At 69.7% G+C, this 44,222-nt stretch carries 36 protein-coding genes, 2 tRNA genes and 1 pseudogene (1 of these 39 cut by a window edge); 13 read left to right on the top strand and 26 right to left on the bottom strand.

From position 1 onward, the window contains the following. A partial coding sequence (locus ACGF3J_RS02250) for a S1 family peptidase (protein WP_393853407.1) occupies positions 1–1,110 on the bottom strand: 1,110 nt, incomplete at its 3' end. Between the two features lie 555 nt (positions 1,111–1,665). On the opposite strand from ACGF3J_RS02250, the gene ACGF3J_RS02245 reads away from it, so the two are divergent. Then, a complete protein-coding gene (locus ACGF3J_RS02245; protein ID WP_393853406.1) occupies positions 1,666–2,160 on the top strand; it encodes a hypothetical protein in 495 nt (164 codons plus the stop codon). 841 nt (positions 2,161–3,001) lie between these two features. Then, complete coding sequence (locus tag ACGF3J_RS02240) at positions 3,002–3,796, top strand: hypothetical protein (protein WP_359876933.1); 795 nt, start codon at positions 3,002–3,004, stop codon at positions 3,794–3,796. Between the two features lie 647 nt (positions 3,797–4,443). On the opposite strand, the pseudogene ACGF3J_RS02235 reads toward ACGF3J_RS02240, so the two are convergent. The 12 genes and pseudogenes from ACGF3J_RS02235 to ACGF3J_RS02180 all read right to left on the bottom strand — a co-directional run. Then, positions 4,444–4,524, bottom strand: a pseudogene (locus tag ACGF3J_RS02235) (IS5/IS1182 family transposase); the annotation flags it as partial. Positions 4,525–4,585: 61 nt separating this feature from the next. Then, positions 4,586–5,374: a class I SAM-dependent methyltransferase gene (locus tag ACGF3J_RS02230; protein ID WP_393853405.1), complete on the bottom strand. Its 789-nt coding sequence runs from the start codon at positions 5,372–5,374 to the stop codon at positions 4,586–4,588. A 401-nt stretch (positions 5,375–5,775) separates the two neighbouring features. Next, complete coding sequence (locus ACGF3J_RS02225; RefSeq protein WP_161330938.1) at positions 5,776–7,725, bottom strand: TIGR03960 family B12-binding radical SAM protein; 1,950 nt, start codon at positions 7,723–7,725, stop codon at positions 5,776–5,778. A gap of 97 nt (positions 7,726–7,822) precedes the next feature. Continuing rightward, a complete protein-coding gene (rodA, locus tag ACGF3J_RS02220) occupies positions 7,823–9,022 on the bottom strand; it encodes a rod shape-determining protein RodA (RefSeq protein WP_361354720.1) in 1,200 nt (399 codons plus the stop codon). Then, positions 9,019–11,310 carry a penicillin-binding protein 2 gene (mrdA, locus tag ACGF3J_RS02215; RefSeq protein ID WP_393853404.1) on the bottom strand — a complete coding sequence of 764 codons (2,292 nt, stop codon included), beginning with the start codon at positions 11,308–11,310 and terminating at the stop codon, positions 9,019–9,021. The genes rodA and mrdA overlap by 4 nt, the downstream gene beginning before the upstream one ends. 116 nt (positions 11,311–11,426) lie before the next feature. Further along, a complete protein-coding gene (gene mreD, locus ACGF3J_RS02210) occupies positions 11,427–12,098 on the bottom strand; it encodes a rod shape-determining protein MreD (protein ID WP_122620124.1) in 672 nt (223 codons plus the stop codon). A gap of 13 nt (positions 12,099–12,111) precedes the next feature. Further along, complete coding sequence (gene mreC, locus ACGF3J_RS02205; protein WP_393853403.1) at positions 12,112–13,149, bottom strand: rod shape-determining protein MreC; 1,038 nt, start codon at positions 13,147–13,149, stop codon at positions 12,112–12,114. 220 nt (positions 13,150–13,369) lie between these two features. After that, positions 13,370–14,389 (bottom strand): rod shape-determining protein, encoded by a 1,020-nt coding sequence (locus ACGF3J_RS02200; protein WP_007449816.1) that lies wholly within the window; start codon positions 14,387–14,389, stop codon positions 13,370–13,372. A gap of 320 nt (positions 14,390–14,709) precedes the next feature. Continuing rightward, positions 14,710–15,123, bottom strand: coding sequence for a nucleoside-diphosphate kinase (ndk, locus tag ACGF3J_RS02195; RefSeq protein ID WP_064727869.1), 414 nt, complete (start codon positions 15,121–15,123; stop codon positions 14,710–14,712). 128 nt (positions 15,124–15,251) lie between these two features. After that, on the bottom strand, positions 15,252–15,608 hold the full coding sequence (locus ACGF3J_RS02190; RefSeq protein WP_161330943.1) for a DUF4233 domain-containing protein: 357 nt from the start codon (positions 15,606–15,608) through the stop codon (positions 15,252–15,254). A gap of 6 nt (positions 15,609–15,614) precedes the next feature. Next, positions 15,615–17,141, bottom strand: a complete 1,527-nt coding sequence (locus ACGF3J_RS02185; protein WP_393853402.1) for a bifunctional folylpolyglutamate synthase/dihydrofolate synthase — start codon at positions 17,139–17,141, stop codon at positions 15,615–15,617. A 181-nt stretch (positions 17,142–17,322) separates the two neighbouring features. Then, positions 17,323–19,947, bottom strand: coding sequence for a valine--tRNA ligase (locus ACGF3J_RS02180; protein WP_393853401.1), 2,625 nt, complete (start codon positions 19,945–19,947; stop codon positions 17,323–17,325). A 137-nt stretch (positions 19,948–20,084) separates the two neighbouring features. On the opposite strand from ACGF3J_RS02180, the gene ACGF3J_RS02175 reads away from it, so the two are divergent. Then, a complete protein-coding gene (locus tag ACGF3J_RS02175; protein ID WP_161330946.1) occupies positions 20,085–21,062 on the top strand; it encodes a hypothetical protein in 978 nt (325 codons plus the stop codon). A 74-nt stretch (positions 21,063–21,136) separates the two neighbouring features. Here ACGF3J_RS02175 and clpX read toward each other — a convergent pair whose 3' ends face one another. The 5 genes from clpX to ACGF3J_RS02150 all read right to left on the bottom strand — a co-directional run bounded on the left by clpX (position 21,137) and on the right by ACGF3J_RS02150 (position 25,946). Then, on the bottom strand, positions 21,137–22,423 hold the full coding sequence (clpX, locus tag ACGF3J_RS02170) for an ATP-dependent Clp protease ATP-binding subunit ClpX (protein WP_122620118.1): 1,287 nt from the start codon (positions 22,421–22,423) through the stop codon (positions 21,137–21,139). Between the two features lie 191 nt (positions 22,424–22,614). Beyond that, positions 22,615–23,295, bottom strand: a complete 681-nt coding sequence (locus ACGF3J_RS02165) for an ATP-dependent Clp protease proteolytic subunit (protein WP_122620117.1) — start codon at positions 23,293–23,295, stop codon at positions 22,615–22,617. 50 nt (positions 23,296–23,345) lie between these two features. Then, complete coding sequence (locus ACGF3J_RS02160; protein WP_064731751.1) at positions 23,346–23,951, bottom strand: ATP-dependent Clp protease proteolytic subunit; 606 nt, start codon at positions 23,949–23,951, stop codon at positions 23,346–23,348. Positions 23,952–24,279: 328 nt separating this feature from the next. After that, entirely contained in the window at positions 24,280–25,674 is a 1,395-nt protein-coding gene (tig, locus tag ACGF3J_RS02155; protein WP_161330006.1) for a trigger factor, read from the bottom strand. Positions 25,675–25,869: 195 nt separating this feature from the next. Continuing rightward, positions 25,870–25,946, bottom strand: a tRNA-Pro gene (locus tag ACGF3J_RS02150). Positions 25,947–26,109: 163 nt separating this feature from the next. Here ACGF3J_RS02150 and ACGF3J_RS02145 point away from each other — a divergent pair. Beyond that, positions 26,110–26,183 (top strand) — tRNA-Gly (locus tag ACGF3J_RS02145). 89 nt (positions 26,184–26,272) lie between these two features. After that, positions 26,273–26,770 (top strand): hypothetical protein, encoded by a 498-nt coding sequence (locus ACGF3J_RS02140; RefSeq protein ID WP_346346170.1) that lies wholly within the window; start codon positions 26,273–26,275, stop codon positions 26,768–26,770. Between the two features lie 45 nt (positions 26,771–26,815). Here ACGF3J_RS02140 and ACGF3J_RS02135 read toward each other — a convergent pair whose 3' ends face one another. Further along, the gene (locus ACGF3J_RS02135; RefSeq protein ID WP_053130833.1) at positions 26,816–27,010 is read right to left on the bottom strand and encodes a hypothetical protein; all 195 of its coding nucleotides are present in this window, start codon (positions 27,008–27,010) and stop codon (positions 26,816–26,818) included. 665 nt (positions 27,011–27,675) lie between these two features. Between ACGF3J_RS02135 and ACGF3J_RS02130 the strand changes: the two genes are divergently transcribed. Beyond that, on the top strand, positions 27,676–28,854 hold the full coding sequence (locus tag ACGF3J_RS02130; protein ID WP_393853400.1) for an acyltransferase family protein: 1,179 nt from the start codon (positions 27,676–27,678) through the stop codon (positions 28,852–28,854). On the opposite strand, the gene ACGF3J_RS02125 is transcribed toward ACGF3J_RS02130, so the two are convergent. Together ACGF3J_RS02125 and ACGF3J_RS02120 are read right to left on the bottom strand one after the other, a co-directional pair. Further along, positions 28,851–29,378 carry an HD domain-containing protein gene (locus tag ACGF3J_RS02125; protein ID WP_393853399.1) on the bottom strand — a complete coding sequence of 176 codons (528 nt, stop codon included), beginning with the start codon at positions 29,376–29,378 and terminating at the stop codon, positions 28,851–28,853. The genes ACGF3J_RS02130 and ACGF3J_RS02125 overlap by 4 nt on opposite strands. Before the next feature lie 13 nt (positions 29,379–29,391). Further along, positions 29,392–30,588, bottom strand: a complete 1,197-nt coding sequence (locus ACGF3J_RS02120) for a PP2C family protein-serine/threonine phosphatase (protein WP_161330002.1) — start codon at positions 30,586–30,588, stop codon at positions 29,392–29,394. Between the two features lie 196 nt (positions 30,589–30,784). Between ACGF3J_RS02120 and ACGF3J_RS02115 the strand changes: the two genes are divergently transcribed. Further along, complete coding sequence (locus ACGF3J_RS02115) at positions 30,785–32,014, top strand: GNAT family N-acetyltransferase (RefSeq protein ID WP_393853457.1); 1,230 nt, start codon at positions 30,785–30,787, stop codon at positions 32,012–32,014. 10 nt (positions 32,015–32,024) lie between these two features. On the opposite strand, the gene ACGF3J_RS02110 is transcribed toward ACGF3J_RS02115, so the two are convergent. Both ACGF3J_RS02110 and ACGF3J_RS02105 read right to left on the bottom strand, forming a co-directional pair. Then, entirely contained in the window at positions 32,025–32,852 is an 828-nt protein-coding gene (locus ACGF3J_RS02110; RefSeq protein WP_393853398.1) for an Fpg/Nei family DNA glycosylase, read from the bottom strand. 527 nt (positions 32,853–33,379) lie between these two features. Next, the gene (locus tag ACGF3J_RS02105) at positions 33,380–33,865 is read right to left on the bottom strand and encodes a ribose-5-phosphate isomerase (protein WP_386931489.1); all 486 of its coding nucleotides are present in this window, start codon (positions 33,863–33,865) and stop codon (positions 33,380–33,382) included. A 208-nt stretch (positions 33,866–34,073) separates the two neighbouring features. On the opposite strand from ACGF3J_RS02105, the gene ACGF3J_RS02100 reads away from it, so the two are divergent. After that, positions 34,074–35,531 carry an amino acid permease gene (locus tag ACGF3J_RS02100; RefSeq protein WP_161328439.1) on the top strand — a complete coding sequence of 486 codons (1,458 nt, stop codon included), beginning with the start codon at positions 34,074–34,076 and terminating at the stop codon, positions 35,529–35,531. Between the two features lie 84 nt (positions 35,532–35,615). On the opposite strand, the gene ACGF3J_RS02095 is transcribed toward ACGF3J_RS02100, so the two are convergent. Continuing rightward, positions 35,616–36,200, bottom strand: a complete 585-nt coding sequence (locus ACGF3J_RS02095; RefSeq protein ID WP_161328440.1) for a biotin transporter BioY — start codon at positions 36,198–36,200, stop codon at positions 35,616–35,618. Between the two features lie 327 nt (positions 36,201–36,527). On the opposite strand from ACGF3J_RS02095, the gene ACGF3J_RS02090 reads away from it, so the two are divergent. Continuing rightward, the gene (locus ACGF3J_RS02090) at positions 36,528–37,910 is read left to right on the top strand and encodes an amino acid permease (RefSeq protein WP_161328441.1); all 1,383 of its coding nucleotides are present in this window, start codon (positions 36,528–36,530) and stop codon (positions 37,908–37,910) included. Between the two features lie 146 nt (positions 37,911–38,056). Next, positions 38,057–38,698, top strand: coding sequence for a superoxide dismutase (locus ACGF3J_RS02085; protein WP_161328442.1), 642 nt, complete (start codon positions 38,057–38,059; stop codon positions 38,696–38,698). Between the two features lie 127 nt (positions 38,699–38,825). Here the strand turns inward: ACGF3J_RS02085 and ACGF3J_RS02080 are convergent, their stop codons facing one another. Further along, entirely contained in the window at positions 38,826–39,611 is a 786-nt protein-coding gene (locus ACGF3J_RS02080; protein WP_393853397.1) for an SAM-dependent methyltransferase, read from the bottom strand. A 127-nt stretch (positions 39,612–39,738) separates the two neighbouring features. Between ACGF3J_RS02080 and ACGF3J_RS02075 the strand changes: the two genes are divergently transcribed. After that, a complete protein-coding gene (locus ACGF3J_RS02075) occupies positions 39,739–39,966 on the top strand; it encodes a hypothetical protein (protein ID WP_161328444.1) in 228 nt (75 codons plus the stop codon). Here the strand turns inward: ACGF3J_RS02075 and ACGF3J_RS02070 are convergent. Then, on the bottom strand, positions 39,953–40,591 hold the full coding sequence (locus ACGF3J_RS02070; protein ID WP_161328445.1) for a DsbA family protein: 639 nt from the start codon (positions 40,589–40,591) through the stop codon (positions 39,953–39,955). The two genes, ACGF3J_RS02075 and ACGF3J_RS02070, sit on opposite strands and share 14 nt — an antisense overlap. Positions 40,592–40,737: 146 nt before the next feature. On the opposite strand from ACGF3J_RS02070, the gene pepN reads away from it, so the two are divergent. Beyond that, a complete protein-coding gene (gene pepN, locus ACGF3J_RS02065; protein ID WP_393853396.1) occupies positions 40,738–43,317 on the top strand; it encodes an aminopeptidase N in 2,580 nt (859 codons plus the stop codon). Positions 43,318–43,539: 222 nt separating this feature from the next. Beyond that, positions 43,540–44,222, top strand: the 5' portion of a protein-coding gene (locus ACGF3J_RS02060) for a hypothetical protein (RefSeq protein WP_161328447.1). 385 nt of this gene lie beyond the right edge of the window; only the first 683 of its 1,068 coding nucleotides appear in the window; its start codon is at positions 43,540–43,542; its stop codon lies off the right edge, out of view.

Genomic DNA, 44,222 nt, shown 5'->3' with positions numbered 1-44,222 from the left:
CCCGCCCGTAGTGCTGTCCCAGACCTTCACCGGCTTGCCGAACCCGGAGCCATTACTGGTCAACGTCCACAGCGCGGTCCGATTGGCCCCGTCACTGCCCTGCCCGTAGTCGTACAGCACACCCACATCACCACGACCGTCACCGTCGAAGTCACCGGCAACCACCTTCGACCGGCTCCAGTTCCAACTGCCGCCCGTGGCGCTGTCCCAGGCCCGCACCGGCCCGCCGAACCCGGAACCGTTGCTGGTCATCGTCCACAGGGCGGTCCGGTTGGCCCCGTCACTTCCCTGGCCGTTGTCGTACAGCACGCCCACATCGCTGCGGCCGTCCCCGTCGAGGTCGGCGGCCGGGGTCCGCACGGCGTTCGCGGTGACCCAGTCGCGGATGTCGTCGACGCGGGCGGCGACCGCGCTGCTCGTGGCTCCCGCCGCGGAGTCGACACCGAAGCAGCCCACCTGGTTCGAACGGCTGCTGACCGCGACCAGCGCCGGACGCCCGTCGACGGTACGCAGGACCGGGCCGCCCGCGTCGCCCTGGCAGACCGAGGCTCCGTCCTTGCCGCTCAGGACCAGGTCAGCGCCGTCGACAGCGGTGACGGCGAAGCTACCGGTGTGCTCGTCGAGCGGCGCCCACTCGGTCGCCGTACGGCCGTGTCCGGCCACGGTGAGATCCTGTCCGGCGGCGGGCCCGGTGGCGGCGAGGGCGACGGGGGCCACTCCCCGCACGGGCTGCGCGAGCCGGGCCAGCACGAGATCGCGCTCACCGTGCGGGCGCAGTTCCATGACGTTCCGCTGCTGTCCGCCGACGGTCGCGACGGTCTTCAGCCGGGGTGGACCAGCCGGCACGGAGAGGTCGGCGGCGGGGTCCTCGGCGAAGCAACTGGCGGTCGTGAGCAGCCACTCGGGCGAGACCAGCGAGCCCGAGCAGCCCCGCTGGTGGTCACCGACCAACAGCCGGGCGGTGAAGCCGAGACCGGCGTCCGTCGAGGGCTCGCCCACCACCGAGTGCGCCGGCGTGACGCCGACGAGCAGCAGCGGCGCCGCACCGAGCAGCGCGGCGGCGTGTCTGAGCCGGTTCGGACGGAAGTCGGTCTTGCTGCGTGCGTTCATTGCAGTCCTAGGAGTCGGTCTTGGAAAACTGGCTCGAAGGTCGCGGTACGCCGACTGCTCTTCATTTGTCGGAGGGTGCCTTCGCTAGGCGTTCACGAAATGCACCCGATACCCGCCCCCCTCGGCCATCCAAGACCGTGCTCCATGATCTCGTCCACGGGTCAAATCACCCAAACTGACAGTACGTCACACCCGGAGCATGACTTACGTCACCCGAAGGACGACCGGCCCTACTTGACCGTCAGCGGCAGCAGTTTCTTACCGGTCGGACCGACCTGGATCTCGGTGTCCATCGCGGGGCACACACGCTCACACAAGTCGAGCATGCAGTGACCGCGGAACTGTCAGCGGCGTGCGCTCGATGTGCCGCACTACCGCTCACGACGTGATCCGCTCCCCGCCTAGACGAGTAGATCCGATGTGACAGTGGTCGCCGCCCCTATGGCCCGAGCTTCATGAGGGACCCCATGGGAGAGCTGGCCAGACTGCTCCCTGTCTGGGCGCCCCCGTCGTTATGGTGTGGTGGTTTGCCCAGGCCATGAACGGAAGGGGATCATGACCGTCGAGCATCGGTGGCTGTTGGACGAGACTCCCTGGCCCGAGCAGGCCGCGCTGGTCTATGGCGAGATGGTGGAACTGACGACGCCACACCCACCAATTCCGAAATTGGGCCGGCTTGGGCCGGAGATCATAGGCAGCCGCGGTGTGGTCGTCGCGTGTGTCATCGAGCAGGATGAGCGTGACGGTCACGTCGGACCGCTCTACGCGGTGGAGACGGAGGACGGCAGTCCCTGGAGGCTGCGGTCAGAGTTCCTGATCTCCCTGGGAGGACTTCACCCCGACATGCAGCCCCGCTATCGCAGCGACCTACCCGAAGGAACTCACGTCCGAATCCGCTTGGAGTCGGACAGACCAGGCGCGACGACGGAAGCTGTCGGGGAGTGCACCGGGATCTGGCGGACGACGTCCTTGGAGCCGCCGAAGGGCTACATCGTGCAGGTTGGCGAGCACTCCCACTGCGTGACCCTGCAGCAGACCGAGGTTCTCTGACTCAGCGGGAGCCTGCCTGCAGTCGCCGCCGAACGTTGTCGGTGCTCAAACGCGATCAGCGAGTGGTGGCGGGTTCGTCGATCTGGTTGTTGTGACAGATCCCAGCAGCCATCGCCAGGACCCGCTAGATCACCCGATCAAGACGCCCTCGAAGGTCCGCCCGTCTGTTGCTCCAAACCAAGCTGCCCTTTGAGGTGTTTGTTCCTCACACCCACTCCACGTCCGACGAGACGCCCGAGAGGGCGCCAGACGGCGGCAGCGGCGTTCTCAGGCTCTTCTTCGCCGACTGCCGCCAACCTGGTGCAAGTCGACCGTGGCGGCTCGGCCCTGCGCGGAGACCAGCCGAAACAGCGTGCTCTCTGCGAGCCGGAGCTGCGCCCCGTTTGCCGCCGAGCTCAGCAACCCGGCACGCGGCGGCCATTACCCGCGTAGCCGTCGCCGACGTGAACCCTTAATCCGATCGAGCAGCGTCAACCGCCATACCCGTACCAATCCCCCTAGCTGCGCGCGATCAACCAGCGCGCGCCCGTGGGTGACCAACCCGAGCAAAGGCCGGACACGACCTTGAAGGTGCCCAGTGAGCCGTACGCCTGACGAGGAGAGGTGCCGCCCATTCCGACAAGGGCGACAGAGTGTGTGCATCTGGACTCGATGCTCACCGAAAGTGATCACAGCAGCCACTTGAGCTACATCTGAGCAGGAAGTATGGCTTCCATCACAGACTGCCGATGAGCGGTTCTGATCACATGAGAAGCGACCAACCGGACACAACGCTCTCCGCCAATACGGGGGTTGAGGGTGTTTCACATGTGCCCGGACGCAAGAGCCGATCGGAGAATCCGTGCAGACCAGCACCAGCCGTCGCCGTGTCGCAAGATCCATAGCCGTCCTGGGGGCCGTCGCGATCGTGGCGGGAACGGGTGTCACGAGCGTCGCCGCCGATGACCATGCCGCTACCCGGAGCGGCCAGACCGCGACCCCGGCGGCGTACATCAGCTACCTGGCATCCTCTTCGGAAGAGGGTGCGGCTCAGACCTTGAGCGACTTCAAGGGCCTGCCGGCCGCCGAGCAGGAGAAGTACCTCGACTACCTCAACAACCCTGAGGTGTTCAGGGCGCTCATGGAGGATGCGCCCGAGCCGACGCAGGACACGACGGCAGGCCCCCAGTCTGCGCCAGCCGAGGACACCACCACTTCCCTGTTCGGCGGGGACGTGGTCGTGGAATCCGAGCACGAGTCGACGTTCACGCCCGACACCAAGCCCGAGCCCGGCTCCAGCGCCGAGGCCGCCAGGAAACGCAAGCTGTCCCGGGGAACCTGGGAGTCGACGTACAGCCACACTCAGAAGATCTTCGGTGTAACGGTGACCAAGCTGTCGGTGTGGGTGAACTACTACACGAACGGCAGCAAGATCACCAAGGTCAACTTCGCTGACGGCGGCAGGCGGAACTACAACGCCTCCGTATCCATCTCCAAGGGTGTACCGAAACACTGGAAGGACGGCCGCTACGCCAACGGATCCGTCGTATGGGAAGGCAACATCGTCTTCAAGGGCTTCGGCGTCAGCATCGACAAGCGCGAGAAGGTGTGGGCCAACGAATACGGATACCGCGGCGGGTACCTGAAGAACATCTGACCTGTAAGGGGATCACATGACCTGGAACGGTAGGACGACTGTCATCACCTTGACCGTCGTCCTCGCTACCCTCCTGGCCCTGGCGATTGCCGGATTCGCGTTCTTCGCTACCAGCGGAGGCGAATCGAGCGGCAGTGACCGGAAGATCGACGGGGCGACCGTGGTCGCCCCCGCCTGGAGGTAGCGGGATGAGGCTGTCCGAAGTGCCAACCCGCCAGAAACTGACGATCGGCGTTCTTGCCGTGCTGATCGTTCTCGTGCTCAACGCCATGGTGAACAACATCACCTGGTGAGTTCTGCGTCACGGGGCCCGCAGAGTCCGAGGCCCCGTGACGTCACCTCTTCAGACCCACTCCACCTCAGAACCGATGCCGTGCGTCTCTCTAGGCGGCGGCAGCGGTGTTCTCGTCACCGCTTGAGCGGGCAACCGCCGCAGCTTCAAGGCCCCGAGTGCGCCGAGTGTTGCGGCCATCTCCTGCTCTGTGACATCCGCCACGAAATCGGCGATGCGCCGCAACGGCTCACCGGCGTCAGCCCTCGTCTTGCCCGTCGGGCCCGTTTGTGGCCATGTGTCGAACTGGGGGCAGACGCCACCCCCAATCCGTTGGACTGCCCTCATCACTGGGCTCTTTCCAACCTCAGGGCAGTTACAGGGTGAGGACGGCCTGAACGAGGCTGGTGATGCGCGTCGTGGAACAACGCAGCTTGCGCCGGAGCCGCCAGGCGCGACGAACCCGCTACAGGCGGTCGCGAGCCGACAGGTCCGCAACAACATTGACGAAGAGCGGATCAGCGCGCCGACTCAGGCGTGCCTCGCGCCTGGTCGCGGCTGGCGACCACCACGTATCCATCGCTCTCGGGGTCGAAGGTGGTGGACTGCACCGTGAGCCCGACGCTCCGCAACTGCGCCACGAGGTCCTCGTACCGGTAGGGCCAGATGGACAACCGCTCCGAACAGGCTCGCACTGCTCCGTCCGGCTCGATCTGGGCAACCACGATCTCGAGGAAGTGTTCCTGGTCCCAGCGCTGCTCGATCTGCCAGTAGTAGCTGACGACCGCATCGCGGTCGTTGCGGCGGATGAGTCGATCGCGGACGTCGACCCGTGAGCCCGCGGAGCGCACGAGCTCCCAGTTGCGTGAGTGGAGCACAAGGCGTCCGCCCGGATTCAGCAGCCGCGACATCGCTCGCAGTGCGGTCAGGCGCCCTGCTGCGCCCTCGGCGTGCCCGAGCGAGTTGCCGACGCAGAACACCAGATCGAACGTGGAGTCCTCCAGGTGGTCGGGCAGTTCGTCCCAGCGCGCGCGGAGGGCTCGAAGCGAGACACCCTGCTCGTCGGCGGCCTTCTCGGTCCGGCGAACCATCCCATCGCTGGCGTCTGCGGCGACCACGTCAAGGCCAAGACTGGCGAGACCGACGGCGAGCTGGCCGGTTCCACACGCGCAGTCGAGGACGCGAGCGTTGGGCGGCAGAGACCCCACGACATCGCTGTAGTAAACCGCGGCTGCCTCGGCGGGGGTCAGCCTGTCGTCCCCGATCAGCCACTCGTACACGTCGGAAAGCGCCCCATAACCAGCCACCGCGATACCCCCATCACTCGACGGAACGCGGGCGAGACCGCACCTGCGACCCGGACACTACGCCTCGCACTGTGCCGCGCCGTGTCAACGAAGCATTGAGCAGGACCCAACCACTTCCGGCCGCTGAGACTCCACCGGATTTCGTGGAAGCGCGACGCGCCGCACCGACGCAGGTCCCCACTCCACCGGCGCCCCATCGACCACGATGGGGCCGCAGCCGGCAAGCGTGTGTTCAGGTGGCGTCTCCCCCCATACTGCGGACAGGCCCACCGGACCGACTGATCGTGCCGTGAGATCACCGCAGGCCGCTCTCCGGCCCTCACACCCACTCCACGTCCCGATGAGAGCGTCAGCGATGCGGTGAAGCGGCTCGCTCATCCAACAGCCCCCGTTTCCACAGGTCAGCCGGAGTTCTTGACCGTCAGCGGCAGCAGTTTCTTGCCGGTCGGGCCGACCTGGATCTCGGTGTCCATCGCGGGGCAGACGCCGCAGTCGAAGCACGGGGTCCAGCGGCAGTCGTCGACCTCCGTCTCGTCGAGGGCGTCCTGCCAGTCCTCCCAGAGCCACTCCTTGTCGAGGCCGGAGTCGAGGTGGTCCCAGGGCAGGACCTCCTCGTAGCCGCGCTCGCGGGTGGTGTACCAGTCGACGTCGACGTCGGTGGGGGCCAGGGCCTTGTCGGCGCAGGCCATCCAGCGGTCGTACGAGAAGTGCTCGCGCCAGCCGTCGAAGCGGCCGCCGTCGTCGTAGACCGCGCGGATGACGGCGCCGAGGCGGCGGTCGCCGCGGGAGAGGAGGCCCTCGACGATGCCGGGCTTGCCGTCGTGGTAGCGGAAGCCGATGGAGCGGCCGTACTTCTTGTCGCCGCGGATCTTGTCGCGCAGCTTCTGCAGGCGGGCGTCGGTCTCCTCGGAGGAGAGCTGCGGGGCCCACTGGAAGGGGGTGTGGGGCTTGGGGACGAAGCCGCCGATGGAGACGGTGCAGCGGATGTCGTTGGCGCCGGAGACCTCGCGGCCCTTGGCGATGACGCGGGTGGCCATGTCGGCGATCTGGAGGACGTCCTCGTCGGTCTCGGTGGGCAGGCCGCACATGAAGTACAGCTTCACCTGCCGCCAGCCGTTGCCGTAGGCCGTCGCGACGGTACGGATCAGGTCCTCTTCCGAGACCATCTTGTTGATGACCTTGCGGATGCGCTCGGAGCCGCCCTCGGGGGCGAAGGTCAGGCCGGAGCGGCGGCCGTTGCGGGTCAGCTCGTTGGCCAGGTCGATGTTGAAGGCGTCGACCCGGGTCGAGGGGAGGGACAGGCCGATCTTGTCGTCCGTGTACCGGTCCGCGAGGCCCTTGGCGACGTCGGCGATCTCGGTGTGGTCCGCGGAGGAGAGGGAGAGGAGACCGACCTCCTCGAAGCCCGTTGCCTTCAGGCCCTTGTCGACCATCTCGCCGATGCCCGTGATGGAGCGCTCGCGCACCGGGCGGGTGATCATGCCGGCCTGGCAGAAGCGGCAGCCGCGGGTGCAGCCGCGGAAGATCTCCACGGACATCCGCTCGTGGACCGTCTCGGCGAGCGGGACGAGGGGCTGCTTGGGGTAGGGCCACTCGTCGAGGTCCATGACGGTGTGCTTGCTGACCCGCCACGGGACGCCGCTGCGGTTGGGTACGACGCGGGAGATGCGGCCGTCGGGCAGGTACTCGACGTCGTAGAAGCCGGGGACGTACACGCCGCCCGTCTTCGCCAGGCGCAGGAGGAGCTCCTCGCGGCCGCCGGGGCGGCCCTCGGCCTTCCAGGCGCGGATGATCGCGGTGATCTCCAGGACGGCCTGCTCGCCGTCGCCGATGACGGCGCAGTCGATGAAGTCGGCGATCGGCTCGGGGTTGAACGCCGCGTGCCCGCCGGCCAGGACGACCGGGTCGTCGATGCCGCGGTCCTTGGCCTCCAGCGGGATGCCCGCCAGGTCCAGGGCCGTGAGCATGTTGGTGTAGCCCAGCTCCGTGGAGAAGGAGAGGCCGAAGACGTCGAAGGCGCCGACCGGGCGGTGGCTGTCGACGGTGAACTGCGGGACGGAGTGCTCCCGCATCAGGTCCTCGAGGTCCGGCCAGACGCTGTAGGTGCGCTCGGCGAGGACGCCCTGCTGTTCGTTGAGCACCTCGTAGAGGATCATGACGCCCTGGTTGGGCAGTCCGACCTCGTAGGCGTCGGGGTACATCAGGGCCCAGCGGACGTCGCAGGATTCCCAGTCCTTGACCGTGGAGTTGAGCTCTCCGCCGACATACTGGATCGGCTTCTGCACATGCGGGAGCAGAGCTTCGAGCTGCGGAAACACAGACTTCACAGACTCGGCGGCTTCGGCAGGCATCTCACGGAACCTTCGTGTGCTGACAAGGGGGACCATCCAGCCTAACCCGGCGGGGACGGTCCCCCGTACCGCCCCGTGTGCCGTCCAGGGCCCGCGCTCAGGCCGACATCGGTCTCTGGACCGTGATCGACTGGAGCAGCCCGACCGCCATCCACACGGCGAACATGGAGGAGCCGCCGTAGGAGACGAAGGGCAGGGGCAGACCGGTGACCGGCATGATGCCGAGCGTCATGCCGATGTTCTCGAAGGTCTGGAAGGCGAACCAGGCGACGATCCCGGCGGCGACGACCGTGCCGTACAGGTCGGGTGTGGAGCGGGCGATCTTGCAGGCGCGCCAGAGGATCACGCCGAGCAGGGCGATGATCAGGCCCGCGCCGAGGAAGCCCAGTTCCTCGCCGGCGACCGTGAAGACGAAGTCGGTCTGCTGTTCCGGTACGAATCTGCCGGTGGTCTGGGAGCCCTCGAAGAGGCCGGAGCCGGTGAGTCCTCCGGAGCCGATCGCGATGCGCGCCTGGTTGGTGTTGTAGCCGACGCCGGCCGGGTCCAGCGCCGGGTTGGCGAAGGCGGCGAAGCGGGCGATCTGGTAGTCGTCCAGGATGCCGAGCTGCCACACGGCGAGCGCTCCGGCCGTGCCGGCGCCGAGGAGTCCGAAGACCCAGCGGTTGCTGGCCCCGGAGGCGAGCAGGATGCCCAGCACGATGATGACCATGACCATGACCGACCCGAGGTCGGGCATGAGCATCACGATCAGCATGGGCACGGTGGCCAGGCCCAGGGCCTGGAGCACGGTCCGGTGGTCCGGGTGCTGCCGGTCCCCCGCGTCGACGCGGGTGGCCAGGAGCATCGCCATGCCGAGGATGATCGTGAGCTTCACGAACTCCGAGGGCTGGAGGGAGAAGCCGCCGGGGAGCTTGATCCAGGAGTGGGCGCCGTTGATGGTCGAGCCGAGCGGGGTGAGCACCAGCAGGATCAGGAAGACGGAGGCGCCGTACAGGACCGGCACGGCGGTGCGCAGGGCGCGGTGGCCGAGCCAGACGATGCCGACCATGAGGGCGAGCCCGATGCCGGTGTTCAGGAGGTGGCGGGTCAGGAAGTAGTACGGGTCGCCCTGGTTGAGTTCGGTGCGGTTGCGGGTCGCGGAGTAGACCAGCAGCGAGCCCAGCAGCGACAGCCCGACGGATGCCAGCAGTATCGGCCAGTCGAGCCGCCGGGCCATGGAGTCCCGGGCGAAGAGCCGGGCCCAGCCGCCCCTGTCGGGGCCGTACCCGGAGACGTGGAAGCCGTTGGCGCCAGTCATGCGCGTGCCCTCCGGCTTCCGTGTCCGCAGCCGGTGCCGCGCCTGCCCGGGCCGCCGCGCCGTCGGCGGCGCCTGGTGTCGCGGTTCTCCGTGTTCTGGGTGGGCGGCGTGGCGCCCTGCTGCTGTTCTTCGACGGGCGCGTACTCCTCCTCGGGGGAGGCCTTCTCGTCCGGCTGGAGGTCCTTGACGACGTCCTTGGAGATCTTCGGCGCGGGGATGGTCCCGTCGGCCTTGATCGTCGGGAGCTTCGCCTGCGGCTGGGGCAGCAGCGCCTTCTTCTTGTCGATCGCGCCGTCGTCCGAGACGCCGTACAGGGCGTCGTAGATGTTGCGGACGGCGGGTCCTGAGGCGCCGGAGCCCGTACCGCCCTGGGAGATCGTCATGACGATCGAGTAGTCCTTGGTGTACGTCGCGAACCAGGACGTGGTCTGCTTGCCGTGGACCTCGGCGGTACCGGTCTTGGCGTGCATCGGGATCTCGTCCTGCGGCCAGCCGCCGAACCGCCAGGCGGCGGTACCGCGGGTGGCGACGCCGGCGAGGGCGTCGTCCATCTTGGCCAGCGTGGTCCTGCTTATCGGCAGCTTGCCGTGCGACTTGGGTTCGATCGCGCTGACCTGCTTGCCGTCGGGGCTGACGACCGCCTTGCCGATGCTCGGGTCGTAGAGGGTGCCGCCGTTGGCGATGGCCGCGTAGATGGTGGCCATCTGGATGGGGGTGACGAGGGTGTCGCCCTGGCCGATGGAGTAGTTGATGGAGTCACCGGCGCGCAGCCTGTTGCCCTCGAGGCAGCCCTCGTAGGCGAGCTTCTCGACGTACGAGCCGTCCTTCTTGCCGGTCTTGCACCAGGCGTCCTTGTTGGCCTCCCAGTAGTCCTTCTTCCACTGCCGGTCGGGGACGCGGCCGGTGACCTCGTTGGGGAGGTCGATGCCGGTCTTCTTGCCGAGGCCGAACTGGTGGGCGGCCTTGTAGAAGAAGTCGTTGGGGTCCTTGGGCTTCGCGCCGCCGTCCTTCTTCCACTCCTCGTGGGCCAGGCGGTAGAAGACGGTGTCGCAGGACAGCTCCAGGGCGCGGCCGAGGCTGATCGGGCCGTAGCTGGCCGACTCGAAGTTCTTGAAGACCTGGCCGCCGAGGTTGTAGGCGCTGGAGCAGTCGTACCTGCCGTCGAAGTCGTAGCCGGCCTCCACGGCGGCGGCCGAGGAGACCACCTTGAAGATGGAGCCCGGGGCCGCCTGGCCCTGGGTGGCGCGGTTGAGGAGCGGGTAGTTGGAGTCCTTGCCGGTGAGCCTCTTGTAGTCCTTGGCGGAGATGCCGCCGACCCAGGCGTTCGGGTCGTAGTCGGGGTTGGAGGCCATGGCGACCACGCGGCCGGTCTTGGCCTCCATCACCACGACCGCGCCGGCGTCGGCCTCGTAGAGCCGGTTGGTGTTGCGGTCCATCTCCTTGCGGGCGGCCTTCATGGCCTCGTTCAGCTCGTACTCGGCGACGCGCTGGACCCGCGAGTCGATGCTGGTGACGAGGTTGGAGCCGGGGGTGCCCGAGTCGGACTCGGCCTCGCCGATGACGCGGCCGAGGTTGTCGACCTCGTAGCGGGTGACGCCGGCCTTGCCGCGCAGCGCCTTGTCGTACTGGCGTTCCAGGCCGGAGCGGCCGACCTGGTCGGAGCGGAGGAAGGGCGAGTCGGTGTCCTGGGCCTTCTGCAGCTCCTCGTCGGTGACCGGCGAGAGGTAGCCGAGGACCTGGGCGGTGTTGGACTTGCCGGGGGCGGCGTAGCGGCGTACGGCCATGGGCTCGGCGGTGATGCCGGGGAAGTCCTCGGCGCGCTCGCGGATCTGCAGGGCCTGCTTGACGGTGGCCTCGTCGGTGACGGGGATCGGCTGGTAGGGCGAGCCGTTCCAGCAGGGCTGCGGGGTCTCGGCGTCGCAGAGCCGGACCTTGTCGATGACGTCCTGGGGCTTCATGCCGAGGACGCCGGCGAGCTTGGTGAGGACTCCCTTGCCGTCGTCCTTCATCTTCAGCAGTTCGGTGCGGGAGGCGGAGACCACGAGCCGGGTCTCGTTGTCGGCGAGTGCCACGCCGCGGGCGTCCAGGATCGAGCCGCGGGTGGCGGGCTGGACGACCTGCTGGACGTGGTTGCCGGACGCCTCTTCGGCGTACTCGTCGCCCTGCCGGATCTGGAGGTACCAGAGCCGGCCGCCGAGGGTGGCGAGGAGGGAGAGGACGAGGATCTGGATGACGACGAGCCGGGTCTGGACGCGGGTGCTGCGGCCGGTCTCGGGGATGTTAGTCATGGGCGCAGCCCATTCGGTCGAGGGTGGTGGTGGGCGACGGGTGGGCGTTGGTCACTGGATTACTGCCTCCCCCTCGCGATGTGCTGGTTTCCCTGTCTGCTGCCGCGTCGTCGCACTCACAGCCGCTTGACCCCCTTGATGCGTCCGGCCCGGGCCACGCGTGCCCGCGCGGTCTTCATCCGCAGCCCGCCGCGCTGTCTGCCGATGCGCAGGCCGGTGCCGCCGGAGAGCCAGCCGGAGGAGATGTCGGGGCTCTGGGCGGCGGCGTTGGTGTCGGCCAGCGGATCGTTGTCGGCGCGCCGGGCGAGCGCCATGACGCCGGGGACGACAAACGGCGTGAGCAGCAGGTCGTACAGGGCGGCCGTGAACAGCAGGCTGGGCAGGCCGACGTGGCGTGCGGCGGTGTCGCCGACCAGGGCGCCGACGCCGGCGTAGAGCAGGGTGGTGCCGACGGCGGCGGCGACGACCACGACCATGGGGCCGGTGGCCGACCTGAGCCGGCCGTTGTCCGGTTTGGCGAGTCCGGCGAGGTAGCCGACGACGCAGAGCACCAGGGCGTAGCGTCCGGCCGCGTGGTCGGCGGGCGGGGCGAGGTCGGCGAGGAGTCCGGCGCCGAAGCCGACGAGGGCGCCGCCGACGTGGCCGTAGACCAGGGCGAGGCCGAGGACGGTGAGCAGCAGCAGGTCGGGGACGGCGCCGGGCAGGTGGAGGCGGGCGAGAACGCTGACCTGGATCACCAGGGCGACGACGACCAGGGCGACGGACAGCAGGATCCGGTTGACACGCATGGGGTGAGAACTCCTACTGCTCGGTCTGCTCGTTCTGCTCTGTCTGGTCGTTCTGCTGTGACTGCTGGTCCTGTTGCGACTGCTCGTCCTGTTGCGACTGCTCGTCCTGGCCGTTCTGCGTCTGGCCCTCGGGGTCGGCACCGGCGGACGGGGTCGCGGTGACCGTCACCGTCGGGGTGGGCTTCGGCTTCGACTTCTCCGGGAGCACCGTGTCGCGCGGGTCCTTCTGCGGCGCCTGGACAACGACGCCGATGATGTCGAGCTTGGTGAAGCTGACGAACGGCGTGACTTCGAGGATGCGGGTCAGGTCGCCGCCGTTGGGGTCGACGCGGGAGACGGTGCCGACGGGCACGCCGGGTACGAAGGGCTTGTCGGCCTGGGAGCCGAAGGTGACCAGCCGGTCGCCCTTCTTGACGTCGGCCTTGCCGTTGAGGAGTTCGACCCGCAGCGGGCGGCTGCCCTGTCCGGCGGCGAAGCCGAGTTCGTCGCCGGACTCCATCCGGGTGCCGACGCTGAAGTCCGGGTCGTTGGCGAGCAGCACGGTGGCGGTGTTCGGGCCGACGGTGGTGACGCGTCCGACGAGGCCGTCGCCGTTGAGGACGGTCATGTCGCGCTTGATGCCGTCGTTGGCACCGACGTCGATGGTGATGGTCCACGAGAAGCCCTGGGCGGCTCCTATGGCGATGACCTGGGCGCCCTTGATCCCGTACTGTCCGGCACCGGCCAGTCCGAGCATCTTGTCGAACTGCTGGAGCCGGCTGCGGCCGCGTTCGTCGCTGCCGAGTTTCGCCTTCAGGGCCGCGTTCTGCGTCTCCAGCTCGGCGAGGCGGTCGTGCCGGTCGCCGGAGTCGCGGATCGCGGAGACCGCGTTGCCCACCGGGTCGACCGCGGAGGAGACCCCGTTCTCGATCGGACCGAAGACGTTGGCCGCGGCCTGCCGGGCACCGTCGACCGGCGAGTCCTCCCCACCGCGGATGTCCACCGTGATCAGCGCGAACGCGACGGCGATCAGCAGTACCAGGAGCAGCCGGCTCTCTTTCGTGTCCCTCACGTGCGGCGGCCGTGCCTTCCTCGTCGAAATTCGGGAATCTCGGAATTTACGTGGCGGTGTTCAGGAATTCAGGTGATGCGGTACTTCGCGGTACGTGCGGTACTTCGCGGTACGTGCGGTGCATCGGGTGCTTCACGTACGTCCGGTACCGGAACCCTCTATATCAACGATCCGCCGCACGAGAGGAGATCGTCTCGTACGGCGGAACCGAAGTGTTACGTCATCTGCGGGGCGAGGCGTCCAGCACCTGCTGGAGCGCCTCGAACTCCTCGACGCACTTGCCGCTGCCGAGCGCCACGCTGTCGAGCGGGTCCTCGGCGATGTGGATCGGCATTCCGGTCTCCCGGCGCAGCCGCTCGTCGAGCCCGCGCAGCAGCGCGCCGCCACCGGTCAGGACGATGCCCCGGTCCATGATGTCGCCGGACAGCTCCGGCGGACACTTGTCGAGGGTCGTCTTGACGGCGTCGACGATCGCGTTGACCGGTTCCTCGATCGCCTTGCGCACTTCGGCGGCGGAGATGACGACGGTCTTGGGCAGGCCGGAGACCAGGTCCCGGCCGCGGATTTCGGTGTGCTCGTCGGAGTCGAGGTCGTACGCGGAGCCGATCGTGATCTTGATCTGCTCGGCCGTGCGCTCACCCAGCAGAAGGCTGTACTCCTTCTTCACGTGCTGGATGATCGCGTTGTCCAGCTCGTCCCCCGCGACGCGGATGGACTGGGCCGTGACGATGCCGCCGAGCGAGATGACCGCGACCTCCGTGGTGCCGCCGCCGATGTCCACCACCATGTTGCCCGTGGCCTCGTGGACCGGCAGGCCGGAGCCGATGGCCGCGGCCATGGGCTCCTCGATGATGTGCACCTGCCGGGCGCCGGCCTGGGACGACGCCTCGATGACGGCGCGGCGCTCGACGCCCGTGATACCCGAGGGCACACAGACGACGACCCGCGGACGAGCCAGATACCGCCGCTTGTGGATCTTCAGGATGAAGTAGCGGAGCATCCGCTCGGTGATCTCGAAGTCGGCGATGACGCCGTCCTTCAGCGGACGCACGGCAACGATGTTGCCGGGCGTGCGCCCGATCATCTTCTTCGCTTCGGCGCCGACCGCGAGGATGCCACCGGTGTTGGTGTTGATCGCGACGACGGACGGCTCGTTGAGTACGATCCCGCGACCCCTGACGTACACCAGCGTGTTGGCGGTCCCGAGGTCGACAGCCATGTCACGGCCGATGAACGACATTGAGTTCCCCATCAGGATTCGACTGGCCTTCCCAGGAGCTTTTGAGGGCTTTTCAGGTAGGCGAAGTGGGTGCAGTGACGCGTGGAGGCTTCTATCGTAGACGCGCTTTCGCGAACACTGCGCGAGGGTCTTCGCCATTGTCAGCAGATGGCGCACCGCCTCGCTTGTGGAGACGGGCCAACGGTGGCATCCGTTCCCCCGATCAGGCGCGCATATGCCATGGGGCGGCCGCTTTCGACGCGACCGCCCCCTGCTCCGCCTGGGCCGTTCGACTGACGTGCTGTCAGAAAAAAGAGTGTCCGGCGGGTCCCGGAGTGGACTCAGACCCGGCCCGGGAAGAAGATCTTCAGCTCGCGCTCGGCCGACTCCTCGGAGTCGGAGGCGTGGATCAGGTTCTCCCGGACGATCACGCCGTAGTCACCGCGGATGGAGCCGGGGGCGGCGGCGATCGGGTCGGTCGGGCCGGCCAGTGCGCGCACGCCCTCGATGACCCGCTCGCCCTCGACCACCAGGGCGACGACCGGGCCGGACGCCATGAACTCGACCAGCGGCTCGTAGAAGGGCTTGCCCTTGTGCTCGCCGTAGTGCTGCTCCAGGGTCTCGGCGTCCAGGGTGCGCAGTTCCAGCGCGGTGATCTGCCAGCCGGCCTTGCGCTCGATACGGCTGATGATCTCGCCGGTCAGGCCACGACGGACGGCGTCGGGCTTGAGGAGGACGAGGCTGCGCTGCGTCACGAGGGGCTCCCTTGGAGGTGTGCGGTAGTGCGGGTGATGACTGAGGTTACCGGGCGTGTCGCGACGCCGGTCACGCAGCGTCAGGCGGTGGCGAGGAGGTCCGTTCAGGCGGTGGCGGGAAGGCCCGCTCAGGCGGCGTCCGGCGCGGGCGCCTCGGCCTGGGCGGCGAATCTCGCCTTGGCCTCGTCGATCTTCCGCCCGTAGTGCACGGAGGCCCACCACAGGGCGGCGAAGGCGACACCCAGGAAGAACATCGCCGGGACGACGAAGCCGGAGGCGATCAGGGCGATCTGCAGCGCCCAGCCGAGGGCGACGCCGCCCGGCCGGGTCACGGCGCCGCACAGCGCCACGCACAGGAACATGGCGATGCCGCAGACCGTCCACACCGTCCCAGTGGACAGATCCGGGTCCTTCATCGCGACCAGTCCGGCGAAGCCGATCACGAAGACCTCGCCGATCAGAGTGGAAGCACAGAGCGTACGCACGGTTTCTCAGCCCCTCCCCAGGAGCAGTCGGGCCTCGCCGACGGTGATGACGGAGCCGGTGACGAGGACACCGCCGCCCGAGAACTCGCCCTCCTCCTCGGCCAGGGTGATCGCGGCCTCCAGGGCGTCCGGCAGCCGGGGCTCGACCTGGACGCGGTCCTCGCCGAACACCTCGACGGCGATGCCGGCCAGTTCGTCGGCGTCCATCGCGCGGTGGCTGGAGTTCTGGGTGACGACGACCTCGGCGAAGACCGGTTCGAAGGCCTCCAGGAAGCCCCGTACGTTCTTGTCGCCGCTCGCGCCGACCACGCCGATGAGCCGGCTGAACTCGAACGCCTCTCCGACGGCCTCCGCGGTGACCCGGGCGCCGGCCGGATTGTGCGCGGCGTCGAGCACCACGGTGGGCGAGCGCCGCACCACCTCCATCCGTCCGGGCGAGGCGACGGCGGCGAACGCCTTGCGGACGGTGTCGACGTCCAGCGGCTCGGGACGCTGCGCGCCGACGCCGAAGAACGCCTCGACGGCGGCCAGCGCGACGGCGGCGTTGTGCGCCTGGTGGGCGCCGTGCAGCGGCAGGTAGAGCTCGGGGTACTCGCCGCCGAGGCCGCGCAGGGTCATCAACTGCCCGCCCACGGCGACCTGCCGGGAGGCCACGCCGAACTCGAGCCCCTCGCGCGCGACGGTGGCGTTGACGTCCACGGCCTTCTTCAGCAGCACCTGGGCCGCGTCCACCGGCTGCTGGGCCAGGATCACGGTGGCGTCCTGCTTGACGATGCCGGCCTTCTCGGTCGCGATCTCGCCGGGCGTCTCGCCCAGGCGGTCGGTGTGGTCCAGATCGATGGGGGTGACGACGGCGACGTCCCCGTCGATGACGTTGGTCGCGTCCCAGGAGCCGCCCATCCCGACCTCGACGACGGCGACGTCCACGGGCGCGTCGGCGAACGCGGCGTACGCCATGCCGGTCAGCACCTCGAAAAAGGACAGCCGGTACTCCTGCTGGGCGTCCACCATCTCGACGTACGGCTTGATGTCCTCGTACGTCTCCACGAACCGCTCGGCGGAGATCGCGGCGCCGTCCAGGCTGATCCGCTCGGTGATGGACTGCACGTGCGGCGAGGTGTAGCGCCCGGTGCGCAGCTCGAAGGCGCCGAGCAGGGCCTCGATCATGCGGGCGGTGGAGGTCTTGCCGTTCGTCCCCGTGATGTGGATGGAGGGGTACGAGCGCTGCGGGTCGCCCAGCACGTCCATCAGCGCGGCGATCCGGGCGACGGACGGCTCCAGCTTGGTCTCGCCCCAGCGGGTCGCCAGGTCCGCCTCGACGTCGCGCAGGGCCTTGTCCACCTCGGGGTCCTCGGGACGCCCGGGCACGTCGGCCTGCGGGGGGCCGCCCTGGGTGCGCAGGGTGCGGCTGCCGGCCTCGATGACGGCGAGGTCGGGGTCGCGGGTGGTCTCCGCCGCGATGATCTCTTCGAAGGAGTCGGTGGGGTCGTCAGCGGGGTCGGGCTGGTCGTTCTCGCCGGGGTTGTCACTCACGGGGACCAGTCTACGGAGGTCGCCCGCGGCGGGGTGGCTGAGGTCCCGTGGCGTGGGACGGCCCGTCGTGGCTTGTCGCGCCCACGCGGCGGAGCCGCACATCGATACAGCCCCGCGCCCCTGAGGGGCGCGAAGGCTCCCGGCGCTTGTATGCGCCGGGAGCCCTCATCGACCTACGGCGTTACGCCTGCGGGAGCTTCTCCAGCTGGGACTGGATGCGGGTGATGTCCTCGTCCGCCTTGGTGAGGCGGCCGCGGATCTTGTCGACCACGTTGTCCGGGGCCTTGGCGAGGAACGCCTCGTTGCCGAGCTTGGCGGTGGCCTGGGCCTTCTCCTTCTCGGCGGCGGCGAGGTCCTTCGCGAGCCGCTTGCGCTCGGCTGCGAAGTCGATCACGCCGGAGAGGTCGAGGGAGACCTCGACGCCCGCGACCGGGAGCGTGGCCGTCGCGGTGAAGGCGTCGCCCTCCGGCTGGAGGCGCAGCAGCTGGCGGACGGCCGCCTCGTGGGCCGCGAGGGGGCTGCCCGCGAGCGTCAGCCGGGCCGGGACCCGCTGGCCGGGCTGGAGGCCCTGGTCGGCGCGGAAGCGGCGGACCTCGGTGATCACCGACTGGACGGTCTCGATCTCCCGCTCGGCGCCGGCGTCCCGGAATCCGGAGTCGGTCGGCCACTCGGCGATCACGACGGACTCACCGCCCGTGAGGGTGGTCCACAGGGTCTCCGTGACGAAGGGGACGACCGGGTGGAGGAGGCGCAGCGTGACGTCCAGGACCTCGCCCAGGACGCGCTTGGAGACCTCGGCCCCCTCGCCGCCGGCCTGGAAGGTGGTCTTGGACAGCTCGACGTACCAGTCGAAGACCTCGTCCCAGGCGAAGTGGAACAGGGCGTCGGAGAGCTTCGCGAACTGGTAGTCCTCGTAGAACGCGTCGACCTCGGCGACGATCGTGTTGAGGCGGGAGAGGATCCACCGGTCGGTCGAGGACATGGCGCTCGCGTCCGGCAGCGGGCCCTCGACCGTCGCGCCGTTCATCAGCGCGAAGCGGGTGGCGTTCCAGATCTTGTTGGCGAAGTTCCGGGAGCCCTGGACCCAGTCCTCGCCGATCGGGACGTCGGTGCCCGGGTTGGCGCCGCGCGCGAGGGTGAAGCGGAGCGCGTCGGAGCCGTACTTGTCCATCCAGTCCAGCGGGTTGACGACGTTCCCGAAGGACTTCGACATCTTCTTGCCGTTCTGGTCACGGACCATGCCGTGCAGGGCGATGGTGTGGAACGGCGGGGTGCCGTCCATCGCGTAGAGGCCGAACATCATCATCCGGGCGACCCAGAAGAAGAGGATGTCGTAGCCGGTGACCAGGACGGAGTTCGGGTAGAACTTCGCGAGCGACTCGGTCTGCTCCGGCCAGCCGAGCGTGGAGAACGGCCACAGGCCGGAGGAGAACCACGTGTCGAGCACGTCGCTGTCCTGCGTCCAGCCCTCGCCGGTCGGCGCCTCGTCGTCGGGACCGACGCAGACGACCTCGCCGTTCGGCCCGTACCAGACGGGGATGCGGTGGCCCCACCACAGCTGGCGCGAGATGCACCAGTCGTGGAGGTTGTCGACCCAGTCGAAGTACCGCTTCTCCATCTCCTGCGGGTGGATCTTGACCTTGCCGTCGCGGACGGCGTCGCCGGCCGCCTTGGCCAGCGGGCCGACCTTGACCCACCACTGCATGGACAGGCGCGGCTCGATGGTGGTCTTGCAGCGCGAGCAGTGGCCGACGCTGTGGACGTAGGGCCGCTTCTCGGCGACGATCCGGCCGTCGGCGCGCAGCGCGGCGACGATGGCGGAGCGGGCCTCGAGACGGTCCAGGCCCTGGAAGGGGCCGTGGGCGGTGATGACGGCGTGCTCGTCCATGACCGCGATGGCGGGCAGGTCGTGGCGCCGGCCGATCTCGAAGTCGTTCGGGTCGTGGGCGGGCGTCACCTTGACGGCGCCGGTGCCGAACTCGGGGTCGACGTGCTCGTCGGCGACGACGGGGATCGAGCGGTCGGTGAGCGGCAGCTTGATGAGCTTGCCGATCAGGTGCTTGTACCGCTCGTCCTCGGGGTGGACGGCGACGGCCGTGTCACCGAGCATCGTCTCCGCGCGGGTGGTGGCGACGACGATGGTGTCGTCCCCCTCCCCGTACTTCATGGAGACCAGCTCGCCGTCGTCGTCCTGGTACTCGACCTCGATGTCGGAGATCGCGGTCAGGCAGCGGGGGCACCAGTTGATGATGCGCTCGGCGCGGTAGATCAGCTCGTCGTCGTAGAGCCGCTTGAAGATGGTCTGGACGGCCTGCGAGAGGCCCTCGTCCATCGTGAAGCGCTCACGGGACCAGTCGACGGCGTCGCCGAGGCGGCGCATCTGCCCGCTGATCTGGCCGCCGGACTCGCCCTTCCACTGCCAGACGCGCTCGACGAACGCCTCACGGCCCAGGTCGTGCCGGGACTTGCCCTCCTTGGCCAGCTCCCGCTCGACGACGTTCTGCGTGGCGATGCCGGCGTGGTCCATGCCGGGCTGCCACAGCGTCTCGTACCCCTGCATGCGCTTGCGGCGGGTCAGGGCGTCGATGAGCGTGTGCTCGAAGGCGTGCCCGAGGTGCAGGCTGCCGGTGACGTTCGGCGGGGGGATGACGACGGTGTACGGAGGCTTCTCGCTCTTGGCGTCGGCCTCGAAGTAGCCCCGTTCCACCCAGCGCTCGTACAGCTGCTCCTCTACCTCGGCCGGCGCGTACTGGGTCGGCAGTTCGGTGCTGGGGGCTGGCTGCGGCTGCTGAGAGTTCTCGGTCACGGGGGTCAGTTTAAGGGCGTCACGGCCGTGTCCCGAAACGCGTTTCCTTTGTAACGGTGCGCCCCCCGGTGACCTGCGCACGCCAGGTCTGAGTCAGGATGTCAGCATCACGTAAGCATCTGGAGGGGAACCCAGGAATGTCTCACAACCAGCCGGGCCCGTACGGCGGGCAGCCCCAGCAGCCCGGTCCGTACGGCCAGCCGGGCCCGTACGGCCAGCAGCCGCCGCAGGCCCCCCAGCCCGGCTACGGCTACCCCCAGCAGACCCCTCCCCCGCAGCCGGGCTACGGCTACCCCCAGCAGCAGCCGCAGGGCGGCGTCCCGCCGCAGGCCCCTCCCTACGGCCAGCAGCCCCCGTACGGCCAGCAGCCGCCCTACGGCCAGCAGCCCTACGGCATGCCCCAGCCCCCGGCGCCGGGCGGCGGCAAGAAGAAGACCGGCCTGATCATCGGCGCGGTGGCGGTCGTGGCGGCCATCGGCGTGGGCGCGTACTTCGTGCTGGGCGGGGGCGGCGGCGCGGGCGGTCTGGAGGACGACGGCGCGCACAAGCTGACGACGCCGGCCAAGGTCCTGGGCGACTACACCCGTGCCGGTGACGAATCGGCGTCCTCCTCGGAGAGCGACGCGAAGGACCTCGCCGAGACGGGGATCGAGGACGGCAAGGGTGTGACCGGGTTCTACTCCACCGCGGACCTGAGCGACTACGACCCCTCGGACCCGTCGACCGCGCCCGACCCGAGTGAGATGGCGACGGCCAAGGGCATCACCTTCATCGGCGGCTACGGGAAGATCTCCGACCCCGACGCGACGCTCGACAAGTTCTTCGCGGAGTTCAAGAAGCAGTCGGAGAAGAGCTCTTCGTCGGGCAGCGGCACCGGCGGCAAGGTGGTCGGTGAGCCCGAGTCGGTCGACATCGACGGGGCGGTCATGAAGTGCCAGGGGGTCGAGGGCACCAATCAGCTGACCAAGAAGGAGAAGACCGACTGGATCTGCGCGTGGGCCGACTACAGCACCGCTGCGGTCGTCTCCCCGGGTGACGCCACCAAGGGCATCACGAAGGACGTCGCGGTGGACATCACCACCAAGCTCCGCAAGGAGATCCGCGTCAAGGCCTGAGCGGGCCGACAGCCGAAGGGGCCCCGGTCGGGAATCGACCGGGGCCCCTTCGGTGTGCGTCGTACGTGCGGCGGTTACGCCGTCTTCTGCTCGCCCGAGCCGCGTCCGCGCGAATCCCGGGGGATCAGCGTCGGGTTGACGTTGGAGAGGACCACGTCGGCGGTGATGACGACGCGGGCGACGTCCTTGCGGGACGGGACCTCGTACATCACGCCCTGGAGGACCTCCTCCATGATGGCGCGCAGGCCGCGGGCGCCGGTCTGGCGGAGGATGGCCTGGTCGGCGATGGCCTCCAGGGCCTCGCGCTCGAAGTCCAGCTCCACACCGTCGAGTTCGAAGAGGCGCTCGTACTGCTTGACGAGCGCGTTGCGCGGCTCGACCAGGATCTGGAGCAGGGCCTCGCGGTCGAGGTTGTGGACCGAGGTGATGACCGGGAGCCGGCCGATGAACTCGGGGATCATGCCGAACTTGACCAGGTCCTCAGGCATGACCTGCTCGAACTGGTCCTTGGACTCGATCTCCCGCTTGGAGCGGATCTGCGCGCCGAAGCCGATGCCCTTGGCACCCGCCCGGCCCTCGATGATCTTCTCCAGGCCGGCGAAGGCACCGCCCACGATGAACAGGACGTTCGTCGTGTCGATCTGGATGAACTCCTGGTGCGGGTGCTTGCGGCCGCCCTGCGGCGGGACGGAGGCCGTGGTGCCCTCCAGGATCTTCAACAGGGCCTGCTGGACGCCCTCGCCCGACACGTCGCGCGTGATGGAGGGGTTCTCACTCTTCCGCGCGACCTTGTCGATCTCGTCGATGTAGATGATCCCGGTCTCGGCCTTCTTGACGTCGTAGTCGGCGGCCTGGATCAGCTTCAGCAGGATGTTCTCGACGTCCTCGCCGACGTACCCCGCCTCGGTGAGCGCCGTGGCGTCGGCGATCGCGAAGGGGACGTTCAGCATGCGCGCCAGGGTCTGCGCGAGGAGGGTCTTGCCGGAGCCCGTGGGGCCCAGCAGGAGGATGTTGGACTTGGCCAACTCGATGGCGTCCTCGCGGCCTTGGGCGCCGCCGTTCTCGCCGGCCTGGACCCGCTTGTAGTGGTTGTACACCGCGACGGAGAGGGCCTTCTTGGCCGCCTCCTGGCCGACCACGTAGCCCTCGAGGAACTCGTAGATCTCGCGGGGCTTCGGGAGCTCCTCCCAGCGCACCTCGCTGGTCTCCGCGAGCTCTTCCTCGATGATCTCGTTGCAGAGATCGATGCACTCGTCGCAGATGTAGACACCGGGCCCTGCGATGAGCTTCTTGACCTGCTTCTGGCTCTTGCCGCAGAACGAGCACTTGAGCAGATCGCCGCCGTCACCGATGCGTGCCACGGTGTGCTTCCCCTTCGCCTGGGAGACTCCTGGACGTCGACCTGACGTCGACGTGCAGCGGACTCCTGGTGCTGCCTTATGTCCGACGGTACCTTGCCCGGCCCCCCGTCCGGGCCCCCCTTGGCACGGTTCGCTTTGACGTGAATCGCGTCAAACCGTGCCAAGGAGCGGCAGACGATACAGCCTCCCGCCTAGCGGAGAGAGGAGTTGTCCATCTTCCGGGTGGTGATGATCTGGTCGATCAGGCCGTAGCTCAGCGCGTCCTCGGCCGTGAGGATCTTGTCGCGCTCGATGTCCTCGCGGATCTTCTCGACCGGCGTGGTGGAGTGCTTGGCCAGCATCTCCTCCAGCTGCGAGCGCATCCGGAGGATCTCGTTGGCGGCGATCTCCAGGTCGGAGACCTGACCGCGGCCGGTCTCGCTGTAGGGCTGGTGGATCAGCACGCGGGCGTTCGGAAGCGCCATGCGCTTGCCCGGGGTGCCGGCGGCCAGCAGGACGGCGGCGGCGGAGGCGGCCTGGCCCATGCAGACCGTCTGGATGTCCGGCTTCACGTACTGCATCGTGTCGTAGATGGCCGTGAGCGCCGTGAAGGAGCCGCCGGGGCTGTTGATGTAGACCGAGATGTCCCGGTCGGGGTCCATCGACTCCAGGCACAGCAGCTGCGCCATGACGTCGTTGGCGGAGGCGTCGTCGATCTGGACGCCGAGGAAGATCACGCGCTCCTCGAAGAGCTTCGCGTACGGGTCGTACTCACGCACGCCCTGCGAGGTGCGCTCGACGAAGCGCGGGATCACGTAGCGGGACTCGGCGGACGGGCCGGTGTACTCGGCACGCGAGCGGTCGTACAGGCCGCTGCCGGGGAAGTCGTTCACAGTGTCTCCTGTAAAGGGGCTGAGGCGGTCGGCTCGGGGCGGGGGATGGCTCAGGCGCCCGTGCCGCCGCCGCCCGGCATGCCGGCGGCGGTGGGGATCACGTCGTCGATGAGGCCGTACTCCTTGGCCTCGAAGGCGTCGAACCAGCGGTCGCGGTCCGAGTCGCGGGTGATCTGCTCGACCGACTGGCCGGTGTGCTGCGAGGTCAGCTCCGCCATGCGCTTCTTGGTGTGCAGCAGCCGCTCGGCGTGGATCTTGATGTCCGAGGCCGAACCGGCGAGGCCGGCGGACGGCTGGTGGATCAGGATCTCGGCGTTCGGGAGCGCGAAGCGCTTGCCCGGGGTGCCCGCGCTGAGCAGGAACTGCCCCATGGAGGCGGCGAGGCCCATCGCGATCGTCACCACGTCGTTCTTGATGAACTGCATGGTGTCGTAGATCGCCATGCCGGCCGTGATCGAACCGCCCGGGCTGTTGATGTACAGGAAGATGTCCTTGTCCGGGTCGGCGGCAAGGAGCAGCAGCTGTGCGGTGATCTTGTTGGCAATGTCGTCGTCGACCGGCTGGCCGAGGAAGATGATCCGCTCGCCGAGCAGCCGGTTGTAGACCTGGTCGCCGAGGCCACCACCGATCGAGGGCTCGCCGGCGGCTGAGGGCATCAGATTCGTCACGTATCCACCTGCTCGTCTTACGACGGCGCCGGGCCGTCTCACGTTTCCCTGCGGGGCTGGAGCCGCTTTCGGGGACTCCCCTGCCCTCGTATTCATGGACCCTAACGCGGTGGGCCTGCGGCGCCATCCCGGTTCCGCGGGTGTTCGCCGGGGGCGTAGCGCCGTGGCGGGTCCTGTCGGTCGCCGGGTGCGGGTGCGTCGTGGTTGTTCGCGCAGTTCCCCGCGCCCCTGAGGGGGCTGTCCGGCCGTACGGCGAAAGGGCCCCGGAACTGATCGTCCGGGGCCCTTTTCACGTCCGTCGGCAAAGACGCGAGGGTCAGCCCTCGGTCTTCTCCTCGGCCTTCTCGTCACCCGACTCGGTGGGCTCGGCGGCGGCCTCGGCGGCCTCCGTCTCGTCCTCCTCGTCGTCCAGGTCGACGATCTCGCCGTTGGTGTCCTTGACCGTGGCCTTCTCGACCACGGCGGCCAGGGCCTTGCCGCGGGCGACCTCGCCGACGAGGAGCGGGACCTGGCCCTGCTCGACGACGGCCTGGGCGAACTGGTCGGGGGACATGCCGGAGGAGGCGGCACGGCGCATGAGGTGCTCGGTCAGCTCTTCCTGGCTGACGTTGAGCTTCTCCTGCTTGACCAGCTCGTCGAGGACGAACTGGGTCTTGATGCCCTTGACCGCGGCCTCACGGGTCTCGGTCTCGAACTCCTCGGCGGTCTTGCCCTGGAGCTCCAGGTACTTCTCCAGGTCGAGACCCATCTGGCCGAGCTGGTGGTGCTCGAGGTTGTGCTTACGGGTGTTGACCTCGTCCTCGAGGAGCTTCTCGGGGACGGGGACCTCGACCAGTTCGAGCAGCTTGTCCAGCACGCGCTCCTGGGCCTGCGTGGCCTGGTCGTACTGCTTCATGTTGGCGAGGCGCTTGCGGCTGTCGGCGCGCAGCTCCTCCAGCGTGTCGAACTCCGACGCGAGCTGCGCGAAGTCGTCGTCCAGCTCGGGCAGCTCACGCGCGGCGACCTGGCTGACCTTGACGGTCACCTGGGCCTCCTTGCCGGCCCCCGAGCCGCCCTTGAGCTCGGAGGTGAAGGTGGTCTCGCCACCGGCCTCCAGGCCCGTCACGGCGTCGTCGATGCCTTCCAGCAGCTCGCCGGAGCCGATCGTGTAGGAGACGCCGTCGGCGACGCCGTCCTCCAGGACCTCGCCGTCGACCTCGGCCCGCAGGTCGAGGGTGACCACGTCGCCCTCGGCGGCGGCACGCTCGACCGGGGAGGTGGAGGCGAAGCGCTCACGCAGCTGCTCCACCGACTTCTCGACGTCGTCGTCGGAGACGTCGACGGCGTCGACCTCCACCTCGATGCCGGAGTAGTCCGGGATCTCGACGGTCGGACGGATGTCGACCTCGGCGGTGAAGTTCAGCGTCTCGCCGTCCTTCAGCTCCGTGATGTCGACCTCGGGCTGGCCGAGCGGGTTCAGCTCGGCCTCGTTGACCGCGTCGGTGTAGAACTTGGGAAGCGCGTCGTTGACCGCCTCCTCCAGCACCGCACCGCGGCCGAACCGCTGGTCGATGACCCGGGCCGGGATCTTGCCCTTGCGGAAGCCCTTCACCGTGACCTGCTGGTTGATCTTCTTGTACGCCGCGTCGAGGCTGTCCTTGAGCTCCTCGAAGGGCACCTCGACAGTGAGCCGAACCCGGGTCGGGTTCAGGGTCTCCACGGCGCTCTTCACGGTTCGGTCTCCTTGGTGGCTGACTTCTTGGGTTTTGCCGGAGCCAGAGCGGCATCCGGCAAATTTCGCCGCCCGGAGACTTCAGACGCTGAGACACACGGGCGTGCAGCTTGCATAGTAACGGCAGCGACTACACGGCCCAAAAGGCGATCACCGGCGCTCGTACGCGGGGGATCCTCAGGTGATCGGCCGAGGTGGTCGGGGTGGCGGGATTTGAACCCACGGCCTTCCGCTCCCAAAGCGGACGCGCTACCAAGCTGCGCCACACCCCGTCTGGTGCGACACGTAGGGTACATGCCGCCGGGCGCCGGGCACCGCAGAGTTTCCGGTGCGTCCGATGCGGACCGGCGCGGACCGGAAGGGGTGTGCGGTGAGGGGGAACGACCCGCTACGATGCCTTCAGTGCCGCGGTCACCGACCTGCGGCGCGCGCTGTGCGGGCGTAGCTCAATGGTAGAGCCCTAGTCTTCCAAACTAGCTACGCGGGTTCGATTCCCGTCGCCCGCTCCACACGGCTCAGGGCCGGGTCGGAGGATCACTCCTCCGACCCGGCCCTGAGCCGTTCCCGGGGTCGCGCTCGGACCTGTCGGACGAAACGGATGGTGAGAGCCCTGGACGCCATGTCGAACGCGGGCGACACCGGCGCGCGCCGGTGGGACGGCAGCCCGCGGCCGCTCACGTCCTCCCTGGTGTCGCTGGTGCTCGCGCTGCTGCTGGGCGCACTGTCGGCGCTGGTGATGCTTCCGGCGGCCCAGCACCTGCGCTCGCTCCAGGACGGGGTGCGGGCGCGCGCGACGCTGCATACCGACGGCGCGTGCATGGCGGGCAAGTGCCGGGTCGAGTTCGAGGCCGGCGGGCGGACCGTGGTGGCGGATCTGCCCGTGGGCAGCGGCGGCGGCAAGAGTTCCGCAGGCAGCTCACTGACCGTCCGGTACCGGGCGGACGATCCGCACGTGGTCGCCCGTGAGACCGACACCGGGGGCGGCGGGGCAGCCGTACTGGCAGTGATGTCGGGCGGGTTCGCCCTGTTCTTCCTGGGCCTCTCGGTCGTCGCGGCCGTGTTCGTGGCGCGGCAGCGGCGGCGACAGCCCTCCTGACCCTTCCCGGCCTGCTTCTGCCGGGTCGGGTCCGGGGGCGGTTCCCTAGAACTGGATCGAGTTGATCGTGTCCGCTATCGAGTTCAGGAACCGCTGGATGTCGTCGGCCATGCCGGTCGAGGCCAGGAAGAAGCCGAAGAGGACGGCGACGATCGCCGGCCCCGCCTTGATGGAGCCTCCCCGGAGCAGCACCACCAGGATGATTGCCAACAGCAGCACCACTGACAGCGAAATGGCCACAACTGATCACACCCTCGGTCGGTCCGCTCTCCCGGCCCGGAGGTGCCGCACCGCACACCCCCGCCAGAACCATCGTGCCACCAACCGGGCCCCGCTATGCGGCGGGTGACACATCGTCCGGCCGGCTCCCGGGTGACCCGCTGCCCCGCGCGGGCCCGACTCACTCAATGATCACACCCCGCACGTGAATTCGACACGTCACCCGTACGGGGAATTCCAGACAGTTCGTTTCCATACACACACATCGCGTTCGCAGATATTTCGAATTTTCGCGACGGCCACAGCCTCGGCCCCATCACAGGGAGATCACAGGATCACCCACGGGCCCCGTAAGCGCATTGAAGGGGACATTCCAGCAGAGTCGCCCGCCGGTCTTATGCGGTGCTTAGTCATGATGAGTCATGACAAGTGGGATGCTTCGACGCACCCTGTCCCCGCACGGACTACCCGTCGATGTGGGGGCCGTCACGCGAACGGAGGCAGCGAGTTCCGTGAAATGCGGGGTACCCGACAGGCACGCGGGAGCCGAATGCAGGAATGACGTCGAGGGTTTTACGGAATCACTTGGAGAACGCTAGGGTGCCTCAGATGTTCTACGCTGCCCCGTCCCCCACCAGAGCAGCGAGGTCCTGTGACGACTCGCCGATTTTCCGGCGGGGGGTTGCATGACGAGCTCGCTGCGATCGCACGGTGACCGGAAAACGCCGTCCCCTCCGGACGAGCAGACCCAGCGTCCCCAGCCGGGCCGCCAACGCGACGCGTTCTTCGACAACGCCAAGTACCTGGCGATCGTGCTGGTCGGCATCGGTCACGCCTGGGGACAGATCCTGGACGGGAACCGGACCGTGGAGACCCTCTACCGGGTCCTGTACACGTTCCACATGCCGGCGTTCATCGTCATCTCCGGCTATTTCTCGCGCAGTTTCGACCTGAGCCCCAAGCGGGTCAAGCGGCTGATCACCGGTGTCGCCGTCCCGTACCTGGTGTTCGAGGTCGTGTACACGCTGCACCGCCGCTTCAGCGAGGACCCGCAGAGCGACTTCAGCCTGCTGGACCCCACCTACCTCCTGTGGTTCCTGTGCGCGCTGTTCGTCTGGCGACTGACCACGCCGATCTGGCAGACGGTGCGCTGGCCGCTGCCGATCGCGCTCGCCATCGCCGCGGCGGCGTCCGTGACGCCCAGCGTGGGCAACGACCTGAACATGCAGCGGGTGCTCCAGTTCCTGCCCTGCTTCGTGCTGGGCCTCGTGCTGCGCCCCGAGCACTTCCGGCTGGTGCGCCGCCGTTCGGCGCGGATCGCGGCCGTGCCGGTCGTCGCGGCGGCCGTCGTCGTCGCCTGGTGGTCGGTGCCGCGCATGGAGACCGGCTGGTTCTACCGCAACGAAGCGATGACGGACACGGGCCTGCCCTGGTGGTCCGGTGCGATCGTCACCCTCGCGCTCTTCGGCTGCTCGGTCGTGCTGACCGCCTGCTTCTTCGCCTGGGTGCCGGGGCGCCGCATGTGGTTCACGGCGCTCGGCGCGGGCACGATCTACGGCTACCTGCTGCACGGCCTCCTGGTGAAGGAGGGCACCTACACGGACTGGTTCAAGCAGCCCCTGCTCGACCAGCCGCTCGGCGAGATCGGCCTCACCGTCCTCGGCGCCACCGTCGTCACCCTGTTCTGCACCAAGCCGGTCCAACGGGCCCTGCGGTTCGTCGTGGAGCCCCGGATGGACTGGGCGTTCAAGCGCGATCCGGGTGCGGCCGCCCGGGGACGCAGGGAGCAGGAGAAGAAGACCGGGCCGGCCGACGCGCGCGAGGCGACCGCGCCGACCAGGGCCGGCGAGAAGGTCTCCGTCTAGCGACGGTTCCCGAGGCCCGTTCCGCCCCCGCCTCGGGCACCCGGTTCGGCCAGACCGAGAAGTGCGCGCATCCGCGTGTACTTCTCGGTCAGCCGCGTGCGGGTGGCCTCGTCGAGGACCGCGAGGCGCGCCGGGTCGGCGTTGTGCGCCAGGTCCGCCGCCTTGACCAGGGCCGCGCCGGGCGTGGCCAGGATCCGTGCCGCGTACGCCTCGGGCGCCTCGCCCGGCCGCCTGGTGAGGGCGAGGACGATGTCCTTGGTACGGCGGCTCAGCGCGGCCTCGCGCAGCCATCGCTCGGAGAGCGCGTCGTCCTCGACGGCGTCGTGCAGCCAGGCCGCCGCGATCTGCTCGTCGTCCCCGCCGCGCCGCCGAACGCCCTCGGCGACGGCCCGCAGATGTTCGGCGTACGGCCGGCCCGCCTTGTCGGTCTGTCCGGCATGGGCGGCGCGGGCGGTGGCCTCGACCTCGGCCGGCGTGAGCCGCGAGGCGGGCGGGGGCGGTGTGGGTGAAGAGGTGCGGGACACGGAGTCCACTGTGTCAGCCGGCCGCCGTAGGCGCCGACTGGGACGCCGGGCCCAGGCCCTCCCGGCTGATCAGCAGGAGCGCCCGGTCGTCGTTGACGTCCTTGGCCACCGCTTCGATCAGATGCCAGGCGGCGCCGTGGAAACCGCCCGCGACATAGCGGTCGGCCTCGCCGGTGAGCCGGTCGATGCCCTCGGCGATGTCCCGGTCGGAGGTCTCCACCAGGCCGTCCGTGAAGAGCATCAGTACGTCTCCCGGGCGCAGCGAGCCCTTCACCTGGTCGAACTGCGCCCCGTCGTACACGCCGAGAAGCGGTCCGTCGGCCGACTTCTCCTCCCAGCGGCCGGTGCCGGCGCTGAGCTGGAGGCCCGGCGGATGTCCGGCGGAGTACAGCTCGTAGTCGCCGGAGTCGAGGTCGAGGACGAGGTGGATGGAGGTGGCGAAACCCTCGTCCCAGTCCTGGCGCAGCAGATAGCCGTTGGCGGCCGGCAGGAAGGCGTGCGGGGGCAGGCTGCCCAGCAGTCCGCCGAAGGCGCCCGACAGCAGCAGGGCGCGGGAGGCCGCGTCCATGCCCTTGCCGGAGACGTCGGTGAGGACCACCTCGAGCGTCCGGCCGCCGTTGGTGCGGGCGGCGACGACGAAGTCGCCGGAGAAGGACTGGCCGCCGGCCGGGCGCAGTGCCATCTCGCGGTGCCAGCCGGTCGGCAGCTGGGGCAGCTTGCTCTGGACGCGGATGCGTTCGCGCAGGTCGAAGAGCATGGTGCCGCCGCGCCGCCAGGGCACGCCGACCCGGCTGCGGAACTGGGCGACGAGCAGTCCGAAGAAACCGCAGGCCGCGACGGTCAGGACCACGCCGGGGGTGACCCGGGAGGGGCCCTCGGTGTACGGGCCGAGCTGCACCGACTCCACGATCAGCGCCGTGGCGGCCGCCGCGTAGAGGCCGAGCAGGCTGGCCGGGCGCAGCAGGAGGCCGCCCGCGACGATCGGGATGACCAGCGCGGCGGGGGCGCACCACACGGAGTTCATCATCGTGGTGGCCGCGATGACGGGGATCGTGAGCAGCAGTCCGGCGAGCGCGATCCAGTCCGAGCCGTCGCCGCGGAAGTAGTCGACGGCGGATCGGCGCACGCCGACGCGGGCCCGGTGCCACTGCTTCTTCCACCGGGCCGTGAACGTCTCGGCCGCCGCGCGCCGCTGTCGTCCTGCTGTCATTAGTTCGGGACCCTATCCATCGGACCGGCCGCTTGGCACGGGAGGTCCCACTTGTCCCCCGTCCGAGGCCCGACTTCACAGTGAACTTCACGAACGGCCTTCGCGCCGCAACCCTGCGGAAATTGTCTCGCTCGTCTCCGTACCGCCCTGGTACGCATGCTGCATGGGACGCTCCACGGGAACAGACGGCGACGACATGACGACCGGGCCGCGGGTGCTGCGGCGTGACGAATGGGACATCTGGTACGGGTCGCTGATCCGTGCCTTCGGCGGGATTCCGGAATCCGCCGAGGAGACGGCGCTGTACCGGGAGCTGACGCGGGTCGAGCGGTCGATCGGCGTGTGGGAGGGCGACGCCTGCGTCGGTACGGCGGGGGCGTTCGACTTCCGGCTGACCGTGCCGGGCGGTGCGGCGGTGGCCGCGGCCGGCGTGACGATGGTGAGCGTCGCCGCCACGCACCGGCGGCGGGGTGTGCTCACGTCGATGATGCGGCGGCAGCTGGACGACGTGCGGTCCTGGGGCGAGCCGCTGGCCGTACTGACCGCCTCCGAACCGGCGATCTACGGCCGGTTCGGGTACGGCGCCGCGACCTTCCAGCTCAACGCGGAGATCGACACGGACCGGGTCGGGCTGTCGGTGCCGGCGGGCACGGATGACGTACGGCTCGCGTACGCGGCGCCCGCCGACGTGCTCGACGCGTGCGAGGCGGTGTACGCGCGGCAGGTGCCGGGGCGGCCCGGGATGCTGGCCCGGCTGCCGGGCTGGGACCGGCTGGGGCTGCTCGATCCGGAGAAGGACCGGGAGGGTGCCTCGCCGCTGCAGTGTGTGGTCGCCCGGCGGGACGGCGGGGTCACCGGGTACGCGCGGTTCCGGGTGCGGCCGGACTGGGAGCCCGCGGGGCCCAAGGGCACGGTGGTGCTGGACGAGCTGGCGGGGCTGGACGCGGCGACCGAGGCGGCGCTGTGGCGCTTCCTGTTCGACATCGACCTGACCTCGACGCTGACGGCGCGGGGGCGGCCGGTCGACGAGGCGTGGCAGTACCAGGTGTCCGACATCCGGCGGTGCCGGCCGACGCTGCGGGACGCGCTGTACGTGCGGCTGGTGGACGTGGGGGCGGCGCTGGCGGCGCGGACCTACCAGGCGCCGGTGGACGTGGTGTTCGAGGTCGAGGACGCCTTCTGCCCCTGGAACGAGGGGCGTTGGCGGCTGAGCGGCGACGGCAAGGGCGCGTCCTGTGAGCGTACGTCCGACGCGGCGGATCTGGCCCTGTCCGTACGGGAGTTGGGCGCGTCCTACCTCGGGGGCGTGAGCCTGGCCTCGCTGGCCGCGGCCGGGCGGGTGCGGGAGCTGCGGCCCGGGGCGCTGACGGAGGCGTCGGTGGGGTTCGGGTCGCCCGTCGTGCCGTGGCTGCCGTACGGGTTCTGAGGGCGCGGCCCTACCGCTTCTGGCAGGTGGGGCACCAGAAGAGGTTGCGGGCGGCGAGGTCCGCGGTGCGGATGGCGTCGCCGCACAGGTGGCAGGAGAGGTTGGCCCGGCGGTAGACGTAGACCTCGCCGCCGTGGTCGTCGACGCGGGGCGGGCGGCCCATGGCCTCGGGGGTGTGCTCGGGCCGGACGGTGTCGATGCGGTTGTTCCGCACGCCCTCGCGCATGAGGACGGTGAGGTCGCGCCAGATGGTGTCCCACTCGGCGGGGGTGATGGCCTTGCCGGGGCGGTACGGGTCGATGCCGTGGCGGAAGAGGACCTCGGCGCGGTAGACGTTGCCGACGCCGGCGATGACCTTCTGGTCCATGAGCAGGGCGGCGATGGTGGTGCGGCTGCGGGAGACGCGGCGGTAGGCGGCCTGCGGGTCGGCGTCCGGGCGCAGGGGGTCGGGGCCGAGGCGGTCGTGTATCGCCCGCTTCTCCGGGCCGGTGATCAGGGCGCAGGTGGTGGGGCCGCGGAGGTCGACGTACGCGGTGTCGTTCGTGAGGCGGAGGCGGACGGTGTCCGTGGGCGGGGGCGCCGGGGCCGGGCCGAAGGTGACCTTGCCGAAGAGGCCGAGGTGGATGTGGACCCAGTCGGCGGGCTCGGCGGGCTCGGCGGCGCCGAAGCCGAGGAAGAGGTGCTTGCCGTGGGCCTCGGTGCGGACGAGGGGGGTGCCGGTGAGGAGGGCGGCGGAGTCGGCGAACTTGCCCTGGGGGCTGGTGACGTGGACTGCCGTCCGGGCGAAGGCGGCGGCGTAGTCCTGGGCCAGCCGGTGGATGGTGTGCCCCTCTGGCACGGTGTTCGTTCCTTTCCTTGCCTTGCCTTGCCCACCCGCCCACCCGACTCGGTCGGTCGAGAGGCGGGACTCACCCCGGGGCTCCGCCCCGGCCCCCGGCGGGGACTCCGTCCCCTGCACCCCTGGGGCACGTGCCCCGGGCCCGGGTTCCCACACCCCGGGGGCCCGGGTTCCCACACCCCGGGGGCCCGGGTTCCCACACCCCGGGGGCCCGGGTTCCCACACCCCGGGGCTCAGGTTCCAGCACCCCGGGGCTCAGGTTCCAGCACCCCGGGGCTCAGGTTCCAGCACCCCGGGGCTCGGCTTCCAGCACCCCGAGGCCTCAGGTTCCAGCACCCCGGGCTCGCCTTCCGACACCCCGAGGCTCACGTTCCAACAGGGCCGGGCGCGCGTTCCGACACCCCGGCGCTCGGGTTCCAGCACCCCGGGCGCGCCTTGCGGCGCACGGGCGGCGCGGGGTGTCTTGCCCCCGGTGTGCCCGCCCCGACGCACACGTCGGGGTACGGCACCGTCGGAGGCGCCCCGGGCTACTGCTGCGGGTGGTGTGCGGGGATCGGCGGGAGGTCGCCCGTGGTCTCGTAGGACGCGAGCATGTCGATGCGGCGGATGTGGCGCTCGTCGCCGGAGAAGGGGGTGGCGAGGAAGGTCTCGACGAACTTCGTCGCCTCGTCCTGCGTGTGCATGCGGGCGCCGACCGCGACGACGTTGGCGTCGTTGTGCTGGCGGCCGAGAGCGGCCGTCTCCTCGCTCCAGGCCAGCGCCGCGCGCACGCCCTTCACCTTGTTCGCGGCGATCTGCTCGCCGTTGCCGGAGCCGCCGATCACGATGCCGAGGGCGCCGGGCTCCGCGGCCGTCCGCTCGGCGGCACGGAGGCAGAAGGGCGGGTAGTCGTCCTGGGCGTCGTAGATGTGCGGGCCGCAGTCGACGGGGTCGTGGCCCGCCGCCCTGAGCCAGTCGACGAGGTGGTTCTTGAGTTCGAAGCCCGCATGGTCCGAGCCGAGATACACGCGCATGCGACGAGTGTGACATGCGCCCTAGGGGAGGGCCCTGTCGGGTGTCAGCCTTGAAATCGCCGAGTGAAACTATGGAACCTCAGGCAAAGCTCAAGTAACGATCCGGATTCAGAGGTTCCCCAATCTGTTCACCTCCGTTTCACTGGTCCGGCTCGTACACCGCTCGTACGGGAAAGTGCACGACCGGCGCAAAGGAAGACCTCCCCCCATGACTTCGCAGCCGACCTTGACCAAGCCCGAGGACGGGCCCGCGGGGCCCGGAGAACCCGGGCCCGGGCTTCAGGCAGGGCTCAAGAACCGCCATCTGTCGATGATCGCCATCGGCGGTGTCATCGGAGCCGGACTCTTCGTCGGCTCCAGCTCGGGAATCGCCACCGCGGGACCCGGCATCCTCCTCTCCTACGCCCTCGTCGGCACGCTCGTGGTGCTGGTGATGCGGATGCTCGGGGAGATGTCCGCCGCCAACCCCACCTCCGGCTCCTTCTCCGCGCACGCCGACCGTGCGATCGGCCCCTGGGCCGGGTTCACCATCGGCTGGCTCTACTGGTTCTTCTGGGTCGTCGTCCTGGCGGTGGAGGCGACCGCCGGGGCGGTGATCCTCGAAGGCTGGATACCGGCCGTGCCCCAGTGGGGCTGGGCCCTGATCGTGATGGTCGTCCTGACCGCCACCAACCTCGTCTCCGTCGGCTCCTACGGCGAGTTCGAGTTCTGGTTCGCCGGGATCAAGGTCGTCGCCATCGCCGCCTTCATCGTCGTCGGCGGGCTGGCCGTCTTCGGGCTGCTGCCCGGCGCCGACACCGACCAGGCCGGACTGTCCAACCTGACGGAGCACGGCGGATTCCTGCCGAACGGGGCGGGAGCGATCCTGACCGGCGTACTGCTCGTCGTCTTCTCCTTCATGGGCAGCGAGATCCCCACGCTGGCCGCCGGTGAGTCCGAGGACCCGCAGCGCGCCGTCACCAAGGCGACCAACAGCATCATCTGGCGTATCGGCGTCTTCTACCTGGGCTCCATCTTCGTCGTGGTCGCGCTGCTGCCGTGGGACTCGCAGTCGATCATCGACAAGGGCTCGTACGTGGCCGCCCTGGACTCGCTCGGCATCGCGAACGCCGGTCAGATCATGAACTTCATCGTGCTGACGTCGGTGCTCTCCTGCCTGAACTCCGGGCTCTACACGGCCTCCCGCATGGCCTTCTCGCTCGGCCGGCGCGGTGACGCCCCGAAGGCCTTCGCCCGCACGACCTCGCAGGGCGTGCCGCGGACCGCGATCCTCGTGTCCGTGGTGTTCGGCTTCGTCGCCGTCTTCTTCAACTACGAGTTCCCGGACTCCGTCTTCCTCTTCCTCGTCAACTCCTCGGGCGCCGTGGCCCTCTTCGTGTGGCTGGTGATCTGCCTCTCGCAGCTGCGGATGCGCAGGATCATCGAGGCGGAGGCGCCGGAGAAGCTGGTGGTGCGGATGTGGCTGTTCCCGTACCTGACCTGGGTGGCCGCCGCCGTCATCGTCTTCGTGCTCGGCTACATGCTCACCGACACCGAGAACAACGGGCGCACGACCGTGCTGCTGTCGCTGCTCGTCGCGGCGCTCGTCATCGTCGTCGCCCTCGTCAAGCAGCGGATCACCGGGCGGAAGGACGCCGCCGCCAAGGCCGTCGCCGAGAAGGGCTGACCGCCGCCCGTACCCGGGACACGAAGGAGGCCCGCCCGGTCGCTGCCGCGACCGGGCGGGCCTCCTTCGTGCGCCTTCGCGGCTCTACCGCTTGTCGACCAGCTTCCACGCGGTGGGCAGGACGCCCATCGCCAGGGCGGCCTTCAGCGCGTCGCCGATCAGGAACGGGGTGAGGCCGGCCGCGATCGCGGCGGTGAGGGACATGTCCGCGGCCAGGGCCAGGTACGGCACGCCGACGGCGTAGATGATCGCCTCGCCGAGCAGCATCGTGCCGGCCATGCGCAGCACGGAGCGGTCGGCGCCGCGGCGGGCCAGGGCGCCCACCACGGTGGCGGCGAGCAGCATGCCGAAGACATAGCCGAGGGACGGGGCCGCGGTGCCGGAGCCGCCCTCCGCGAACCACGGCATGCCGGCCATGCCGACCAGCGCGTAGAGCGCGAGCGAGAGCAGGCCGCGGCGTGCGCCGAGCGCGGTGCCGACGAGCAGCGCAGCGAAGGTCTGTCCGGTCACCGGCACCGGGGAGCCGGGCACGGGTACGGCGATCTGGGCGGCCACGCCGGTGAGCACGGCGCCGCCGGCCACGAGCGCTACGTCCCGGACGCGGGAGGAGGGGAGGAGGTCGGCGAGGACCTGGCCGGAACGGGCGGTGGGGACTGCGGCGGTGCTCATGGGGACTCCGCGGTGGTGTGGACATGTCGGGACAGCGTGACGCTATCCCAGCGGGCCCGGGCCGATCACCAGCAGCGCTCGACAAAGGCTCGATCGGCGGCTTGGTGGGCTCCCGACAAACGAGCGGGATACACCTGCTCCCGGGTGACACCGGTCACGGAGCAGGTGAGGCGGGCGTCACGAGAAGCGGAATTACGCATTCGGATGACCACGTTCCGTATCGGCATCGTCCGTATCGTGGGCAGCCGCTGTCGCCCACCGGCGCGACCCCGGAGACTGTGGGCGTTTTTGCCCTGCCCCTCCCCCACGCATCGGACGAGCCGCTCCATGTCCAACAGCACCACCACCGAGGCACCGCCGCGGTCGGACGACGCCGCCCTCTCCCACGGCCTCAAGCAGCGCCACCTGTCGATGATCGCCCTCGGCGGCGTGATCGGCGCCGGGCTGTTCGTCGGCTCCGGGGCCGGTATCGCCGCCGCCGGGCCCTCGATCGTCGTCGCCTACACCCTCTCCGGCCTCCTCGTGATGCTGGTCATGCGGATGCTGGGCGAGATGTCCGCCGCCTACCCGTCCTCGGGCTCCTTCTCCGCGCACGCCGAACGGGCGATCGGTCCCTGGGCCGGGTTCACCGCGGGCTGGGCGTTCTGGGTGCTGCTCTGCACGGCCGTCGGCCTGGAGGGCATCGGCGCGGCGCAGATCGTGCACGGCTGGCTGCCGGGCACGCCCGAGTGGGCGTGGGTGGCGCTGTTCATGGTGGTGTTCTGCGGGACGAACCTGGCCGCGGTGAAGAACTTCGGCGAGTTCGAGTTCTGGTTCGCCGCCCTCAAGGTCGGCGCGATCTCGCTCTTCCTGGTGCTGGGCGTGCTGGCGATCGCCGGCGTCCTGCCGGGCACCGACGCCCCCGGCACCTCGCACCTCGGTGACTTCATGCCCAACGGCGGCAACGGCCTGATCATCGGCCTGCTCGCCTCGGTCTTCGCCTACGGCGGCCTGGAGACGGTCACCATCGCGGCGGCCGAGTCGGAGAACCCGGTGAAGGGCGTGGCGAGCGCCGTGCGGACGGCGATGTGGCGGATCGCGCTCTTCTACATCGGCTCGATGGCGGTCATCGTCACCCTGGTCCCCTGGGACTCCCCCGAGGTGGTCGAGAAGGGCCCGTACGTCGCCGCCCTCGACGAGCTGGGCATCCCGGGCGCCGGCCAGCTCATGAACGTCGTCGTGCTGGTCGCGCTGCTGAGCGCGATGAACGCCAACATCTACGGCGCCTCACGGATCGGCTACTCGCTGGTCGAGCGCGGCCAGGGCCCGAAGGCGCTGGGCCGGGTGTCGGGCGGGGTGCCGCGGACCGCGGTACTGGTCTCCTCGCTCTTCGGCTTCGGCTGCGTGCTGCTCAGTTACTGGCGGCCGGACGACGTCTTCTCCTGGCTGCTGAACATGATCGGCGCGGTCATCCTGGTCGTCTGGATCTTCATCGCCGTCGCCCAGCTGCGGCTGCGCCGCCGCCTGGAGCGCGAGGCGCCCGAGAAGCTGGTCGTGCGCATGTGGGGCTTCCCGTGGCTGACGTGGGTGGCGCTGGCGGGCATGGCCGCGGTCTTCGTCCTGATGGCCCGCGAGCCGGACACCCGGGTGCAGCTGTACTCGACGGGCGGGATGACGCTGGTCCTGGCGGCCGTCGGCTACGCCCGGCAGCGGCGGCGGGCCCGCGCGTAGCCCCCGGCCTCTTCGAGAGCCCCCGCACGACGCGTGCGGGGGCTCTTTCGTGCTCGTTCGGCCCGCCCGTCCGCGCTCCCGCACCGACCTGCTGCTAGCGTGCACTTGCAAGCCTTGTGCAATAAGAAGGTCGGAGGGGATCCGCCATGCCCGTCTACACGCTTCCTGAACTGCCGTACGACTACTCCGCGCTGGCCCCCGTGATCAGCCCCGAGATCATCGAGCTGCACCACGACAAGCACCACGCGGCCTATGTGAAGGGCGCCAACGACACCCTTGAGCAGCTCGCCGAGGCGCGCGACAAGGAGTCGTGGGGGTCGATCAACGGCCTGGAGAAGAACCTGGCCTTCCACCTCTCCGGCCACATCCTGCACTCCATCTACTGGCACAACATGACCGGTGACGGGGGCGGCGAGCCCCTGGACAAGGACGGCGTGGGCGGGCTGGCCGACGCGATCGCCGAGTCCTTCGGTTCCTTCGCCGGTTTCAAGGCCCAGCTCACCAAGGCCGCCGCGACCACGCAGGGCTCCGGCTGGGGTGTGCTGGCGTACGAGCCGCTGAGCGGCCGTCTCATCGTCGAGCAGGTCTACGACCACCAGGGCAACGTCGGCCAGGGCTCCACGCCGATCCTGGTCTTCGACGCCTGGGAGCACGCCTTCTACCTCCAGTACAAGAACCAGAAGGTCGACTTCATCGACGCCATGTGGGCCGTCGTCAACTGGCAGGACGTGGCCAAGCGCTACGAGGCCGCCAAGGCCCGCACGAACGTGCTGCTGCTGGCGCCCTGACGCCGCCCCACTCCCCGAGTCGTCCTGCCTCGTGATCGTCTTCTCACCCTTCACGACGGCAGGCGGAATGAGGGAAGCCCCCGCGAGGACCTGACTCGCGGGGGCTTTCTGTGTGCCGGGCGGGGTGTCAGGGCTTGCGGGCGAGCCCGCCGTGCTGGCCGATCGGCTGCGGGGCCGTGCCGTCCGGGGCGGGGTCCGGGTGCCACAGCGGGACCGACACCACGCCCGGTTCGACCAGGTCGAGGCCGTCGAAGTAGGCCTCGATCTGCTCGACGGGACGCAGGAAGTAGGGGACCGCGCCGGTCTCGTTGTAGCCGTCCTGGGCCGCCTCGTAGGCCGGGTCGGTGCCGCGGGAGCCGTCGTTGACGCACAGGAAACTGCCGGCGGGCAGGCCCGCCATCAGGCGGCGGACCAGGTCGCGGGCCCGGTCGTGGCCGTCGACGTGACCGAGGATGCCGCTGAGGACGAGGGCGGTGGGGCGGGTCGGGTCGAGGATGCGTCCGGCCGCCTCCAGGATGCGCTCCGGCTCGTACAGGCTCAGGTCCTCGTAGGCGGTGACGCCCTCGGGGCTGGAGGTGAGCAGGGCGCGGGCGTGCGCGAGGACCAGCGGGTCGTTGTCGACGTAGACGATCCGCGCCTCGGGCGCGAGGCGCTGGGCGACCTCGTGGGTGTTGTCGGCGGTCGGCAGCCCGGTGCCGACGTCCAGGAACTGGCGCACCCCGGCCTCCAGGACCAGGTACCGGATGGCGCGGCCGAGGAAGGCCCGGCTGCTGCGGGCGATGGTGACGATGCCGGGGTAGACGGCCGTGTAGGCGTCGCCGGCCGCCTCGTCCACGGGGTAGTTGTCCTTGCCGCCCAGCCAGTAGTTCCAGATCCGGGCCGAGTGCGGCACCGAGGTGTCGATCTCCGTCATGGGATGGGGCTCGCCTCCAGTGAGTGGGTGTGCCCATGCTCCTACGGGAGGGGAGCCGACGGGAACAGATGACCGCCGCCGGGCGGAGGCTTCCCGGTGGAAGTGGTTCCGGGCCACAGTGTCCGGCATGAGTCTTCCGAACCGGCGTTGCCCCAACTGCGGGGACACGGACCAGGACTTCCGCCCGCTCGACGGCGCCGAGCGGGCGTACGCGCTCACCCTCGCGCAGGTGTCCAGGGCCGACCTGGGCACCTACCGGCGCTGTGCGCGCGAGGGCTGCGTGCGGGTGCAGTCCTACTTCAACTGGAAGTCCGGGTTCGATCTGCCGGAGTCCTTCCGGCCTACAGGTTGCTGAAGTCCGGGCCCTTGGTGCGGGTGCGCTTGATCTCGTAGAAGCCGGGGACCGAGGCCACCGCGAGGGTGCCGTCCCACAGCCTGGCGGCCTCCTCGCCCTTGGGCGCCGGGGTGACGACCGGGCCGAAGAAGGCGAGCTGGCCGCCGTCGGCGCCGGGGACGGCGATGACCGGGGTGCCGACCTCCTGGCCGACCTTGTCGATGCCCTCCTTGTGGGAGGCGCGCAGCTGGGGCTCGTAGGGCGTGGCGTCCCAGTGGTCCATGAGCGACTCGGGCAGGCCGACGTCCTTCAGGGCGGCGGCGACGGTCTCGCGGCCCGGGCCCTCCTCCTGGTTGTGGATGCGGGTGCCGAGCGCGGTGTAGAGGTCGCCGAGCACCTCGGCGCCGTGCTCCTCCTGGGCGGCGATGACCACGCGGACCGGGCCCCAGGCCTTGACCTCCAGCATCTCGCGGTACTCGTCGGGCAGCTCGTCGAGCTTGTCCTCGTTGAGCACGGCGAGGCTCATCAGGTGCCAGCGGACCTTGATGTCCCGGACCTTCTCCACCTCCAGGACCCAGCGTGAGGTCATCCATGCCCAGGGGCACAGGGGGTCGAACCAGAAGTCGACGGGAGTCTTGTCCGACATGTCTCTCCTCATGAGGCGCACGAGCGGGCTTCTGTACGCGCAACGCGCCCGGGTACCCCGACCATTCCCGGGCTGCCGCGCGTCAGGGGCACGTGGCAGGATCGGTGCTGTCCGCATACTGAACACCATTCGAGGGAGTGCCACCCGTGCCCGGTGAGAATCTGTCCCGCGACGAGGCCCGGGAGCGGGCCGCACTGCTGTCCGTCGACGGGTACGAGGTGTCCCTCGACGTGCGCTCGGCCGTCGGTGACACGCAGGGCGAGGGGCCCCGCACCTTCCGTTCCGTCACCACGCTCCGGTTCCGCTGCAACGAACCCGGCGCGAGCAGCTTCGCCGACCTGATCGCCCCGAGCGTCACCGCCGTCTCCCTCAACGGCCGCGACCTCGACCCGAGCGAGGTCTTCGACGGCACCCGGATCGCCCTGGAGAACCTTGCCGCCGACAACGAGCTGGTCGTCGACGCCCAGTGCGCCTACTCGCGCACCGGTGAGGGCCTGCACCGCTTCGTCGACCCCGAGGACGGCGAGGTGTACCTGTACACGCAGTACGAGCCGGCCGACTCCCGCCGGGTCTTCGCCAACTTCGAGCAGCCGGACCTGAAGGCACCGTTCCGCTTCGAGGTGCGGGCACCGGAGGAGTGGACGGTGTGGAGCAACGGCGCGGGCGAGCGCGTCGACGGGGTGTGGCGGTTCGCGGAGACGAAGCCGATCTCGACCTACATCACGTGCGTCGTGGCCGGTCCGTACCACTACGTGACGGACTCCTACGAGCGGGTGCTGGAGGACGGCACGCGGCTGGAGATCCCGCTGGGCGCCCTGTGCCGCAAGGGGCTGGCGCCGCACTTCGACGCCGACGACGTCTTCCTGATCACCAAGCAGGGCCTGGACTTCTTCCACGACCACTTCGACTACCCGTACCCCTTCGGGAAGTACGACCAGGCGTTCGTGCCCGAGTACAACCTCGGCGCGATGGAGAACCCGGGCCTGGTGACCTTCCGCGAGGAGTACATCTTCCGCGGGAAGGTGACGCAGGCGTCGTACGAGGGCCGCGCCAACACGATCCTGCACGAGATGGCGCACATGTGGTTCGGCGACCTGGTCACCATGGAGTGGTGGGACGACCTGTGGCTGAAGGAGTCCTTCGCCGACTTCATGGGCGCGTTCGCGAACGTCGGCGCGACCCGCTTCAAGGACGCCTGGATCACCTTCGCCAACCGCCGCAAGGCCTGGGCCTACCGCGCCGACCAGCTGCCCTCCACCCACCCGGTCACGGCCGACATCCGTGACCTGGAGGACGCCAAGCTCAACTTCGACGGCATCACCTACGCCAAGGGCGCCTCCGCGCTGAAGCAACTGGTGGCGTACGTCGGCCAGGACGCGTTCCTGGAGGGCGCGCGGCGCTACTTCAAGAGGCACGCGTACGGCAACACGCGGCTGGGTGATCTGCTGTCGGTCCTTGAGGAGACCAGCGGGCGGGACATGGCCGCCTGGGCGCGCTCCTGGCTCCAGACGGCGGGCGTCAACTCGCTGACCCCGCAGGTGCTGCTGAGCGCCGAGGGACGGATCGACGAGCTGGCGGTGGTGCAGGAGGCCGCGGAGACGCACCCCGAACTGCGCCCGCACCGGGTGGCGGTGGGTCTGTACCGCCGTACGGGCGAGGGCGCCCTGGAGCGGTACGCGCGCGCCGAGGTCGACGTCGACGGGCCGCGCACGGTCGTCGCGGAGCTGGCCGGTGCCGAGGCGCCCGAGCTGGTCCTGGTCAACGACGACGACCTGACGTACTGCAAGACCCGTTTCGACGACACCTCGCTGGCGACGCTGCGCGAGCACCTGGGCTCGCTGACGGACCCGCTGGCCCGCGCCCTGTGCTGGTCGGCGCTGTGGAACATGACGCGGGACGGGCTGCTTCCGGCCCGGGACTTCATCGGTCTCGTCCTGCGGTTCGCGGGGCGCGAGTCCGGCATCGGCGTGCTCCAGATGCTGCACGCCTGGGCCGAGTCGGCGCTGGTGCACTACGTGGCCCCCGAGTGGCGGGAGACCGGTGGCCGGCTGCTCGGCGAGGGCGCGCTGCGGGAGCTGCGGGAGGCTGCGCCGGGCGGCGAGCCGCAGCTGGCGTGGGCGCGGTTCTTCGCGGCGGTGGCGTCCGAAGAGGCCGAACTGTCCCTGCTGCGCGGGCTGCTGGACGGATCCGAGAAGATCAACGGCCTGGAGGTGGACCAGGAGCTGCGCTGGGCGTTCCTCGCCCCGCTCGCGGCGCACGGCGTGGCGGACGAGGCGGTGCTGGCGGCCGAGCTGGCCCGCGACGACACGGCCTCCGGCAAGCGCCACCAGGTGCGCTGCCTGGCGGCCCGTCCTTCGGCGGCGGTGAAGGCGCAGGCGTGGGCGCAGGTCGTGGAGTCGGACGCGCTGTCCAACGCCCTGGTGGAGGCGACGATCGCGGGCTTCGAGCGGTCCTCGCAGCGGGAGTTGCTCGCGCCGTACACGGAGAAGTACTTCGCGGCGATCGAGCGGGTGTGGGCCGAGCGGTCCATCCAGATCGGGATGGACGTGGTCCGGGGCCTGTTCCCGTCCCTGATGGACTCCCCGGACACGCTGGACGCGACGGACGCGTGGCTGTCGGCTCACGAGGACGCGGCGCCGGCGCTGCGCAGGCTGGTCCTCGAGGCGCGGGACGACCTGGCGCGTGCGCTGCGGGGGCAGGCGTGTGACGCGGCGGCGGCCCGCTAGGCCGGACGTGTCCCGGACGACGACGATCTTTGGCCAATGATTGGGCGCTGCGTCATCGTTACGGAATTCAGTCAATAGCAGCCGTAACCCCTGGCCCGCACCTCGGCGGACCAGGGGTTTTCGGCATCCGAACACCCGTCCTTTAGGACGGGCTTGTCCGGGTTCGGCGATGAGCGTGTAACAGGGGTTAAGGGACGGATCGGGCGCGGGAAACCCCCGGTCATGACGCACAACACCCCGCTCTCCCCCCGCCCCCTGCACGAACTGGCGCACGGCAGGCGCCGGCTGATGACAGCAGCCCAGCTCCGGGCGCACGGCGTCTCCGCCGCCGAGACCAGCGAACAGTGCCGGCCCGGCGGCCCCTGGCGGCAACTGCTCCCGAACGTCGTCCTGCTGCACCCGGGCCCGCCGACCGGCGACGAGCGCCTGCACGCGGTGCTGCTCTACGCGGCGCGGGAGCGCACGTCCGGCACGGTCCCGGGCGTCACCGCCGCGGTGCCGCTCCAGCCGGGCGGCGAGCACCCGCCCGTCCCCGCGTACGCGGAGGCGATGATCACGGGGCTGGCCGCGTTGGCGCTGCACGGATTCCCGGCCGCTCCCCCGCTGCCGTCCCTGGAGGTCATCGACGTACTGGTCCCGCGGCTGCGCCGGCTGCGGACCACGGGGTGCGCGCGCATCGTCCGCACGGCCGCGCTGCCCGTCGCCGAGGAGATCGCCGGGGTGCCGGTGGCGCCGGTGGCACGGGCGCTGGCCGACGCGGTGGCGGAGCTGACGGACCCGGAGGCCGTGCGGCGGCTGCTGACGGAGGCGGTGCGCGGCGGGCACTGCGAACCGGCCGCGGTGGTGAGGGAGCTGAACCGCGCGCGGCTGCTGAGCCGGCCGCACGTGGTGGACGCCGTGGACTC

The organism is Streptomyces sp. NPDC048171, from assembly GCF_043202655.1.
Lineage (GTDB): Bacteria > Actinomycetota > Actinomycetes > Streptomycetales > Streptomycetaceae > Streptomyces.
This window is presented reverse-complemented; position numbering and strand designations above follow the sequence as displayed.

What these genes read in the sequence shown, in the direction of transcription:
- ACGF3J_RS02090 (WP_161328441.1), top strand. Translation starts at nt 36,528, where the DNA reads ATGTCCAACAGCACCACCACCGAGGCACCGCCGCGGTCGGACGACGCC.
- ACGF3J_RS02140 (WP_346346170.1), top strand. Translation starts at nt 26,273, where the DNA reads ATGGTGAGAGCCCTGGACGCCATGTCGAACGCGGGCGACACCGGCGCG.
- ACGF3J_RS02115 (WP_393853457.1), top strand. Translation starts at nt 30,785, where the DNA reads ATGACGACCGGGCCGCGGGTGCTGCGGCGTGACGAATGGGACATCTGG.
- ACGF3J_RS02245 (WP_393853406.1), top strand. Translation starts at nt 1,666, where the DNA reads ATGACCGTCGAGCATCGGTGGCTGTTGGACGAGACTCCCTGGCCCGAG.
- ACGF3J_RS02105 (WP_386931489.1), bottom strand. Translation starts at nt 33,865, where the DNA reads ATGCGCGTGTATCTCGGCTCGGACCATGCGGGCTTCGAACTCAAGAAC.
- ACGF3J_RS02175 (WP_161330946.1), top strand. Translation starts at nt 20,085, where the DNA reads ATGTCTCACAACCAGCCGGGCCCGTACGGCGGGCAGCCCCAGCAGCCC.
- ACGF3J_RS02100 (WP_161328439.1), top strand. Translation starts at nt 34,074, where the DNA reads ATGACTTCGCAGCCGACCTTGACCAAGCCCGAGGACGGGCCCGCGGGG.
- ACGF3J_RS02075 (WP_161328444.1), top strand. Translation starts at nt 39,739, where the DNA reads ATGAGTCTTCCGAACCGGCGTTGCCCCAACTGCGGGGACACGGACCAG.
- mreD (WP_122620124.1), bottom strand. Translation starts at nt 12,098, where the DNA reads ATGCGTGTCAACCGGATCCTGCTGTCCGTCGCCCTGGTCGTCGTCGCC.
- rodA (WP_361354720.1), bottom strand. Translation starts at nt 9,022, where the DNA reads ATGACTGGCGCCAACGGCTTCCACGTCTCCGGGTACGGCCCCGACAGG.
- ACGF3J_RS02080 (WP_393853397.1), bottom strand. Translation starts at nt 39,611, where the DNA reads ATGACGGAGATCGACACCTCGGTGCCGCACTCGGCCCGGATCTGGAAC.
- ACGF3J_RS02095 (WP_161328440.1), bottom strand. Translation starts at nt 36,200, where the DNA reads ATGAGCACCGCCGCAGTCCCCACCGCCCGTTCCGGCCAGGTCCTCGCC.
- ACGF3J_RS02160 (WP_064731751.1), bottom strand. Translation starts at nt 23,951, where the DNA reads ATGCCCTCAGCCGCCGGCGAGCCCTCGATCGGTGGTGGCCTCGGCGAC.
- mrdA (WP_393853404.1), bottom strand. Translation starts at nt 11,310, where the DNA reads ATGACTAACATCCCCGAGACCGGCCGCAGCACCCGCGTCCAGACCCGG.
- ACGF3J_RS02120 (WP_161330002.1), bottom strand. Translation starts at nt 30,588, where the DNA reads ATGACAGCAGGACGACAGCGGCGCGCGGCGGCCGAGACGTTCACGGCC.
- ACGF3J_RS02070 (WP_161328445.1), bottom strand. Translation starts at nt 40,591, where the DNA reads ATGTCGGACAAGACTCCCGTCGACTTCTGGTTCGACCCCCTGTGCCCC.
- ACGF3J_RS02085 (WP_161328442.1), top strand. Translation starts at nt 38,057, where the DNA reads ATGCCCGTCTACACGCTTCCTGAACTGCCGTACGACTACTCCGCGCTG.
- ACGF3J_RS02225 (WP_161330938.1), bottom strand. Translation starts at nt 7,725, where the DNA reads ATGCCTGCCGAAGCCGCCGAGTCTGTGAAGTCTGTGTTTCCGCAGCTC.
- ACGF3J_RS02200 (WP_007449816.1), bottom strand. Translation starts at nt 14,389, where the DNA reads ATGTCGTTCATCGGCCGTGACATGGCTGTCGACCTCGGGACCGCCAAC.
- ACGF3J_RS02130 (WP_393853400.1), top strand. Translation starts at nt 27,676, where the DNA reads ATGACGAGCTCGCTGCGATCGCACGGTGACCGGAAAACGCCGTCCCCT.